Consider the following 57,671-nt stretch of genomic DNA (forward strand, 5'->3'; position numbering starts at 1 on the left):
TGGACGGCATTTAATTTAGTTTGTAATGAATATTTGGTCATAGAAAAACTGCACCTCCAATTGTTAGCTGTGTCTAACAATTGGGGTGCAGTTCAGCAACCTTTAGGATGTCTTTATTTTGCTATAAATGATGAAAAGAGCCGTACAGGCAGCAAGTGATAAATAATGTTTAAAATGAGATGAACTTCCAATTCAATAGCTATTTCAGTTGCTTCATAGTTATAATAAAAGGGAAAAAATAATAAATCATTGCTTGATAGCAGGCAGATGACTAGATAGCTTTTGTGGAGTGGATAAACGGCTTTTCTTTACAGGCATAAGCTCCTATTAATAACGATTGAATGGTGATGACGTGGAAAACTTTGTTCAGCATTTAGAAGCATCTTTACATAAAGGTTTTATCAATCAAAATATTCAGCAAATCGGAAATTATAAGCCGAAACTATTAATCAATAACACACAAAAAAATGAAACGGTTCTTACCTCGATAATTGAAGAATTGCATCACAGCCAAACATTTATATTTTCTGTAGCCTTCATTACCGAAAGCGGACTTGCCACCTTGAAGTCCTGCCTTTGGGATTTAAAGAAAAAAGGTGTGAGGGGCCGGATTTTAACTTCTACCTTTTTAAACTTTAACCAGCCTAAAGTGTTTAAAGAGCTGCTGAAAATTGCAAATGTGGAAGTAAGATTGACGAATGTAAAGGGTTTCCATTCAAAAGGATATATTTTTGATCATGGAAGACATTATTCATTGATTGTCGGAAGCTCTAACTTAACAGCCCATGCCCTAAAGGTGAATTATGAATGGAATGTAAAATTGACTTCCCATGAAAACGGGGAAATTGTTCATCATTTTCGCGACCAGTTTGAAGAAGTGTGGGAGCAGTCCCAGCCGTTAACTGAACAGTGGATTGCAGAGTATGAAGCAGAATATGTGCAGCTTGTTGATAAGAAGGCGATGGATCAAGTAATGGAACTGCCTGCACCTTATCGTGTAAATTCCTTAAAAGAATCGATTGAAATCGAGCCAAACAGGATGCAACATGAAGCGCTGGCTGCCATTCAGGCTGCTCGGGACGCAGGAAAAGACAAAGGACTTGTTGTCTCAGCAACAGGCACAGGAAAAACCTACCTTGCAGCCTTTGATGTCAGACGGTTTGCACCTAAGCGCCTGCTGTTCATTGTTCACCGGGAGCAAATTGTAAACAAAGCAAAATCAGATTTTCAGAAGGTACTTGGCGGAATCGATGAAGAGTTTGGAACGCTCACAGGAACGAACAGGCAAACGGAAGCGAAGTATTTATTTGCCACGATCCAAACCTTGTCCAAGCAAGAGGCGCTGAGCCAGTTTGATCCCAATGAATTTGATTACATTTTGATTGATGAAGTACATAAAGCGGGAGCTGCCTCTTATAAGAAAGTGATCGAGCACTTTCAGCCGCGCTTTCTAATGGGCATGACAGCAACCCCGGAACGAACAGACGAGATTAATATTTACGAATTATTCGATTACAATGTTGCTTATGAAATTCGCCTTCAGGAAGCGCTTGAAGCGGATATGCTTTGTCCCTTTCATTATTTTGGCGTGACAGATTTTGAGTATAATGGCGAGATGATTGATGATACAGCTGTTTTATCCCAGCTTGTGACGGAAGAGCGTGTCCAGCATTTGCTGGACAAAATTCAATACTACGGCTTTTCTGGCCGAACGGTGAAAGGGTTAATGTTTTGCAGCCGGAAAGAAGAAGCGAAGGAATTGTCCCGTCAGTTGAATGAAAAAGGCTTGCGTACTGCAGCGCTGACAGGTGAAAGTTCTCAAGAGGAAAGGGCCTGCTCTGTCAGAAAGTTAGAACAAGGGGAGCTTGATTATATACTTACTGTTGATATTTTCAATGAAGGAATCGACATTCCGAGTATTAATCAAGTTGTCATGCTGCGGCAGACGCAATCCAGCATTATCTTCATTCAGCAGCTGGGAAGAGGCCTGCGGAAGCATAAAGCGAAGGATTTCGTTACGATTATTGACTTTATAGGAAATTATAAAAATAACTATTTAATACCGGTTGCCCTTTCTGGGGAGAGTTCGCAAAATAAGGACAGGCTTCGCCGAAGGACGCTGGATACAAGTTATATTAAAGGCATTTCTACGATAAATTTTGAAGAAGTGGCGAAGAAGAAAATTTTTGAAGCCATTGATAAAAGCAATTTGACGGCCATGAAAATATTAAAAGAAGCGTTTATTCATTTGAAAAATAAAATTGGCAGAACGCCTTATTTGTATGACTTTATCAATAATCATTCTATTGATCCGGTCGTCATTGCAGAAAAGAATGCGAATTATCATCAGTTTCTTGTCAAAATGGGAGAGGATGTCCCGCCGTTAACTGATTACGAAAACAAAGTGTTGACGATGTTATCGCTCGAGATATTGAATGGCAAGCGAAAACATGAAATTCTGTTACTGGAGCGCCTTTTAGAAAAAGACAGCATCCTTTACAGTGAGTATCTTAGCTATCTGGCTGACATGAATTGCCGGGCAGATGAACAGACACTTGCCTCAGTTCAGCGCATTTTTGACTTATCATTTTTCACGAAGAGTGAGAGAAGTCAGTATGGAGAGGAGCCAGTCATTTTGTTCACAGAACGGGACTGCCGCTTAAATGTCACCATAGAGAAAAGTCTCTCTTCTAAGCCATATTTTAAGGAGTTGGCACTTGATGTCTTGCGGAGCGCAAAAGAGAAAGCTGAGCTGTACAGCTGCAGTCAACCATTTACTTTATATCAAAAATATACGAGAAAAGATGCCTGCCGGCTTTTAAATTGGGAGAAAAATGAGCAATCGACGATATATGGCTATAAACCGAAACACGGCACGTGCCCTATCTTTATTACTTATCACAAGCATGAAGCGGTGGATTCAAGTGTTGCTTATGGGGATGAGTTTCTCAGCAGGGACATTCTCAAGTGGTATACGAGAAGCAATCGGAAATTACAGTCGGAAGAAGTCCAGCAGATTATCAAGGCTAAAGAAAGGAACATTGACATCCATATTTTTGTGAAGAAGGATGATGATGAAGGCGGCGATTTCTATTACTTGGGACAAGCATGGCCAGATGAAAAGAGTGTTGAACAAACCACAATGAAAAATAAGAAAGAGCAAGATATTCCGGTTGTCCGCATGAATATGGTGATGGAGAAGCCTGTTGACAGTAACCTGTATCACTACATTAGAACAGGGACTGAAGGGTGAAAGGACCTGGCCAATAAGTCTCTCACATAAAAACAGAGGAAGAAAAGAGATCGATTTTCCCCGCCGGAATGACAATCAGCCGGTTTCTAAGCAGAACATAGGGCTGTCCCAAAAAATCATGTTTCATGACCTTTTGGGACAGCCCCTTTTAATTAGGGGGAGAGTAAAGTGCCAAACATAACATCGATAGCCAAAAAAGGAACTAGGCGTCTACCCTCGTGGACAGCAGCTTATTGATCGTTGGAATATCCGCAGGCGCCCACTCTAACGAAGGTAAATCATGAAGGGAGACCCATTTAATTTCAGCATGCTCTTTTGCACGCGGTGTTCCTGCTGTTATTGTGGTGCGGTATGTAAGTAAATTAACAATAATATTAGGGTATTCATGAACCACATCTTCAATCAGCTCATGTACTTTTACTGTACATCCAAGCTCCTCTTGGATTTCTCTTATGAGCGACTCTTCAGGAGTTTCCTCTTTTTCGACTTTTCCTCCTGCAAACTCCCAGAGATTAGGCAAAGACATGTCTGGTGAACGGAGTGCGCACAAAACCTCATTTTGTTCATTAAAACATACAGCTGCAACTACTTTAATTATTTTCTTCATCTGAACAGCTCCTTTTATTCGTTAAGCAGATCTATTCTTTGTCTAATGTAACATAATTTCGCTCACAAACGGGAGGACTTCCTGAGTTTACAGGGTTTTAAAGCATGGAGGTTATTAGTCGAAAAAAACAGCCGTCCTTGGAATAGGGCTTCCAAGGACGGCTGTTCTTATCTCTGCGTTAAATACTTAAAAGCTTCTCTCGTAATTATTGGAACCGCCACGCTTCTCTCGGCGCGGGCAGCCAGGTTCTGGGCAAATTCACTGACTTTCTCAAATTCATTCGGGTAGGAGAAGGCCAATTCTTCATCCTCCTCAATCGGAAAGAGCTCAATAAAGTAGGTCGTATCCGGCTTATAATCCAGCATCCCATCGACAAATCCTAATATTTGACGGAACTCTTGCTGTTTTTCTTCTGCCTCCGTATCAAAGTAAGAAAAGAATAATACCTCAATATGATTGGCACGGGCATAGTCCTGAAATTCCTCTTCAGTCATCCCGCTTTCAATTAGAACCTGATTATCGCTTAGTCTGGATTTTCTTCGGGCATCATGAAACATCAAGTAGCCCAAATCTTCAAAGCCCGCTCCTATTACCCTGTAGAACTCAACATTCTGACTAGCAATTAACCTTTGAAAAGTAACGATGGCTATCAAACTCCTTCTAAGAAATGGTTCTCTATCAGATAATTTTAACGGAGAGGGTGCTTTTTTTCTATTCAATCGATGAAAATTTTGGAAAGTGGCGAGCGGGTGTTTGTCCAATAAAAAAATCCGCTCTGGCCAATGATCGGACAGGCGGATTTATGGAAAAGAGAGACATGAAACAGACAAGGGTTTATTCCTCCACTTTGCTTAGGCAGTGCTCGCATTCGTTATGGTAAGACTCGTGCTGCTCAACCATTTTTACGCCGCATTGGCAGCATTCCTTCTGTGGGATATTGCGGTAGAATTCTAATGGCATCATAGAGATGGCCTCCTTTTTTGATTATTCTGATTTATTGTTATATGTATTGTATTATAACAGATATATAAAGTCAACAACTGTTATATAATTATTTTGTTTTTTTAGATAAAAAAACTGTGTCCAAACCTGGGGCTTGGACACAGTAGAATAAAGTAGTTTAACTGAATAGATTGATCGTTGTAATAATGATTGGTATAGAGAATACATCAATTAAGAAGGCTCCAACAATTGGAACGACTAAGAATGCTTTTTGGGAAGGACCGAATTTATTGACAATTGCGCTCATATTGGCAATCGCATTTGGCGTCGCGCCAAGGCCATGTCCGACAAATCCAGCGACCATTACGGCCGCGTCATAATCTTTGCCCAGCAATCTGAAGAGAATGAAGATAGTGAACAAAGAAATGAAAATTACTTGAATAAGCACGATAAGAATTAGCGGAAGTGCGAGGTCCGCAATTTCCCAAAGCTTGATGCTCATAAGTGCCATCGACAAAAAGATGCTGAGCGATATATCTCCGATCAGTGAAATGCTGTTCATTTGAACGATGTTTCCGTCAATGCGGTCCAAGACGTTCCGGACAATAACGGCAACAAACATAGCACACACATAATCAGGAAGAGAAAAGTCCGTCAAGCTCGTAAACAGATTGCCGAGATAAGAGCCTGCGGCCATGCATAAAGTAATAATAAACACTTGCATCATAAAGGATCGAGAGGTGATCGGCTTCTCCTCTTGTTCTTCTAAATCGGAAGGGAGATCCAATTGGGATTCTGAAGGCTTCAGGTTGTGTTTATTGATGAGATATTTGACAATGGGACCGCCAACCAGCCCGCCAGCGACTAATCCCAGCGTGGCAGCAGCTAATCCGATAGATAGAGCCGAGTCGATGCCCAGGTTTTCAATAGTTGTCCCGAATGCTGTTGCTCCGCCATGGCCTCCCTCCATCGAAACAGCACCGACCATTGCGCCGATGAGCGGATGAATATCAAGCAATTTAGCTAAGGACACACCAATAACATTTTGCATAAGAGCTAAAAAGCCGCATGAAACCCAGTAAATAACCAGGAGCTTTCCTCCAAGCTTAATCAGTCCAAAGCTCGCACCCAAGCCGACTGTTGTAAAAAAAGTAATCATGAACAGTCCTTGAAGGGAAGTATCTAAAGTGATATGGAGAAGGTTCGTGCTTTTCAGGATGGTTGCAATGATAGCGAATATGAGCCCGCCAACTACTGGGGCAGGTATACAGAATCTGTCCAGAATCGTTAGTTTTCTATTTAAGTATGTTCCAAGCATAAAGACAGCTACTGCTAGGAAGATAGTAGTCTCTTGGTTGATTTCAACTGTCATAATGTCACTCCTTGTTATGTTTGTATCTTGTTGTAATGGTGCAGCACTTCTGCGACCAGATAAGCGGCAAGTCGGATCGTCCGGTCTCCTTCGTCATAGACCGGATTTACTTCTGAAATGTCGAAGCTGAGCAGGTTGTTTTTCGCCGCTATATATTTTAACAGAATTTTGACGGTTTTTGGTTCTAAACCGAAAGGAGACGGGGCACTGACACCAGGTGCTGCGTCGGCACAGATGGAATCTGTGCATAAAGTTAAAATAACATAGTCGTATTGAGCAGCAAACCGGTCAATTTCCCTAAACGTATTCAAGAAGTCATTAGCCGCTACATCTTCTTCATAGATATAAGTGCAGCCTAACTGGTCAGCTGCTTCAAACAGTGCTTTTGTATTTCCCAATTCTTGAATGCCGATACATAAGTAGCCTGCCTGCTCGTCCTCTTCAAGAATTTGTCTGAACATCGTGCCGGAAGAAGGAAGAGGATCCTGGCGCATATCGAAGTGGGCATCAATATTGATAATTCCCAAGGAAGCATGAGGCCCGATGTGCTTTCTCGCACCTAAATAATGGCCATACAGCGTTTCATGGCCGCCTCCTAAAATAATCGGGACACAAGAGTGGCGATATAGCTTGCTGATATGGCTGCCGAGTTCTTCCTGGGCTTTTTCCAGCTGGTTTCCTTCACAAGCGATATTCCCGGTGTCGATGAGTTTTTTATCAAAAGTGTACGGAAGATTCGACAAAAATCGTCTAATTTTATTTGGAGCCAAAGCCGCTCCTAATCTTCCTTTATTGCGTCGTACGCCTTCTTCGCACTCAAATCCGACGAGGCCAAAAGCGCTTTCATTTTCATTTAATTGTTCGATGTTTTTTAACGTTACTATTTGATGGAGACGAAAAGCGCTCCGGTCGCTTTCACTGTCAATTCTGCCGCTCCAGTGCTGTTGATCTGGCAAAGTATAAATCATAATCACCTCATAACTGCATAATCATTCGATTTGAAAATTGCTTATCTTTTCATTATAAAGCAGGCCGATATATAATGACTAATATAGAAAAAGTATATTTCTATAGTTTCTAGCTATAACAGGAGGAAGATGGAAATCAGACAACTTTATTATTTCATTGCTATTGCAGAAAAACGTACGTTTACCGAAGCGGCTTCTGCTCTTCACATTTCCCAGCCGTCTTTAAGCACCGCTATCAAAAAGCTTGAAAATGAGCTTGGCTTAACTTTATTGGATCGCAGCAATAGAGAGGTGCAGCTGACAAAGGAAGGGGAAATCTTCTATCAGAAAGCCAAAAAGCTTATCAATCATTTTGAACATGTCACGGATGAAATGAAAAGACTAAGAGAAAATGGTCCCAGGGAATTGTCACTTGGAATGATTGAATCAGCAAAGTACTGGGTGCCGAAAGTGCTGTCTCTCTTTAAAGCCGAGCATAACGACGTCAGAATTCAGCTGATGGATATATTAAGTCTGACCGATGTAGAAAAAGCGCTAAACAATTTTGAGATCCATGCAGCGATCACTAATCAATATATTGACAATGAGGAAATCGAAGCGATACCTATTTATGAAGAAAGATTAGTTGCGCTTTTGCCCGGAAATCACCCTTTAAAAAACGCTTCGTCTCTCGTTATAGAGGACTTGAATGAGGAGCCTTTTATTATATGCAAAGAAGGGTTTCAAACCCGTATAGATATTTTGAATGCTTTTAAAAAATCCGGGGTTAAACCGAATATTCAGTTTGAAGTTGAACGCTTTGAAATGTCCTGCCGGCTTGTGGAGGAGGGAATGGGCGCAACGATCCTTCCTGAAAACTATGTCAAGTTCGACAGGCAGGCGTCCTTTCATGTGAAGCCGTTAGAAGATCCGAACTTATCGCGAATGGTGTATTTGGCGTTTAATAAAAACAGCTATTTGCCGCCGCTTGTGCGGCGCTTTATGTCCTTAGTCAATGCCTTTTTTAATGGGAAAGTGAACGCTCTCTAAAAGGCAAATAAATGGAACAAGTAACACAGACCTGGTAAATAAGATTGATTTTGTTAAATTGAAAAAGAGTACATAGTAGGGTTATTTTCCTATTTTAAATAAAAACGACAATATCACCCATTTTTTGAAACTTTTCGATGGTTGATTCGTATAGAATAGAGAGAAGACAGATTACTTAGGAGGTAAAAAAATGAAAAAATGGGCAAGCTGGATGGCAGCTGGAGTTTTAACACTCGGTCTTGCTGCTTGCGGGGAAACGGCAAAGCCAACCCCGGAAACGCCAAAAGAAGAAACGAGCAAAATGACACTTGGAGAAGTATTCAACAAGACGATGGAAGTGTCTAAAGAAACAAAAAGCTTGAGCGCAGCGATGGATATGAAGCAAAAAATGACTTATTCACAAGAAGATAAGTCTATGACAACGTCCATGAAAATGGACATGGACGTGACAATGGAGCCAATTGCTGTCTATCAAAAAGGAACAATGACAGTGGCTGGGGACGGAGCAGAGCAGATGGAGCCGATGCCGGTTGAGTCTTATATGACAGAGCAAGGCTTTTATATGAAGGAGCCTGAAGGCGGCCAATGGATGAAGCTGCCGAAGGAAATGTATGACCAAATCATGAAAATGTCTCAGCAGCAGGCAAAGCCTGAAGAGCAGCTGAAGCAGCTAGAGCAATTTAAAGATGACTTTAAATTCGAGCAGACAGCAGATAGCTATGTGTTAAAGCTTGATGCTTCTGGAGAGAAATTCAATAAGTTAATTGAATCACAAATGTCCCAAATGATGCAGGGGGCCGAAGCTGAAGAAGCTCAGGCATCGCTGAAAGAAATGATGGACGCTATGAAAATAGAAAAAGTGAATTATACGATTTATGTAGATAAAAAGACTTTCGAGACGACAAAAATGGATATAAATATGGATATGGCCATGGATATTGAAGGCAACGAAATGAAAACCTCCCAAGTAATGAATGTCGTGTACAAGGACTACAACAAAGTTGAGCCGATTAAAGTGCCAGATGATGTTGTGAAAAATGCTCAGGAAGTACCGATGCCAGAGATGGAATAATCCGGTTGTCCCCGCTTGTATAAGCGGGGACTTCTTTATTTGATGGGTCCGTGATTGATGCGGCTTAGCCCTTCATTGACTTGGAATATCTTCCCGCGGACATCTGTGATGCCAAAGCCATTTAAGCGTTTCGTGTGCTTCGTCAAATAGTTTTCCGCATCCTCTATAGTTTCAAACAAATAAATGCCGCCGGCTTCATGTGATTCCGCATTCTCTGTCCAAATTTTCCAAATCAGTCCTTTTTCTTCGTTGATGCTTCTGGCCAAATCGGAAAAGGCCGCCTCCATCTCCGCTCCGAATGGTCCCGCATGGTGAAAGTCAACTTGTAATATGTAAGCCATCTCGATTCTCCTTTCTTTGCTTGCTTTTATAATAGCCGAAAAGAGCGATCAATATAAAGGGGGAAGATCCAATGGGCGTGAGGAGGCGTTTGCTTTCGATTCAGGGAATGCCGTTCATTCCGGTCAGCATGGCAGGCGGTCGAGAGGACATGTTAAAATAAAAGGAGGCATCAACAGAGAAAGGGGATCGGGATGAAAGGGTTCTTTGTCATGACCGGAGGGTTTGCAGGGGCGATAAGCAGATATGGATTCGGTGAATGGATCGATCCAGTGCATGGCTTCCCTCTGGGAACGTTGCTTATTAATCTTATCGGCTGTTTTTTGCTAGGCTGGTTTCTGACCTATGTAAGCCGCAGCCCAAGAGTTAAGCCTGAGGTCGTGTTAATGATTGGTACAGGATTTATCGGTTCGTTTACTACTTTTTCAACCTTTTCTGTGGAAACGATTCGCTTGGTGCAAGCAGGCAGTGTATTACTGGCTGTGCTTTATGTTTTGCTCAGCACGCTTGCCGGCCTGCTGCTGGCTGAGGCGGGGCGCAGATGGGCATTATTGGGAGGGAAAGAAGGAGGCAAAGAATGATCTGGCTAATTGGGTTTGGCGGAGCTTTAGGAGCGGGAGCAAGGTTTTGGCTTGGCGGTCTGTTAAATAACAGAGCCCTATTCCCCATTGGAACATGGCTGGTGAATATGACGGGAGCCCTCCTGCTCGGCTGGCTGACCAGCCTTTATCTAGCGGAAAATATAAGCGATGAGCTATGGTTCTTCGCTGGTGCCGGATTTTGCGGGGCGTACACCACCTTTTCTACATTTGGCTATGAAACCATCGCGCTTATTCAAGAGGGAAAGCTTACTGCCGCTGCTATCTACTTAACTGTTTCAGTCACAGCCGGCTGCTTGGCTGCCGCAATTGGCCTGCTGCTGTAAAAGAAAAAGTGTCAAAAAATCAAAACATTCTTATAATTCATTGACGTTTGATGCAGCGTCCTCTAAAATGAAAAGCAAGTTGTTTTGACATTGTGAATCAAACTGATAAATCTACGGGACTTCCCGCAAGAAGCCATTAGTAGATCCAGCCAGTTAACGCCAAACATACAAAGGGGGTTAACTGGCTTTTTTTTGTTTCTGAAACAAATAAAGAAGGAAAGGATGATAATATGGAGGTCACTTTGTTAATGGACGAAACGGAGCTGCAATCCAGCCGTTATGTATGCATTCTTACCGATAATGAGCTTTACAATCTGGCGATTATTCATACGGGCCAATTTTGCGGAAAAAGTCTTGTTCTTTCCATTTTAAATGCAAGAATGGTTGTGATGTCCCAGGAAGACATTGAAGATACAGAGTATTGGGCTGGAAAGCTTGGAATTGCTGATGAGGATGTCAAGGAAATCCAGTCATTCTTTTATACAATCTTGGGGAATCAGGCGTCTGTTGGTGCTTCTTACTGACCGATTGTTGATCTATAGCGAAAAACCGGTTCAAAAGAGCCGGTTTTTTGTTTGCAAAATCATGCCGTCCTGACAGCTGGCATTAGACATATGGGCGGTTTGGCTTTTATAATAGAAGTTAAAATATTTAAAATATTATGAATAAAAGGAGGGTTTGATGGAATCACTGGCAGCAGAATCAAAGCATGTAACAGCAGAAAGAAAGTATGGGCTGCTGACAGCAGTCTTCTTCTGCAGCGGACTCTTTATTGTTTCAGCCTTATTCGTGACGATCCCGCTGCATCCATTATTCGCGGCAGACTTTCAGCTTACAGCGGAACGGGCGGCCTTGGCATCAAGTATCTGTTCTTTTTGCTATGCATTTGGCACGGTATGTTTTGCGCCTCTTTCGGACCGTTACGGACGAAAGCGCATGATTTTATTAGGCATGATCTCTTTGATCATTGTCTCGCCGGTGATCGGTTTGTTAAAGAGCTACGAGGCCATTCTTCTCGTTCGCGGGCTTCAAGGATTTGTGGCCGCCTCATTTGCACCGACGGCCCTTACATTTATTACAGAGCTGTATCCTCAGCGGAAGCGCGCGACAGCCATTGGCTTTATCAGCGCTGGCTTCTTGATGGCAGGCATCATCGGCCAGGTATACAGCAGCACGGTTGCTGCTCTTTTCGGCTGGCATTTTGTGTTTTACATACTCGGTCCGATATACGCTTTTGCAGCACTGGCATTTTATGTTGTTATTCCACAAGACTCAGCTTATACGTCCGAGGGCAGAAGATCGATCATTGGCGCATTTGCCGTTGTGTTATCCCAGCGCTTCTTTCGGTTTTGTTACTTTATTACGGCGCTGCTGTTATTAAGCTTTGTCGGGATGTATACCATTCTTGAAAGCTATTTGCAAGAGACCTATGCGCTTGAAGCCGTGCACATTTTGCTGGTGAGATCAGCAGGAATTCTCGGTATGCTGCTGGCACCGTTTGGCGGCCGTCTCGTTTCTCGTTTTGGCGTGCTGCCGTTAATGCGTACAGGTTTGGCGTTAGCGGCTCTGGGCCTTTCTTGCATCGGTATCTTTGAGAATATCCTCCTGATAACGTTAATGAGTGTGATTTTTACAGCGGGAATTTCTGTCACCGTTCCGGCCCTCGTGTCATTGCTCGGACAGTCTGGAGGAAAAGAAAAATCATCAGCCATGTCCCTTTATTCCTTTTTCCTATTTATCGGATCGACTCTCGGCCCGGTCATGGCCGTTGTATTTATGAAAACAGGCAGCCACCTATTTGCGTTTACAATCATGTCTGCTTTCTTGGCCGTTGGTTTTTTGACCACATTTCCGCTCGCTAAGCAAGCGGCGGCTTAACAACAGAAACAAACAAGTTCGCGCAGGTGATGCATAAAGCCTGCGCGAACTGTTTTTCGAGGTGAGTGTCTTGATTAAGATCAAGTTAGTAGTCCCCCGCAAGGGATATATTAAAGATGCGTTTAAAAGATTTGAAGAATTTGAACAGCTTGAGGAGAGAGAGAATCAGAACGACCATATGCCGAAAATTGAATTAGAAGAAGTCATAGTAGCTGCCGATAAAATTCCCCAGCTAGAAATGGATGCTGACGTGATTATATCAAGGGGATTAATGACGAAGCTTTTAAAAGAGCGTAATGAATTTATACCAATCGTTGATATTCCAGTGCAGGGAATTGATTTGATCCGCTGTTTGTCCGATTGTAAAGAACGTTTTGGAAAAAGAAAAGTCGCGGTCATTGGGGCGCTTAATATGATCTATGGTGTAGAAAGCTTGGCTGATATTGTCGATTTGCCAATTCAATCTTATATTCTCGAAGATATTGAGAAATCAGCGGCTTTGGTTGACTTAGCTGCCAGCGAAGGCTGTGAGATTGTAGTCAGCGGATTAAGCACGACCGACTATGCGAAGAAAATCGGCCTAGGGACCGCAATCGTGGAAACTGGAAAGGAATCTTTTCGGCAGGCTTTAATGGAGGCAAAAAGACTGGCGCTTGTAAGTTTAAGAGAGCAGGAAAAAGCCCAGCGCTACCAAACTATTCTGAATCATGCCTACGAAGGAATCATCGCAATTGATTTAAGAGGGAAAATCTCTGTGTTTAGCAAAGCAGCCCGAGAGATGCTGGTGATCCCGGAAGAAAATTTAATAGGGTGCTCCATCACGGAGGTTTTACAAAAAGGAAAGTTCCGGGATTTATTGCTGAGTGAAGGCGAGTATCGAGAAGAGATCGTTTCTTACCAGTCTGTTCAGCTATCTGTGAAGAAGGTCGGGATTTTCCTGAAAGGGAATAAAGTAGGAAACATGGTTGCGTTTCAAGATGTGACCGGCATTCAGGAGATGGAGGGCAAGATCCGGAAAAAAATTTATTCCCGCGGGCATGTAGCTAAATATACGTTTGCAGATATTCTGTTCGGCAGTACAGCCATCGAAAAAACAATTGAAACGGCTAAACGCTACAGTGAAGTAGATTCCAATATTTTAATTATTGGAGAAACAGGGACGGGAAAGGAAATTTTTGCTCAGAGCATTCATAATCACAGCAAGCGAAAGAGCAATCCGTTTGTAGCGATTAACTGTGCCGCCCTTCCGGAGGATTTATTGGAAAGTGAGTTATTTGGCTATGCGGAAGGAGCTTTTACAGGGGCAATGAAAGGCGGGAAACAAGGTTTTTTTGAGTTGGCTCACAGAGGAACTATTTTTCTAGATGAAATTGGGGAAGTTTCACCCAAGCTTCAAAGCCGGCTGCTCCGTGTATTGCAGGAAAGAGAAATTATGCGTATTGGGGATGACAAAATTATTCCTGTTGATGTGCGAATTATAGCTGCTACTAATAAAAACCTTATAAACATGGTTAAATCAGGAGGGTTTCGGGCGGATCTTTACTATCGCTTGAGTGTATTGGATTTAAAACTGCCGCCGCTTCGGGCACGGAGAGAGGATATACCCATGCTGGCAGACGCTTTTATTCAAAAGATGTTGCCAATGATTGGCGGTAAGGTGATGACCGAGGCGGCGAGCCGGAAGCTAAGCGAGGCTAACTGGGAAGGAAATGTCCGCCAGTTACAAAATTTTTGCGAACGATTAACGGTGCTTTGCAGAGGAAAGGTCATTGATGGATGCGATATTGAAAAGCATTTACCGGAGACTCAGGGAAAGGAGGACATACAAGTACAAAGTCCCTTATCAGGAATGGTACAGGCGTCGGCCATTTCTGAACGTGAACAGGTTGTGCAGGTGCTGAGAAGCTGTCATTACAATAAAGGAAAAGCGGCAGCTGAACTGGGGATGAGCCGCACGACATTGTGGAGGAAAATGAAGCGCTGGAACATTGAAATAGAATGAAACAATTTGAAACAAAATGTTTCAAGTGGAAACACTTTGTTAACAGCTAGGGCCAGCAAGAGTCGAGAGAAAACAGCAATACCAATAAAAAGATTATATTCTGAATATTGGCATAATTATTGCAGGTATATACAAAGAGTGTTCACAATAAGAATAGTCATTTGGAAATGAAAGAGGGGAAGTTATGAGCTGCCTGGTATATATTCCGCAAGATATTGAGGCAGAAGGAAAGAACTATTTACTAGAGAGAGGATACGAGTTAAGAATAGGTTCAGATTTATCGCAAAAAACCTTAATGAACGAAATACGAGACTGTGAAGCTTTGCTGACGAGATCCATGGCGGCGATCAGCAAAGAGGTGATCGCAGCAGGCAGAAGACTGAAAGTGATTGCCAAATACGGGGTAGGCTTGGATAACATTAATGTAAGAGCGGCCACTGAAAGAGGCATTTATGTCACCAATACTCCGGAGGCTAATGCGAATACAGTAGCTGAACATGTCATGGCCTTCATTTTAGCTCTATCTAAACAACTGATGGCAGCTGATAAAGAACTGAGGAAAGGAAACTATGAAGTCCGCCATCAGCTCTTAAGCATGGATCTGGAAGGAAAAACGTTAGGTGTTATCGGTCTAGGCAGAATTGGGAGGCTGTTGGCGCAAAAGGCGGGAAAAGGTTTTGGGATGCGGGTGATCGGATATGATCCTTATTTAACTGCAAATCCGGATAGGGATATAGAATTTGCCGCTGATATCGAGCGGGTATTCAGGCATTCTGATGTGATCAGTCTTCACCTCCCTTTAACAGAAGCAACAAAAGGAGCAATAGGAAGCCGGGAGTTTGCCTGGATGAAATCTTCTGCTTATTTTGTTAACGCTTCCAGAGGGGAGATTGTGAAGGAAAAAGATTTAGTCGAAGCGTTGAAAACAGGAGCAATTGCCGGAGCGGGAATTGATGTGTTTGAGGAGGAACCTCCTAGTGAGAATAACCCTCTTTTTCAACTAGAAAATGTCATTGTCAGCCCCCATAGCGCAGCTTTGACAACAGAAGCTTCTGCCCGTATGGCTATTCATGCAGCAATGCAAGTGGATCAGGTGTTAAGGGGAAGGCGGCCTGAGTGGGCTGTGAATGAGCCGCAGAGCAGGGAGAAGATGAATGGACCGGCAAATTAATGAACAGGCTGTAAGAAGGCGGAATGTTTAATTTTCATAGTGCACTAGAGATAGAAATAGGAGGAGCATATACAAAGGTTAGCGGAGATCAAGCTGTTGTGAACGTTATGGTCAAAGAAAGAGCGGAAAAAGCTTTTTATGTACCAGGAGAAAGTTATCTTGGGATCAGGGACGCATTATATAAGCATTCCGCAATAGTGAGTTCATCTCGGCGCGCCACGCCACGAAGGCCAGACGGGCCATTTAGAGAAAAACTTTTAGGAGGTTTACCCATGTTAAAGCCTTATCTAGTCGTAGAGTGGAATGATACTGAAACAGATGCGAAAGGGTGGCTTGTTGTTCATAATTTTGTGAAAGGCTACACTGGCGGCGGAACAAGAATGCACCCGACAGTGACAAAAGAAGAAGTGGAGCGACTGGCTGAAGCAATGGCCTATAAATATGTAGCCTGCGAATGTGGAACAACCGGCGGATGCAAAGCGGGAATTGCCTATGATTATAAGGCACCCGATGCTTATGCGGTATTAAGAAGGTTTTTACTCGCCATGATGCCTTATATTGACATTGGCGTTTCGTTAGGCAGTGATTTAGGCACTAAATATGAAGACATTCTCAAAGTATTTAATGAATTCGGCATAGATATACCATTGACAAAGTCCATGAAGAAAAACCCTGATGTTCTGCAGGGAATGAAGGATTTCGATGAATTGCTGACAAAGCGGATTGATGGTCTGTTGTTAAATGATGCAGTCACAGGTTACGGTGTAGCTTTTTCAGCAGACGAAGCGTGGCGGTTCAAAAACGGAAGAGCGGGAGCGAGAGTTGTCATTCAAGGGTTTGGCTGTGTAGGAGCAAGCTGTGCCCTAAAGCTGTCCCAGCTAGGCTACAAAGTTGTTGGAATCTCTGACGCAAACTTGCTGGTCACATGTGACGAAGGGCTTGACATACAAAAACTGATTGACCATAAAAATGTCTATGGAGAAATGGACCCTAATCACTTTGAAACGCACTATACTGTGAGACCGAATACGGAATGGCTTGATGTGGATTGTGATATTTTAATCCCTTCAGCGCTAGAGGATGTTATTAACAAGTCTAATGCTGATAGGGTACAGGCAAGTTTACTTGTGGAAGCTGCCAATATTCCCGTTTCTGCTGAAGGAGATGAAATGATTAAACGGAGAGGAATCGATGTAGTCAATGACTTTGTCGCTAACCTAGGGGCTATCCGGTTTTATGATGCCGTGATCTTTGGACTGGTGAAGCCGACTCCAGATGCTGTAATAAACGATATTGAAAAGCTGTGCAGAAAAAATACCCGCCGGCTCTTTGTAGAAGCCAAAAAGCAAAAGAAGTACCAGCGAGAGATCGCTCATCAAATTTTTAAGCCTGCAATCAATGATTTACTGGAGTATAAAGAGCCAACTGAGGCAGAAGCTGTACAAAAGTGAAGTTAAATATCTGAATAGTTTTAACTTTACGAACAAAATGAGCGAACGGTGAGAAACGGAGGGAGTTTCATGCAAAAAGGGCAAGAAAACCAGCCGCGAGAACTGCAGCGGTCAATGAAGAGCCGGCATTTATTCATGCTTTCGCTTGGTGGGATTATTGGAACAGGGCTTTTTCTAGGTTCAGGCTATGCAATAGGGGAAGCTGGTCCTGCGGGAGCCATTCTCGCTTACTTAGTCGGCGGGTTACTAATGTATCTGGTAATGATGTGTCTCGGGGAATTATCAGTCATAATGCCAGTTTCTGGTTCTTTCCAAGCCCATGCAGCGAGATTTATCGGACCGGCTACAGGATTTGTGATCGGTTGGACTTACTGGATGAGTTGGGCTCTTTATGTAGGTCTGGAATTTATAGCGGCCGGGTTGCTCATGGCTAGATGGTTTCCGGATACGCCTGTATGGGTGTGGTGTGCTGTTTTTGCCTTGATCTTATTTGCAATAAACGCGTTGACGACAAGAAGCTTTGCAGAAACGGAATATTGGTTTGCGGGCATCAAGGTGCTGACCGTTATTTTATTTATCATTATCGGTGGAGCAGCAATGTTTGGGCTTCTTCCCATGAAAGAGCAATCCGCTCCGTATTTCTCTAACTTTATCGGTGATGGCTTATTTCCTACAGGATTTACAGGGATTTTTATTTCAATGATGACTGTTGTATACGCCTTTCAAGGTTCTGAGATTATGGGGGTAGCAGCAGGAGAAACGGAAAATCCAGAAAAAAGCATTCCAAGAGCGATCCGAAGCATTGTGATCCGTGTGCTGCTTTTTTACATTTTGGCGACCTTTGTTTTATCGGCTATTGTGCCATGGAAAGAAGCAGGGGTACTGGAAAGCCCATTTGTCACTGTATTTGAAATGATTGGCATTCCATATGCAGCGGATATTATGAATTTTGTCATCCTGACGGCTGTTCTCTCTGTTGGGAATACGGGGTTATTTGCTTGTACGAGAATTCTCTTTTCACTCTCACAAACAGGCATGGCCCCTGCCTCATTAGGAAAACTTAACAAGCGTGGAGTGCCTATGAATGCTTTGTTAATCACCCTCGTTTTTGCCTTGTTGTCTCTGCTTACTAGTGTGGTGGCAGAAGAAACATTATTTGTGGTCATGCTTGCGATTAGCGGAGTGGGCGGAGTACTTACTTGGATGGCGATTGCGTTTGCCCAGTATAGATTCCGCAAGCAATATGTCAAAGAAGGGGGAAAGATAGCGGATTTGAAGTTCAAGGTTCCTTTTTTTCCATTCGTGCCGATTCTTTGTCTCATCATGTGCATAGGCATTTTCGTGTTTACGGCATATGATCCGACGCAGCGTACTTCGCTATATTGGGGCTTTGGTTTCATTGCTGCTTGTTATCTTTTTTATTATTTAAAATATACAAGGCGAAAGGTAGAGACTCCCGTTTTAACGACTGTGGCGGAGCAGTCGGATAAATTAGTGCCATAGAAATAAAGAAAACAGGCCGCAGGATTTACATGAAACAGCAGGGAACAGGAGAAAAGTGCGATTGAATTTTACAGTGAAGTAAAGCCGGTTTATCTAGACCGGATGTAGTCGGCCAAATATAAAGACAAAGGAGAGGGGTTTTCGCTATGACAGCACCGGAAAAGTTGCAATTTAATTCTACGCAGCCTTATTCGCGTTATGTAGATCCGGCGGTATTTACAGAAGAAAGAGAAAAGATTTTTGCGAAAAATTGGATCTTTATCGGGCATCTAAGTCAGCTTAAAAAGCCAGGAGATTTTTTGACGATGGATGTTGCTGGAGAACCGATCATTGTGACCCATGATAAAGATGGAGAATTAGGAGCTTTTTACAACATTTGTCCGCATCGCGGGATGAAGGTGGAGCAAAGCGATCACGGCAATAAAAAAGTTCTGCAATGCAAATACCACGGCTGGACGTTTAAGTTGGATGGAAGCGTCAATCGAGCGCCTAACTTTAGAACGACTGAGCTTGGACAGCATAGCTGTATGAAATCTATTCGGCTGGAAGTGCATCATTCTTTAGTTTTCGTGAATTTAGATAAAAACGCGTCCTCTCTTTCAGAAGAGTATAAGGAGTTTATGGAAGAGATGGATAAATACTCCTTTTTTGATTCAGTGAAGCTAGTAAGGGAAACGCGCCGTGTAGTAAAAGCAAACTGGAAGGCAGTTGTTGATAATTATTTGGAGTGCGATCATTGTGCGATTGCTCATCCAGGGTTTGCTAAATCTTATGATCTATCTAATTTCTGTACTGCTATACATGAGAAGTTTACTCATCAGTACATGGCAGCCAGTAAAGGGACCGATGAAAGCGAACTTGCCCGCTTTTATTGGATTTGGCCAAACATGATGATTAATGTCTATCCGGGGGATGGCAACGTCAATACGATTCAAGTTATTCCATTGGATGAGAACACTTCACTTGGCATTTATCGCGATTACTCGTTAGAAGAAACGATTACGCCAGAGAAAGAAGAGTATTTTAAATTTGTTGATCAAGTCCGCCGGGAGGATTTTGAATTAGTGGAAGAATTGCAGAAAGGGCTAAGTTCAAGAGCGTTTACCAATGGGATTTTCTCTCCTACCGAAAACGCAGAAGAATATTTTCATGAACTTGTTGAAGAGGCTTTGAAAGCTTAACAGCAATCGGAAAAGGGCAGACATTAAGACGCTAGTCGTGACGGCCGGGCAGGTTGAGTAAGTAGTGCTCGAAGAAGTAAAAGGAGACAGAAATGGAGAAAAACAGTATGGCCGTCAATCCCCGTATGGAAGCAAACAGTAAGGGCATTTATGCAACCGGATTGGTCGAAGTGACGACCACTGTCAGCAACAGGAAAGTCTCCATCTATCCTTAGGCGAAAGGGCGGCTGCTCCACAGTGCGTTCGTTATGGGGGAACAAAAAAGAAGGATAAGAAAGCTTGATAACGCAGTACGTTTTCTGCGTTATTTTTTATTTTCATAAATTAAGGAAGATAGCCATTCAAATTTTCTGAAAAATCAATTAAGATAAAGAAGAGGGGACAAATTAAACATACCGGGGGATGAGAGAAATGAATGTACCACTTGTCGTAACGCAATTTCTTGATCGGGCTGTCACTTATTATGGAGAGAAAACAGCGGTAATTACACCGACTGGCTCACTTACGTATAAAGAATTATTTGCGAGAGTGCAGCAACTGTCACGCGGCTTAAGGGCAGAAGGGGTTCAAAAAGGAGACAAGGTAGCTTATTTAGCTCCTAATTCCCTTGAAATGCTGGAAGGGTTTTATGGTGTGTTCCAACTTGGAGCTGTCATGGTGCCGCTTAATATTCGCCTGAAGCCGGATGATTATTTATTTATTCTTAACCATAGCGAGTCAAAAATTTTGTTTGTGGATGATGAACTGTACACGCTTATTGAACCGATAAAAGCCAAATTAACAACAGTTGAACAAATTATTGTTCATGACAAGAAAGAAAGCTGCCCGGAACTTGGCTATGATCAGTGGCTTGCTCATTTTCCCGAAACCGCTTTCGAGCGGGAGGAGGTTGAAGAAGATGATCTCGCCAGCCTTTTATATACAAGCGGAACGACAGGCAACCCAAAAGGGGTCATGCTTACACATCGCAATAATTACTTGCATGCGCTATCTTCCATGCATGCTATTCGCGTATCGGACCGGGATGTTTATTTGCATGTGCTGCCAATGTTTCATGTCAATGGCTGGGGAGCGCCCTTTTATTACACGGCAAATGGAGCCACGCATATTTGCTTAAAGAAAGCAGATCCAAAAACTATTTTCGAAGCGGTTGCTGCCCATAACGTGACGGTCATGCATATGGCTCCTACTGTCTTAAATAGCCTGCTGCAATATCATGAAGAGCATAAACCTGACATTCCTCAAAAACTGCGCGTCGTGATTGCTGGATCAGCTCCGCCGCCAGCCTTTGTCGCCCGTGTGGAGGAAGAGCTTGGATGGGAATTCTTGCAGGTTTACGGCATGACCGAATCTTCGCCGCTCAGTACATATTCGGTTATTCGCCCGCAATGCGATGAATTGCCTTTAAAGGAAAGGTACCGAATGAAAGCAAAAGCGGGGTTTGCGATGATCGGCAATGAAGTGCGTGTCGTGGATGAATGGGGAAAAGAGGTGCCTCATGATGGGCGGGCGATTGGTGAATTAATCGTTCGCAGCAACGGGGTAATGAAAGGATATTGGAAAAACGAACAAGCAACGATGGAAGCCATCCGGGATGGCTGGCTGCATACAGGGGACATGGCTACTGTTGATGAATATGGAAATGTCGACATTGTTGACAGAAAGAAGGATGTAATTATTAGCGGCGGTGAAAATATTTCCTCTATTGAAGTAGAAGGGGTATTGTATGAGCATAGTGATGTGCTAGAAGCGGCTGTTGTAGCTGTTCCCCATGAAAAGTGGGGAGAAACACCGCACGCTTTCGTAGTGAAACGCCCTGCTTCCAATATAAGCGAGCAAGAATTAATCGATTTCTCAAGAAGCCGTCTCGCTCATTTCAAAGCGATCACAGGTGTAACGTTTGTGGGGGAACTGCCCAAAACGGCCTCAGGGAAAATTCAAAAGGTTCATTTGCGAAACGAGTATTGGAATGCTGAGGGCAAAGCTGGACGATTTGTCAATTAAATGCAAGAGCAAACAGAGAGAAAGGGGCTGGATCAGGTCCTTTCTCTTTATTTTGATGGTAAAAATCTTCTTGTTATTGTAGCTTTATACTATGGAAGAATATTTTATCGTTTTTAAACAGACGTGAAAGCGTTAGAATCTGAGTGGCCGCTTGCGGGATAGTTGGAGCCCTGACACCGGAACGGGAAAGGAGGATAAAGTGAAAATACTGTACAACTTGCCTGAAAAGGATGCGAGTGCACATAGAAAACTGATGGAGAACGGCTGGGTGCCGCTGAAGGAGCCTAAACATATGGTGAGTGCCATTTTATGGTCTATTCCCTTTATGATCGTAGCTGTGCTCATCTCCATTGGCAGCCTGCATGTCTTTTCAACCGTTTCCTTGAGCGAGTTTGGCCTGACGGCAGGTTCATTCTCGATGACGATTAACTTCAGCACAGTTTTTGAAATAGCTTTGCTGTTGCTCCTTCATGAATTTCTTCATTTACTGTTCATTCCCCATTTTATTCAATCAGACAAAACATCTATTGGGCTTACTTGGTCCGGCGGGTTTGTGATAACTGAAGAAGAACTTGCAAGGTCAAGGTATCTGCTTATTACTATGGCGCCTTTCCTAGTCATTTCATTCATTGTTCCGCTCTTAGGGGGCGCGCTTGGATGGCTCACGCCTTCATTAAAATTTTTCATCCTATTAAACGCTATGGGCTCATCAGTGGACTGGCTGAATTTTTTCCTTGTCATCAAGCAGGTGCCAAAAACAGCTGTTTTGAAAAGCAATGGGCTGAACACGTATTGGAAGAAAACAAGGTGAAGAAATCTATGGACATTTAAAAGAATGGACAGCCCTCTCCCGCTGCCGCGGAGGACGGCTTCCTTGTAGGAAAGATCTTTTGCTGACAAGGACCTTCTTTATATAAGCTTTAACGATTGATTTCGTTCCGGATAACAAAAGAGATCGAATATTAAAAATAAAGTGACAAGTGCGAGCTTTTTTTGCCAGTTTTTGTTCATTTTTTGATACAGTAGAGAGTAAGTACATAACAAGGGAGAGATGAAGAATGGAAAAAGCAGAACAGCAAACGCTATTTAAAGAAGTCATGGGGAACTATCCGACGGGTGTGACAGTTGTTACCGGGGTAACGGAGGATGGAACGCCGGTTGGTTTGACAGTCAATTCCTTTGCCTCTGTGTCACTTGATCCGCTGATGGTGTTATGGTCTATTGATCATAGAGTATCAACAATCAAAGCGTTCACGGAAGGCGGCAAGTTTGCTATCCATGTCCTTGCAGGAGAGCAGCAGGAGCTATGCCAAACATTTGCAACGAAAGGGGCAGATCGTTTCAGTCAATGCAAATGGGAAATGTCCGAAAACGGGCTGCCAATCATTGAAGGGGCGTTCGGCGTATTCGAATGTGAAACATTTAAGGCGATTGAAGCAGGTGATCATACGGTCTTGATCGGCAACGTGACCAACATTCGCCTGGATAAAGAAAAAGATCCGATGCTGTATCATCGTCGCTGCTTTGGTCCAATTCCTGCCGAATTTTATACAGAATAATGCTGCTTTGTCCGCTGCCTGTCCGCAGCGGACTGTTTGTTTGAGAAGAGCAAATTGACACACCAGCGGGAGGAGTTATACAATAAATCTCGAAATCGAGATATTATATAGGAAGGAATGATAAGAATGGAAGCAGCTGATCAGCAAGATCTGTCTTTAAAGCTATTCGTTGTGCTTTCTAGAGCAGTGCAGACGATCACGAAACGAGTAGAAGAAGATATTAAGAAATACGGATTAAATCCAACAGAATTCGCGGTGCTTGAGTTATTGTTTAGTAAAGGAGATCAGCCTATACAAAAAATCGGCGAAAAAATATTGCTCGCAAGCAGCAGCATTACATACGTCGTTGATAAATTAGAAAAGAAGCAGCTGCTGGCGCGCAAGCCATGCCCGGAAGATCGCAGGGTGACCTATGCAGTCATCACTCCAGAAGGCAAGCAGCTGATGGCGAGCATCTTCCCCCGTCACAAAGCAGCAATGGAAGAAATATTCGGAGGCTTGGATGCGGAGGAGAAAGAGCTGATGATCACACAGCTGAAAAAGCTGGGTTTTTATGCAAAAGGGCTGTGAATAAAAAAGGAGAATGTGCATAAATGCACACGTTTCGCGCGTAAAAGGGGCTTTTGCGCGCATAAATGGGCGCATTTCGTTCATAAAGCACATAGATTCGCTTATAAACCACCCTTTGCCGCCCATTAGGAATAATTTCCCTACATTTCATGAGTCTGGATTTTCAGAAAAAACTATCATCTCTTGAATCTCTCGTTTCCGCCTTATAATAGGAACAATTAAAGGGTGGATAGGAGAAGGGAGAGATGAAATGAAAAACGTTGGACTGATTTTGTTCGGTTCATTTTTAGTAGGGGTAGCTTATAATTTCTTTCTCATTCCGCATGAGATATTAAGCAGCGGATTGAGCGGGGTAGCGATTATGTTTGGTCTGATCACTCCTTTAAATACGGGCGTAGTAAACCTTCTTTTAAATTTGCCGCTGCTCGTCATTGGCTTAATGAAGCTCGGGAAACGTTTTATCAGTTATACGATTTTGTCGGTGCTGGCCATTTCATTTAGTCTCTATGCTATTCCGATTATTAAAGTGTCAACAGAGCCGATCTTGTCTGCTGTATTCGGCGGGGTGATGACCGGAGCAGGCATTGGCTTGATTTTTCGCGCTTCCGGATCATCAGGCGGATTTGATATTCTTGCCATGCTGTTGACAAAGAAAAAGGATTTTCCGATTGGCTCTATTTTAACAGCCATGAATGCTGTCGTTGTCCTTGCTTCCGGTTTTATTTTCAGCTGGGATGCGGCTCTTAATACAATGATCACCATTTATGCGACCGGGAAAGTGATCGATATGATTCATACCAACCATGTGAAACTGACTGTCATGATCATTACATCTAAAGGGGAAGAAGTGAAGGAGAAGCTTCTCTCCAATTTGTATCGGGGCATTACGGTAATGAACGGTGAAGGAGCCTACACAGGTGAAGGACGTGCGGTGCTTGTTACCGTTATTACCCGCTATCAGCTTACGGATGTAAAGAAAATGATTCATGAAGTCGATCCTCAGGCATTTGTGAATGTCACTCAAACGGTGGAGGTCGTCGGTTCATTTCACCGCGCCTCTTAAAAAAGCAAGCCTTTTCCATTTGGAGAAGGCCTATTTTTATTGATCAGCTTTTCTGGGTTCGATTAAATCGCTGCAATACTGCCGAATGAGCCTTGAAGCTTTTGTTTGGCTGATTCCGAGGTCCCCGGCTACTTTTCTCGATGATTTATGTGTTTGATAGGCTCTCCTAATGAAGGTGCGCTTTGTTTCCTCTAAAGCTTGATCCAATGTATGCGTCAGGGGGATTCTGGTAATCGGACCGGCATTTTCAGTGATCATATCCGGCAGATCGGTTGCTTGAATCACCGAATCGCTAATCACGACCAGCCGCTCAAGTAAATTTTCCAGCTGCCGCACGTTGCCCGGCCAATCATAATGAATCAATATATTCAGGCATTCTTCAGAAATCACTTTATTCGTGTGGTACTTTTCGTTAAATTTATTTAAAAAATTATAGGTTAAGGGAATGATATCTTCTCTTCGCTCCCGCAGCGGCGGAAGCTGGATGTCAATCACGTTAAGCCGGTAAAACAAGTCCTCTCGGAATTTTTTATCCTTGACCATATTTACTAGGTTTTGGTTCGTGGCGGCAATAATCCGGATGTTGACTTTTTTTGTTTCACTGCCGCCTACTGGGATAAATTGTTTGTCCTGAATGACCTGCAGCAGCTTTGCCTGCAAAGCGAGAGGCATTTCCCCAATCTCATCGAGAAAGACGGTGCCGCTGTCGGCTGCTTCAATTAAGCCGGGTTTTCCTGATTTGCTTGCACCGGTAAATGCGCCTTTGGCGTAACCGAACAGCTCTGATTCGAGCAGTTCTTCCGGGATAGCTGCGCAATTAATCGTCAAAAACGGCCCATTTTTCCGCCGGCTGATTTGATGCACAAAATGAGCGAGCACTCCTTTACCTGTTCCGGACTCCCCCTCGATCAAAATGGTCGAGTCGGTAGGTGCCACTTTTTCGCAGAAGGAGATAATTTGTTTAATTTTTTCGCTGTTCGTTACAATCCGTTCAGCTTCTTCTTTAAAGTGAGTTGTATTTGACTCATTAGCCTCTTCTTTTGCTTTGACCATTTTATACGTCTGCGCTTCGGTCGATGTAATCACAACAAGCTCAATATCTCCCGCTTCATTTAAAAGAGGAACCGCAGATGTGAGCAGCTCCGCACCAATGTACGTTTGTTGCTTTAGATAACAAGGCTTTTTTCTCCTATACACCTCTGGAACGATAGAAGGCTTCCAATAGCCTTTTTCAAATAATTCCACATTGTATTTGCCGATGACATCTGTTGGCTTTAACCCGTAATGGCGTTCGCATGCTTGATTGACATAAAGAATTCTTTTTTCGCCATCAAGCACGAAGATTTCATCAGAAGAATGATCCAGAATTTTTAACAACGTTTGCAGTGTCATTTCTACACTGCTTTCTTCGTTCGGCTGCTTCATGTATGCTCCTCCTTTTTTAAAAAAGTGAGTTATTTTTGACTATTTACTCCTTATATTGAGTTAAATATAACTCAATTAACGGATGATTAGAAAGAATTTTCGGTATATTTTTATTATTTTCGCTATTTTCCTTCCTTGGCATCTTAATTGCATACAGAATAAGCAAACCTAAGTTGGTTTGAAGGCAAGAGGCATATTCATATCAGAGGGGGAATGGCGATGGAGCAGCCTACAGTATTTGATATTACGATTATCGGCGGAGGACCAGTCGGGTTGTTTACCGCTTTTTATGCAGGGATGCGACAGGCATCGGTAAAGGTGATTGAAAGTCTTCCGCAGCTTGGCGGCCAATTGTCCGCTTTATATCCCGAAAAATATATTTACGACATCGCCGGCTTTCCCAAGGTGCGGGCCCAGGAGCTTGTCGATCAATTAATGGAGCAAATGAACCAATTTGAAACAACGGTGTGTCTTGGGGAGTCGGTAGAGAGCATTGTACGGACAGCTGATGGTGTACTGGCTATCACAACAAACCAGAAAACCCATTATGCTAAAGCGGTGATTATTACGGCTGGCAATGGAGCCTTTCAGCCGCGCAAGCTGAAGATAGAAGGAGAAGAAAAGTTTGAAAACACGAATCTTCACTATTTTGTTCGAGACTTAAGTCAATTTACAGGAAAGAAGGTGGTCGTGTTCGGCGGTGGAGACTCTGCGGTTGACTGGGCCTTAATGCTGGAACCGATTGCTGAAAAAGTGACCCTGATTCATCGCCGGGATACATTCCGTGCCCATGAGCACAGTGTTGAGCAGCTGAAACAGTCCAGCGTGCGTATTTTAACTCCCTATGTGCCGGCTGGGCTTGCAGGCGAAGAAAGAGTTGAAACAGTCGTCGTGAAGGAAGCAAAGACTGGCGAACCGCTTGAACTAGAGGTTGATGATGTACTGGTTAACTATGGATTTGTTTCTTCACTCGGTCCAATTAAAGAGTGGGGGCTTGAAATCGATGGCCATTCCATTGTGGTGAACTCCCGGATGGAAACAAGCATTGAAGGAATTTACGCGGCTGGTGATAGTTGTACTTATGAAGGAAAAGTGAAACTGATAGCGAGCGGTTTTGGGGAAGCGCCAACCGCTGTCAGCAACGCCAAAGTGTATATTGACCCGCAAGCGAAAGTGCAGCCGCTTCATAGCACAAGCGTCATGGGAGAAAAAAGCAAAAGCGCTCCATCAGTCTGACAGCTGAAGTCAAGCAGACTAGCAAGAAGAGGAGAGAAAGGAGATAGGCGGTGGCCAAATATACAATTGTAGATCAAGAAACCTGCATTGCTTGCGGTGCCTGTGGAGCAACAGCGCCGGATCTATTTGATTATGACTTTGAAGGGCTGGCTTTTGCCAGTCTGGATGATAACGAAGGAGCAGCCAAGGTGCCGGCCGAATTAGAAATGGATTTAGAGGATGCGCTTGATGGCTGTCCGACAGACTCCATTAAAGTGGCAGAACAGCCTTTTACTCAAAAAGAAGCATTAGGCCGTTAAAGCGGCAAATCAGTAAACTTGCAAAGGGGAATGAATAATGGCTTATAATAAAGTAGAGAATGCGACAAATCGGACATTTGAAAGAACGATGACTTACGATCTGTATACAGACCCAAAAGTCTTGGATAAGGAAATGGATTTGATTTTCTCAAAGTCCTGGCAGCTTGTGGGGCATGTCAGTCAATTGGAGAAACCGGGCTCTTTCTTTACAACTGAAGTGGCTAAAGAACCCATTATCGTTATCCGCGGTCAGGATGAAGTCATCCGCGCTTTTTACAATGTCTGTCCGCACCGTGCGACAAAACTTGAAAAGAGTGAGGCCGGCAAGAAGAAAATTCTTCAATGCGGCTATCATGGCTGGACCTTTAAATTGGACGGAAAATTAAACAAAGCGCCAAACTTTAGGGGAGAAGATGCGGCTTGTGTGCAAGATGCTTGTTTGCGCCCGGTTCGCATGGAAATCTTGGAATCTTTAATTTTTGTGAATCTGGATGACCAGGCAAAACCGCTTAGTGAGTCTTACGGGGATTTCTTTGAAAGGCTCAGCAAGTTTCCGTTTCTGGGCGAATTAAAGCGAACCCACCAAAAAACAAGAATCATTCAAGCGAACTGGAAGGCATTTATTGATAATTATTTAGAATGTGATCATTGCCATGTGGCGCACCCTAGCTTCGTCGCCGCATTGGATATGGATGATTATCAAATTATCACTTGTGAAAACTACTCCATTCAGGGAACGATCGTCAAGCCTGATAAAAACTACGGGTCTGTTGATTTAAATCAAGCAGAAATGCAGGGAGGGTCTTTCTACTGGTTGTGGCCGAATTTAATGGTGACGATTTATCCCGGTCCAGGAAATATGGCTACTATTCAAATGCTTCCAATCGATCATGAGAACACGCTGGCTGTCTATACTTATTATTTCCGTGATGAGAATTTAACCCAAGAGGAAAAAGACTTGGTCGCTTTTGCTGAGCAGGTCCGCCAGGAGGATGTAGAGCTCGTGGAATTGGAGCAAATTGGCTTCCGTTCCCGCGCATTTAAAAAAGGGGTTTATTCTTCTTCTGAAAAGGCAATTGTTCAATTTCATGAAATGGTGCTGGAGGCTCTCAATGAGTAGATTAGCGAATCAAGCGAAGTCCATCAAACAATTTCTTTTCATCAATGGTACAAAAATAGAAGCGCCGGCCTACGCGCCGCTTTACTCTCCTTATTCCGGGGAAGAGATCGCTCAAATTGCCATGGCGGACCGCCATCTGACGGAGCAAGCTATCACAGCTGCTCATCATGCGCGTAAAGTAATTGGAAAAATGCCTGCCTATCAGCGGGCTGAAATTTTAGAACGGGTGGCGGCTTTGTTAAAGGAAAGAGCGGATGAAGCTGCTGAAATCATTTCCCGAGAATCTGCCAAGCCTATTATGTTTGCGCAGGCAGAAGTAGCGAGAACGATTGAGACGTATAAGTTCTCGGCGGAAGAAGCGAAAAGAATTCACGGCGAAACGATTCCTTTTGACGCAGCTGCCGGAGGCGCTGGGCGGATCGGTTATACCGTCAGAGAGCCGATCGGTGTTATCGGCGCGATTACGCCGTTCAACTTTCCGCTTAACCTGGTGGCTCATAAAGTCGGTCCGGCTGTCGCAGCAGGCAATACAATTGTATTAAAGCCTGCTTCACAAACACCTTTGTCTGCTCTTTTCATTGCCGAGGTCTTTGCAGAAGCGGGGCTTCCGGCAGGCGTGCTCAATGTGGTGACAGGACCTGGCGGGACAGTAGGCGATGCCATTGTGGAAGATGAGCGTGTCAGCATGATTACATTTACGGGCAGCCCCAGTGTCGGTATCAGCATCCGCAACAAAGCCGGGCTGAAGAAGACAACGCTGGAACTGGGTTCTAACTCGGCGCTGATTATTGATAAAGACGTGAAAATTGATGAAATCATTGATCGCTGTATTATGGGGGCTTTTTCTAACCAAGGCCAAGTCTGCATTTCTCTTCAGCGCGTATATGCCCACCGGGAAATATATGAGGAGTTCGTCGAGAAATTTACCAAGGCGGCTAAACAGCTTAAAGCAGGGGACCCGCTTGATCCAGAAACGTATATTTCTGCTTTGATCGCTAAAGAAGAAGCTGACCGTTTACTGGAATGGATGGAAGAAACGAAAGCAAGTGATGCCCAGATCATTACGGGAGGCAAGCTGAAAAACGGCATTTTGGAGCCAACTATCATTACAGGTGCAGATCGTAAGTTAAAGGTATCGTGTCAGGAGGCATTCGCCCCGGTTGTTATAGTGAATCAAATAGGCAGTATCGAAGAAGCAGTTGAACGGGTGAATGATTCCCGCTATGGACTGCAGGCAGGAATCTATACAAATGAGATTAAGACCGCTTTATACGCATCGCAAGAACTGCAAGTAGGCGGTGTCATCATCAATGATGTCCCAACCTACCGCGTTGACCAAATGCCGTACGGCGGCGTTAAGGAAAGCGGAACAGGACGCGAAGGCATTAAATATGCAGTGGAAGAAATGACTGAAATGAAGCTGGTCGTTTGGAATCAAAGTTGAAAAACGAGGGAGATTACAGTGAAAACATTTAAAATAGCGGTGATTGCCGGAGATGGAATTGGTCCCGAGGTGATTGATGAAGGCATTAAAGTATTAAATAAAACAGCTGAGCTGGATTCAGGCTTCCGGTTTGACTTTACTTATTTTCCGTGGGGATGCGAGTTTTACGCGGAGAATGGCAAGATGATGGACGATGACGGGATTGAACAACTGAAAGAGTTTGATGCTATTTATTTAGGAGCTGTCGGATTTCCGGGGGTTCCCGATCATGTGTCGCTTTGGGAGCTCCTGTTAAAAATTCGCAAAAGCTTTGACCAATATGTCAACATTCGTCCGATTAAGCTGTTAAAAGGGGCGCATCTGCCGCTTGTCGATGTGAACCGCGAGGACATTAATATGCTATTCATTCGTGAGAATAGTGAGGGCGAATATGCCGGAGCCGGTGACTGGCTGTTTAAGGGACAAGAAAATGAAGTCGTCTTGCAAAACAGTGTGTTTTCCCGCAAAGGAACAGAGCGCATTATTCGTTATGCATTCGAAACGGCTAAAAGAGAAGGCCGGTCGCTCACAAGTATTTCCAAAGCAAATGCTTTGAATTATTCAATGGTTTTTTGGGATCAAGTATTCGAAGAGGTCAGCAGGGACTACCCGGAAGTTGAAACGGCTTCTTATTTAGTCGACGCGGCAGCCATGCTGATGATTAAAGATCCGAAGCGTTTCGAAGTAGTGGTTACCTCCAACTTGTTCGGAGATATCTTAACAGATTTAGGCGCCGCGCTTGCCGGCGGGATTGGTCTTGCTGCTGGCGCTAACATCAATCCGGAAAGGCACTACCCATCTATGTTTGAGCCGATTCACGGATCAGCTCCCGATATTGCCGGGCAGGGATTGGCCAATCCGCTCGCTTCTATTTGGTCTGCAAGCCAAATGCTGGACTTTTTTGGCTGCGAAGACTATGGAAAAACCGTCTTGAATGCCATCGAGCAGCTGCTGTTGGAACAGCAAGTATTAACACCTGATATGGGGGGCACGGCCTCTACCGCTGAGGTCGGCGACCGGGTGGTGGAGATTGTCGCTTCGCTGGCTAAAAAATAAAACAACCGCCCGGCCGGCGGCAAAGGGCTTTTCAGCTGCCGCCGGCCGAGTGATGCTAACGCGTTACGTTGAAAATAGCCAATTATTCCTTGTTCCATCTGTCTATTTAATGTATGGAAACCGCTTACATTGCAGCAAGAATGTCGCACAGAATGTAAAACAATCTAATAAGGAGTGATTGGATGAAACATAAAAAAGCTGTCTTTTATACCTCTTTGGCGGCCAGCTTATTGCTAATCAGTATCGGTGTATTGGCACCGAAGCAACTAGAGAGGTTTTCTAATTCATCATTGAATTTTATTTATAATTATTTAGGATGGTTCATTCTTGGAAGTGTCTTTGTTTTCTTTGCTTTTTGTATGTATATCGGGCTGTCAAAGTTCGGCCATATTCGTTTAGGAGACGATAATGACCGCCCGGAATATAAGACCGCTACTTGGATTGGCATGCTCTTCAGCGCTTCGATCGGCATCAGCCTCGTTTTTTGGGGAGTAGCCGAGCCTGTTTCTTATTACATTGATCCTCCCTTTGGAAAAGGCTCCTCTGAAGAATCGGCCAAGCTCGCCATGCAATTTGTTTATTTGCATTGGGGGGTATCAGCCTGGGCGTGTTATGCGCTCGTAGGCGTGTCTTTGGCTTTCTTCCAGTTCCGAAAAAAACTGCCGTCTTCCTTGAGCTCTGTTTTCTATCCGCTCATTGGAGATAAGATTAAAGGCTCAGCGGGCAAGGCGATTGACGTAATGGTCATTCTATCCATCGTTATCGGCATTGCTACCTCTCTTGGATTTGGGACGCTTCAAGTGAACAGCGGCATGAGCTTTCTGTGGGGAATCCCGGTAAACATCAGCACACAAGCACTCATTATTATTGCAGTTACTCTCATTTATATAGGCTCTACTGTTTCAGGACTTCAAGGAGCCATGAAACATTTATCCAACCTTAATATGCTGCTCGCTTTTGCTTTGCTGGGGTTTGTTCTTTTTCTCGGACCGACCCAGGCTATTTTTAAAATTTTTTTCCAAGGAATCGGCGATTATGCCCAAAACTTTATCGGAATGTCTTTCCGTACCGAACCTTACAGTGACGGCTCTTGGATTGCCAGCTGGACATTGTTCTATTTTGGCTGGTGGATTGCCTGGGCGCCGCTTGTTGGCAGTTTTGTTGCCCGCATTTCTAAAGGACGGACAATTAAAGAGTTTATGATGGGAGCGGTATTCATTCCTGTGATTGGGTCTTTCTTCTGGTTCGCCGTGATGGGCGGCTCCGCGATCCACCTGATTCAAAATATGGGCGAAAAGGCACTGGCTGCTGCCGTATCAACCGATGTGACATCCGCTTTGTTTCAGTTCTTTGAATATTTTCCGATGAGTGCGTTTCTAAGCGTGCTGGCAATGGTGCTGGTGCTGATCTTCTTTATTACATCAGCTAACTCCGCTGTTTTCGTATTAGGCATGATTAGCGAGAATGGAAATCCGAATCCGGCGCACCGGACGAAAATTGTTTGGGGAGTGGTGATCGCTGCGATCTCAGTTGTACTGATTATGACAGGCGGTTTGCAAGGGCTTCAATCGGCACTTGTAGCCACTGCTGTTCCGCTTGCCGTCTTGATGCTCGTTATGTGCTACTCAACCTATAAAGGATTACAAGATGAATGGCTTCAGCTATCTCGAAAAGAAAGTGAAGAACAAATGGCAGCGAGAGCCCGGGCTGAAAAACAAGCGCGATAAAAAAAGAAAGGGTGACTCCCAAGCCGTTGAGGTAGTGGCGGCGTGGGGCACCCTTTTTTTCTGCTGTCTGCATAGATTATGTTTTTTCGCTTTGCGTTTGCTTCCCCGCAGATGCATTAAGAAGAGCAATCCCAAAAATGATCAGGAATAAACCGCTGATTTTCAAAAAGTGAAAGCTTTCCCCGAATACAAAACCGCCAATGACGGCTGTCAGCGCTGTGCCTGCTCCGGACCAAGTAGCATAGGCAAAGGAAAGAGGAAGCGTTTTGAGGGCAAAGCTGAACAAGGTAAAAGCAGAGAGGAATCCGATGGCGACACCGACCGAAGGCCAGAGATTTGTAAAGCCGTCCGATAGCTTGAGCATAGTTGATCCAAATACTTCTAATAAGATAGCCAATGCCAGAAAAATAAAACCTTTCATTTTAGCTCTCCTTAACTATTTAGTAATACAAGGCCAATGATAAGAAGAAAGATCCCGGCAATGCCTTGCTTATTTATTTTTTCTTTAAAGAAGAGGATGCCTACCGCGACCGTCAAAATGGTTCCGCAGCCGCTCCAAGTGGCATATACCACTCCTAAAGGCAGCGTCTTCAAGGAAATGGATAATAAATAAAAGGCCAGGCCAAAGCCCGCAATAACTCCAGCCACCGGGAGAATACGGGTAAAGCCATTTGAAAGCTTGAGCATAGTTGAGCCAAACACTTCCGATAGAATAGCTATCCCTAATAATAAATAAGAAAGCAGAAACATTTTATCTCCTCCGCTGAAATACAAACTATGCAAATAGTTTAACACAGGTTGTTTTTCAACTGGATAAAAATGAAACTGAAGGAAAATGGTCACTTTCTTTCAAAGAGGAAAGGGAATTTCTGTTATACAATAGTAAGAAGAGATAATAATTTAGTAAAGGAGGCTGTTCGCATGAATGCTGCACATGGATCTCAGCCAAAATGGAAATGGTTCATCATTCTGTCAGCAGTGATGGTGCTATCCAATTTTTACGCTCACCGTCTTCTTCCTCTTTCCGAGAATGATAGACAATGGGCAGCCGCGGGTTCATTAGTGGATTTTGTAATTATTCTCCCTCTTCTTGCTTACCTTTTTATTTTTCGAAAAAAACGCCAGGTTGTTCCGGTGATTGGTGTAGCGCTCGGCGGCTATTTTGTCGCAAAGGCGATCATTCCTAAAGCTCACCTGGCAGGAATGGAATGGGTAGGCTGGCTGCTGCTTGCTGGAGAAGCCGCTTTATTTGCTGCTGAAATTTGGATTATTGTTCGGCTCGTCAAAACGGTTCGCTCGATCCGGCGAAAAGTTAATTCGGCTGAAGGAGCGGTTACACCAGCGCTCACTGTTTGGCATGAGGCGGAAGCTGCTTTTTCAGAAAATCGGCTGGCTAAAGTCATCATTTCTGAGTGGATGGTTTGGAAATTTGCGGTGACCAGCTGGCGGCAAAAGGCTCCCGAGTCCAATCGTCACTTTACCGCTCATCGCCGGACGAGTGTTTTGGCTTTTCACATTATGCTGATCCATGCCATTATATTAGAAACAGTGGGGATTCACTGGCTTATTCATTCATGGAGTCCTGTCCTTGCCTGGATCATGGCAGCCTTGAATATATACGCTGTCTTCTTCTTTCTCGGGGAAATTCAGGCAATCCGCCTGAACCGGGTGACTGTGGAGCCAGATAAAATTACGATTCCGATGGGGTTAACGAAGAGAGTGATCGCTGAAAAGGATCATATTCTTTCCGTTCGCTGGGTAGAGGAGGGAGAATATCATCCAAAGGATCAAACCGCTTTTCATGGGATATATACAGATATGGAAAAGGGCCATCCGCAAATTATCATTGAACTTGATAAGCCGGCAACGGTTCATTATCTTTATGGATTTGCTAAAAAAGCCGATAAAATCTATTTGTGTCTTGATCAGCCATCCGAGTTTCTTGAGGCAGCAGAGGCAGAAGGGTTTAACCATACAACCCAAAAAGGGGATCGCTAAAAAAGCATCCCCTTTTTCATGAGTTGATCGTCATTTCAGCTGTACGGAAGGTATTTAAGAAGCGTTCAGCTTTTTTGGACAAGTAGCGGTCTTTCAGCCAGATAATAGCCGATTCAGATTGAATCGTACAATCTTCAATTTCAACGATCTGCAACCCGTTCGTTGGAAAAGAGAGAAGGGTCGATTTCGGCAGAAGAGCCGTGCCCAGTCCTGTTCGTACGAGGGACAGCAGCATTGCCGCATCCGGACATTCGCAAATGATATTTGGTTCGAAGTCATGCCTTTTGCATTCATTAATGACCAGTTCATAAAGTCCAACGCCGCTGACTCGATGCAACAGCATAAGCGGCATGCCGCTGAGCTCCTTCATTTGCATCACAGTGGGTGTGCGGGGGTTTTCTGGCATCACTGCTACAAAAGGATCAGCCGGCAGGGGCAAGTAAGAAAATTCCTCCATTTCCAGCGGCAGCCGAACGATAGCTAATTCAACTTCGCGCTGTTTCACATAATTGGCCAGCAAAGAAGAGTCTCCTTCTTTTAACCGGAATTTGACACGGGGATACTTTTCCCTGAAGTGAAGAAAGCGTTCAGGTATATAAGAAAAACAAGTTTTAACGGAACCGATCGATAAAACTCCTTTTAACCCGTCTCCGACCTCTTTTACCTCGACAACTGTTTCCTCCATTTGTTCAAGCAAATGCTTGGCCTTCTTGTACAATACTTTTCCTGCTTCTGTCAATTCAAGCTTTCTGCCTTTGCGTTCTAGCAGCAGCACGCCCAGTTCTTCTTCTAGCGACTTTAGCTGCTGGCTGAGAGGAGGCTGAGCCATGTGCAGTTTTTTGGCAGCTTTCGTAATTTGTCCTTCTTCCGCAATCGTAGCGAAATAGCGAATTTGCCGGATATCCAATGTGATGACCTCCTTAAGTATATCTTTTTTATATATTTAACCAATATTTTTAATATTTTCAATATTTCAATCTCTATGATAAGTTATTTATGTAAACGATTCCAGTATTTTTTTCGAATTTTTAGAACCTTCCGCTTAGACAGTGGAATTAATTAAAACGAATGAAGAAGTAAACATAAAAGGAGAGAAGGACATATGTCAAAAGTTCAGGAAGCAAAAGAAAAGCTAAAAGGATCAATTGCACCTGTTATTACGCCGTTCAAACAGGATGAAAGCTTGGATCTTGATACATTCAAAAGCTTAATCAACTGGCAAATTGAAAGCGGCAGCCACGGGATTTCCGTTACAGGCACATCCGGGGAACCAAGCTCGTTAACAGTAGAAGAAAGAGAGCTGGTTATGGAAACAGCGTTCAAAACAATTGATGGCCGCGTTCCGTTTGCGCCGGGTACGGGCTCTGTTAACTACAATGAAGCCCTTCGCCTGACGAAAGCCGCTCAAGAGATGGGCGCAGATGCAGCGATGGTTATTGTTCCTTATTACAATAAACCGTCCCAGCATGCTCTTTACAATCATTATAAAACGATTGCCGATGCAGTTGACATTCCGATTGTGGTCTATAACATACCGGGACGTACAGGCGTCAATCTTGAAGTGAAAACATTGGCGCGGCTCGTGGAGGATTGCCCGAATATTATCGGCGCAAAAGAATCCAATAAAGATTTTGAACATGTGAATCGTGTCATGCTGAATTGCGGACGGGACTTTAAGCTGTTCTCCGGCATTGAATTGCTTTGCTACCCGATGCTGACAATTGGCGGAGCTGGTTCAATCAGCGCAACCGCGAACGTGGCACCGGCGCAAGTAGCCGAAATGCACAATGCCTGGATGGAGGGAAATACAGAAAGAGCATTGGAGCTTCACTATGAATTAATGCCGTTAAATGATGTTCTCTTCAAAGATACAAACCCTGCTCCAGTCAAGGCTGCTATGGGCATGATGGGTAAAATTGAGCCGGTTCTTCGCAAGCCGATGGCGTTACCGACACAAGAATTGCAAGATGAAATTCGTCAGGTATTGACAGCTTATAACATTTTACCAGAAGGCGTTTCAGCTAATTAAGCAGCGGAAAGCAAGAGAAAGCTGCAAACTTAATGAAGCGCAGGGGGATGAAAGAGGAGGGACCATGATGCAAGTACAAGCAGCTGGCCAACAGGAGCTGACTCATAAACGAGTAGATGACGTAAAGCTTTATATTAACGGCCAATTTACCGATGCCGCCGCAGGGGCAACCTTTGAAAATATGAATCCATTTACCAATGAAGCGAGTAATGTAGTTGCCGAAGGCCGTGCAGAAGATATTAACAAAGCAGTAGCAGCGGCAAAGAAAGCGTTTGAAGAAGGGCCATGGGGAAAGATGAAAGTGGCCGAACGCATGAAATTTATTAATCGCATTGCGGACCTTATTGAGGAGCATGCCGAAGAAATTTCTTATTTGGAATCGCTGGATACCGGCCTTCCAATCAGCCAAACGAAGAAGCAGGCAGCCCGGGCAGCGGAGAACTTCCGCTTCTATGCCCGGATGGTGCAGTCGCTGATGCATGGAGAGTCTTATCCGATGGACGATGAGTTCATTAATTACACAGTGTATAAGCCGCTCGGGCCAATTGGGCTGATTACTCCATGGAATGCGCCGTTTATGCTTGAAACGTGGAAAGTGGCTCCGGCTTTGGCTACAGGAAATACAGTGATATTGAAGCCGGCTGAACTGTCTCCTTTAACAGCGAACAAGCTGGCGGAAGTGATCGATAAAGCGGGTCTTCCAGAGGGCGTATTTAACATTGTCCACGGTTTTGGAGAAACAGCAGGAGCAACGCTTGTCGCGCATCCGGATGTCAAGGCCATCTCTTTTACCGGTGAAACAACAACGGGATCAGTGATCATTAAAAATTCTGCCGATACACTAAAGAAAACATCCATGGAGCTTGGGGGCAAATCTCCGCTGATCGTGTTTGACGACGCGGATCTTGACCGGGCGCTTGATGCAGCCGTCTGGGGGATCTTTTCCTTTAACGGTGAACGCTGCACAGCCAACTCTCGTGTGTTTTTGCATAAAAATATTAAAGAAGAGTTTGTTGAAAAGCTGAAGAAGCGTGTCATGAATATTAAAATCGGTGATCCGATGGATGCACAAACGCAGCTTGGCCCGCTGATCGAGAAAGAGCATTTTAATAAAGTAAAAGGCTATATTGAACTGGCAAAAGAAGAAGGCTGTGAAGTTATTCAAGGGATCGTTCCGGAAGAGGTGAAGGCTGGCAACTTCGTACCGCCTACTCTCTTGTTGAATGCTAAAAACGAGATGAAGGTGTGCCAGGAAGAAATTTTCGGACCCGTCATGGCTGTCATTGAATTTGAAACGGAAGAAGAAGTGGTTAAAGCAGCTAACGATGTGCGCTATGGGCTTGCCGGATATGTCTGGACAAATGACATTAAGCGCGGGCATCGCGTGGCGCAGGCAGTGGAAGCCGGCATGCTGTGGATCAATGCGCAAAATGTGCGTGATTTAAGAATTCCGTTTGGAGGAATGAAAGATAGCGGTATCGGCCGAGAAGGCGGCCGTTATGCCCTCTTTGAATTTTATACTGAACCAAAAGTGATCCACGTAGCGATTGGCGATCATCATATCCCGCAGTTCGGAAAGTAAAAAATGCACAAAGATGAAGGCGCTAAGCGGGCGCCTTCTACTTTCACTAGAGAAGGAGCGAGTAAGATGCCAGCTAAAACAGGTAAAGAGTATATTGAAAGAGTAGACCAAGCGCAAGCAAATATATGGATTAACGGAGAACAGGTAAAAGGAAACATCTCTGAGCATCCGTCATTTAAAGGCGTGATGAAGACTCAAGCTGAATTGTATGATATGCAGCATGACCCAAAGAAGAAGGAGTTTATGACATATGAATCACCTGCGACAGGCGATCGTGTCGGAACCTCTTTTATTCAGCCGAGAACGAAGGAAGACTTGGAAATGCGCCGCAGAATGATGCAGGAGTGGGCTCGCCATAACAATGGAATGATGGGACGTTCACCAGACTATATCAACGTCGGCATGATGGCCTACGGTTCAGCATCAGAAATGTTCGGCAAGCAGGACCCGTTTTACGCTCAAAATATGTCGAAATATTACGAATACTGCCGCGAAAATGATTTATCTTTAACGCACACTCTCATCCAGCCGCAAGTCAATCGCGGCGTCAATGCAGCACAATTGCCAGATCCGTATATTGCAGCTCGCATTAAGGAGAAAACTTCAGAAGGTGTTGTTATTAAAGGAGCCCGTTTGCTGGCTACTCAAGGCGGGATTACAGATGAGATTATGGTGTTCCCTTCCACGCTGTTAAAGCAGGCAGAAGAGGAAAATCCTTATGCGTACGCTTTCTCTATTCCGAACAACACGCCAGGATTAAAGTTCATTTGCCGTGAGTCCTTCGATTACGGAAAGTCTAATTTTGATCACCCGCTTGGTTCGCGCTTTGAAGAAATGGATACGATCGTTGTGTTTGATGATGTGGTTGTTCCGTGGGATCGCGTCTTCGCTCTCGGAGATGTTGGTGTCTGCAACCAGGCATACAACGAAAGCAATGCGGTCGTTCATATGACGCATCAGGTTGTTTCGAAAAACGTGGCGAAAACAGAATTTATTCTTGGATTGGTCCAATTGATGATCGAGACGATTAACATCGGCCAATATCAGCACGTTCAAGAGAAAGCCTCTGAAATTATTATGGCATTAGAAACGGTAAAAGCGTACCTGACAGCTTCCGAAGCGAATGCCAAAATTGACAAATGGGGCATCATGACACCGGATTTCACACCGTTAAACATCGCCCGCAACTACTACCCAAAAATTTATCCGCGCTTCAGTGAAATTATGCAATTGCTCGGCGCCAGCGGCTTAATGGCCATTCCGAATGAGGCTGATTTCAACTCCGATATCCGTCCGGATCTCGATAAGTACTTGCAGTCAGCGACTGGAAACGCTTACGACCGCGTGAAATTGTACCGCTTAGCATGGGATGTCTGCATGAGCGCGTTCGGAACAAGACAAACATTATACGAGCGCTTCTTCTTCGGTGATCCGGTGCGCATGGCGAGCGCCTTGTACAACGGTTATGACAAGCAGGAATATGTGGATCGCGTGAAAGAGTTCTTAGACCGCTCAGAGGAACTCGTCCAAAAATAATTCATATCGATAAGCAAAAGGGAGGCAGGGGCAAATGGATTTTAATATTATCCGCATCGCCAGAACAGTACTGAATGTAAAGGATCTTGAACGCTCAAGAAAATTTTATGTCGACGCTTTAGGTTTTATTGAAACAGAAAGTAAGGATGAATGCATTTACTTAAGGGGCTTGGAAGAACATGTCCATCACAGCCTTGTATTGAAAAAATCAGACAAAGTGGGCGTTCATGCACTCGGTTATAAAGTAGAGAAAGAAGAAGACCTCGATAAGCTGGCAGAACTCTTTAAGTCAAAGGGCTTAAAAACAAAATGGCTGGAGGAAGGTTCGCAGCATGCGGTTGGCCGAGCGCTTCATGTGCAGGATGTATCCGGCCTGCCGCTGGAATTCTTTTGCAAAATGGATAAAGCAGAGCGGCTCCTTCAGCGTTACGATTTGTATCGAGGAGCTCGAATCCAGCGCATTGATCATGTGAACTGTGCGGTTCCGGATGTGCAAAAGGCCTACGATTTCTTTATTAATGAACTGGGATTTGCCTGCTCTGAGTATACAGCGACAGAAGATGAGAGCATTTGGGCGGCTTGGCTGCACCGCAAGCCGAGCGTTCATGATCAAGCATTCATGAATGGAGAAGGGCCGCGTTTGCACCACTTTGCTTACTGGCTGCCGGACCCGTTAGCTCTTATTCATTGCTGTGATGTTCTTGCTTCCCTTGGATATGCGGATAGCATTGAACGGGGACCTGGCAGACATGGCTTATCTAATGCCTTCTTCTTATATTTAAGAGATCCGGATGGCCATCGCATCGAGCTGTATAACGGTGACTACTTAACGAGTGATCCTGACTTTGAACCGATTCGCTGGGACTTGAACGATCCGCGCCGCCAAACATTCTGGGGAGCTAAAGCACCGGATAGCTGGTTCAATGAAACTTCTCCATTCATCGATATTGAAACAGGAGAGCTTGTTCAAACTGAAGCACCGAAGCTTGCCCAAAAGAAGCCTGAATTCATTATCTAATGTCAAGTAACGGAGGAATCAACAATGGATGATCGGTTATTTCGTAATGCAATGGGGAAATTCGCGACAGGAGTAACAGTTATTACGACAGAGCTGGATGGGGAAGCACACGGCATGACGGCAAACGCCTTCATGTCCGTGTCCCTTAACCCGAAGCTTGTTGTCATATCGATTGGCGAAAGAGCGAAAATGCTTGACAAAATCAAAGAATCAGGCAAATTTGCCGTCAATATTTTAGCAGCGGAGCAGCAGGAAGTATCCATGCTATTCGCTGGACAATTGAAAGAAAAGCGGGAAGCAGAGTTCGGCCGTCTGGAAGATATGCCGGTCATTAAAGAGGCGCTTGCTAATATTGTGTGCAACGTGCATTCGACGCAGGTGGCGGGAGACCATACACTGTTTATCGGTGAAGTGCAGGAAATTGTTCTGCGCGAAGGAGCTCCGCTTACTTTCTTTGAAGGAAAATACGGACAGCTGGCGGAAGAGCAGCTCGTTTAAACGACATGAAAGGGGACGTGCAGCAGATGGAAACGATTCACATTGAACACCCAAATGAGATCCCAGCAATAGCCGGGTCCGCTCCTTGTGTACTGGCGCTCGGTTTTTTTGATGGAGTGCATATCGGTCACCGCGGCATTCTGGAAGCAGCCAAAGCAGCAGCAAGAACAAAAGGCTATCAATTTAACGTCATGACTTTTTATCCTCATCCAAAGGATATTCTTTTCCCTTCTAAGGAACCTATGACGTATTTAACGCCGCTGCCGCTAAAAGAAGAGCGGTTTCAGGAGTTGGGTGTCGATCGATTATTCATTGTGAAGTTCACGCCTGATTTTGCACAGCTTTCCCCCGAAGCTTTCATCGAGCGTTATATCTTAGCTTTACACAGCAAGCATGTAGTTGCCGGCTTTGATTATCATTATGGACATAAAGGCAAAGGAAATATGGAGACACTTACGAGAGCAGGAACCGGCAAATTCGAAGTGACGACGATTCAAAAGATTGAGCAGGAGGCAGAAAAAATCAGTTCAACGGCGATCCGTGAATTGCTGGCTGCCGGGAAGGTGGATAAAGTTCCTTCCTTGCTTGGCTCTTCATATGAAACGAGGGGCAGGGTCCAACAAAACTCCCTGTTTTATAAGAATCACCAATTTATCAAAGTGGACATTGACAAGGAGTATCGCTTGCCAAAGCTTGGCATTTATCGCGTCGAAGCAGAAATAGAAGGGCGGGTATATAAAGGTATCTGCCATCAAATGTCGGTGACGGGCTGCCAGCCTTCTTTGCTCGTTCAACTGAAAGAATGTTTTGCAGACACATATGCCAAGCAGGTGAACATCAAATGGCTGAAATATACGGCTGGCAAACAAAACGAGACGACGGAAGTAAGCGAGTATATCCATAAGGAAGAACTGGTGATTTAATCGCAGTTTCGTCAAATGGCCATACAACCGTTAAAACTATGAACAAACGGGAAAGGAGGGGAGCAGCCAGATGCCTCCCCTTTCCTCCTGTCTGGATTTTTCATGAAAGATTTTTTGGTGCGTTAAAGCGTCCTAGTGAAAGTGCCTAGAAAATCCGGAACTCATTTACTGCCAAAGGAGTGCGAAATGAATGATAACAGCAAAGGCAAAATTTCAAGGTAAACTGCAATCGGATGAAATTTATATAAAACTGGCGGAAGGGAAAATCGAGAAAGCGGGGCGTTCCTTCCGTTTGAATGAGCTAATGTTTGATGCACCGGTGTCCGGAACGATATACGGAACGCTATTAAACTATAAAGGAGCGCTTGAATTACTCGGAGAAGCAGTTCATGAAGCGCCTTATAAAGCAGCGCCGAAAGCACCTGTTCTTTATATCAAGCCTGCAAATACAATTAATAGCCACAGCCGGCCGGTGCTTCTTCCGGAAGGAGTAGAAGCGCTGGAGATCGGAGCAGCGCTTGGCATTGTTATCGGCCGGACAGCCACGCGGCTAAAGGAAGAGGACGCATTGGATTATGTAGCTGGCTACACGATTGTCAACGATGTAAGTGTTCCACATGAAAGCGTCTATCGCCCGGCGATCAGGCAAAAAGCACGAGACGGCTTTTGTCCGGTTGGGCCTTGGATAGTACAGAGGGAAGCGATTCAAGATCCTGACCAGTTATACACTCGCGTCTATATTAACGGGGAGCTGCGCCAGGAAAACACCACAGCCAATTTAATTCGGCCAATCGCTAAGTTATTGGCAGAGGTAACGGACTTTATGACATTAAACGAAGGAGATGTCCTTTTAGCAGGCGTTCCTGAGAATGCACCTCTGGCAAAAGCGGATGATCAAGTGCGCATCGAGATTGAAGGATTGGGTGCACTTGAAAATATAGTTCTGTCTGAGGGGCAAGCAAAGGAGGAGTCACAATGAGACGAGCGAAAGTAGCTTATGCCGGAGCGATTCATGACGCTGTAGAAAAGGATGGGCGGCTGCAGCTTAATGACGGACGGATAGTAGAAGAACAAGCCGTTGTCTGGCTTCCGCCGTTTGAGCCGAAGACAGTCTTTGCCCTTGGTCTGAATTACGCAGATCATGCGGCCGAATTGTCTTTTAAGGCGCCGGAAGAGCCTCTCGTTTTCTTAAAAGGGCCGAATACTTTTATCGGCCACCGCGGACAAACCCGGCGGCCGGCAGATGTGGAATACATGCATTATGAGTGTGAGCTGGCCGTTGTTATTGGCCGTCCGGCACGAAATATAAAAAGGGAAGAGGCCTACGAGTATGTATCAGGCTACACGATTGCTAACGACTATGCTATCCGCGATTATTTGGAGAACTATTACCGCCCTAACTTGCGGGTGAAAAATCGGGATACATGTACACCAATCGGCCCTTGGTTCGTTGATAAGAAGGATATCCCTGATCCGATGAATTTGTCGCTGAAAACATATGTAAATGGAAAGGTGACCCAGGAAGGCAATACGAAGGACATGGTATTTGATATTCCTTATCTGATTGAATACTTGAGCAGCTTTATGACGCTGAATGAAGGGGATGTCATTTTGACGGGTACACCAAAAGGCTCCGTTGACACGAAAGTCGGCGATGAAGTCATTACTGAAATTGAAGGCATCGGCCGTCTCATCAATACAATTGTAGGCGATGATTTATTTGGCATTGGTCCAGTGCCGCAAGAAGAAGCGTCTAAACAAACAACATGAGAAGGGAGGGAAATGCCTATGCCTCATTTCATTATCGAGTATACAGATAATATTAAAGCAGAGGCTGAGATACCGGCTTTGCTGAAAAAGGTAAATCAGCTGCTTATCTCTTATGATGGAACATTTCCAATCGGCGGGATTCGTTCCCGGGCGATCGAACTGCATGATTACGTTATCGCCGACGGCACAGAGGATGATGCCTTTGTCCATGCTGTCTTGAAAATTGGAGCGGGCCGGCCGGAATCAGTAAAGAAGATGGTATGCGATGAGCTGTTTCAGGTAATGAAAGACCATTTTGCTGATCTTTTCGCTAATCGTTACCTGGCTCTGTCAATGGAATTAATCGAATTTAGCGAGGCTGGAACTTATAAGCACAATAACATTCATGCCCGCTACAAAAAGACAGCTACAGAGAAATAACATCACGCTTTTTATTCTGCAAGGGGATAGCAAGGATAAGAATAAAAGTCTGCTTGTAACAGGAGCTTGCTTTGAATCGGCGCTTTTGTTACAAGTACTTTTCGCTTTTGGGAAGGTTATATAAAAGGGGGAAATGACCTATGTTTGGTATGGAAGATCCAATTATTGCTTTTGCATGGCTGGGGACGATTTTATCGATGGTTGGCTGCATTATTTTTGGAGTGGTTATGTGGAACCGCGGAGAGGGAGAGTGAGCTAAGTGAATTTTGCTGTATTAATTCCAATACTTTTACTTTATTTAGGCATTATGTCGGCGCTTGCTTATTATGGCTATAAAACTACAAGGTCCGAAGCTGATTATTTAGTAGGCGGACGGGGAATTAATCCTACAGTTATGGCACTTTCCTATGGGGCCACTTTTATAAGCACGTCTTCTTTAATCGGCTTTGGCGGTGTCGCGTCATTACATGGCTTTGGTCTGTTATGGCTCTGCTTTCTCAATATTGTTTTTGGCGTTTTTGTCTCCTTTGTGTTTTTTGGAACCCGCATCCGAAAGGTTTCCGAACAGCTGGGAGCCTACACCTTTGCTGAACTTTTAGGAAAGCGTTATCAATCAAAGTTTATTACTGTGTTTTCAGGGATTGTTATTTTCGTATTAATGCCGGCTTACACGAGTATCGTTCTAGTGGGCGGAGGCCGGTTTCTCCAGGAAACTCTTTCGATGGACTATAATATCGCACTGTTAGTATTGGCCGTCATCGTTGGTTTTTATGTATTAAGCGGGGGAATTAAGGCTGTTATGTATACGGACGCATTTGCAGCGATCGTCATGTTTATTGGCATGGCCATCTTCTTGTTCATGGGATACAAGGCTGTGGGCGGTGTCATTGACGGACATGCTGGATTAACAGCTATGAAAGATCTGGTTCCCCAATCTCTAGTCGAGCAGGGCCATCGCGGCTGGACTTCCATGCCGGAATTAGGGTCTCCGATCTGGTGGACACTAGTAAGTACAATTGTTATGGGAGTGGGAATCGGAGTGCTGGCACAGCCGCAGCTTGTAATGCGGTTTATGACAGTAAAAAATAATCAAGCGCTTTACCGCTCTGTTATTGTCGGCGGGGTATTCATTTTCTTTATGACCGGTGCCGCTTTTATGCTGGGACCAATTAGTAACCTGTACTTTCAAGAACATCTAGGAAAGCTGTCCATAGAGGTGGCAAAAGGAAACGTGGACCTTGTGATTCCTGCTTTTATTAATCATTTGATGCCAGAATGGTTTGTTTATCTATTTACTTTAACCTTGTTATCAGCGGCGATTTCAACGATCAGCTCTTTAATTCATTTACAAGGCTCGGCTTTTGGACAAGATATCTTAAAAAGCTTCGGCATTCGGTCGGTATTTGGAATAGATGCTTCCCGTATCGGCGTGCTTCTCGGCATTGTGGCCGCTGTTGCGCTATCTTATGTATTGCCTGGCGGTGTCATTGCCCAAGCGACTGCTTTCTGGTTCGGCATATGTGCGGCCGGATTTTTGCCGGTAATGATTGGCGCCTTCTTCTGGAAAAACTCAACAAGCACAGGTGCAAAAGCAAGTATGATTGTCGGTTTTGCCGTAAGTATTTTTGGTTTTCTGTTCTTGCATGAAAAGGAGGCGGCCGTTCTAGGCCTCTCTAAAGCATTGTTCGGAAAAGACACGTTGTTTGTGTACCCAATGACGCATATTGATCCGTTATTTTACGCGTTGCCATTGTCGGCAATTGTCTTTATTGTAGTGAGCTTATTTACAAAGAGTGAAGCAGTGAAGGAAGAGGAAGAACGTCGCGAACAAATTATCTAGCAACAACAAAACCAGGCCCGAATGAATGGGCCTGGTTTTGTTGTGTGCAGCAGTTAATCGTTGTCACGTTGTTCTGCGCGAGCCTTTCCGCCTTTTTCACCAATTTCTTGATAGAAGTCTTTATCGTGATTTTCGGAGGTCGCTTCGCCGCCTTTTTTGCCGATTTCTTGGTAGAAGTCTTTGTCGTGGTTTTCAGCAGTGGCTTCGCCGCCTTTTTGTCCGATTTCTTGATAGAAATCTTTGTCGTGGTTTTCAGCAGTGGCTTCGCCGCCTTTTTTGCCGATTTCTTGATAGAAGTCTTTGTCGTGGTTTTCAGCAGTGGCTTCGCCGCCCTTTTGTCCGATTTCTTGATAAAATTCCTTATCGTGATTGCGGGCAGTCGTTTCTCCGCCTTTGCGTCCAGCTTCCTCTAGGCTCATTTTGTTTTCATTGTTTTCGTTGTTTTTTCTTGCCATTTTATACATCTCCTTTTTAATTTAATGAACCATATGGTTTTTATTTCCTCTTTTTAAATAATTTAAACCGTTATTTTAAAAATATTATTTATTAGATTCTCTTTGTTCCGCGCGGGCATTTCCGCCCTTTTCGCCAATCTCCTGATAGAAATCTTTCCCATGTTTTTCAGCGGTGGCTTCGCCGCCCTTTTTGCCGATTTCTTGGTAAAATTCCTTATCGTGATTGCGGGCAGTCGTTTCTCCGCCTTTGCGTCCAGCTTCTTCTAAGCTCATTTTATTCTCGCGATTGTTGTTATTGTTTTCTGCCATTTCTCTCATCTCCTTCAATGGATTATTTGGTGTACGGTTGTTATATAGCCTCTTTCATTTGTTCGGAAACACATAAATATATATAAATTAAAAACTCCTACTTTTTTCATAATTTATTTTTTTCCTTTAAATGTTATGGAAGGAGTTAATAAACGGAGAGTAAGATGTTTTTATCTTTTGAATGCAGTCATTTACGTTGGAAAAATCCAGAGGGTGTTATAAGATTTAATAAGAAGACCTTATTTTCTGAAAGGAGAGTGCGATGAATTTTACGATTGAAAACATTATCTTAGCTGTATCTATTCTTTTGCTGGCTGGTGTCATCGGGGCCAAGTTCTCCACAAGGCTCGGTTTGCCGTCCCTTGTGCTGTTTATTGTTGTCGGCATGATATTAAATCGTTTTGTCTTTTTTGATAATGCCTGGCTTGCTCAGCTCCTCGCAACGGTTGCCTTAGTCATTATTTTATTTGAAGGGGGCCTGCAGACAAAGTGGGAAAGCGTGAAGAAGGTATATAAACCCTCCTTGTCGCTTGCTACGATAGGAGTCGTTGTCACCACTGTCACAGTTGGGGCGGCTGCCAAATTTATTCTTGATTTAACGTGGGCAGAAGGCCTGCTTGTCGGGGCAATTGTCGGTTCGACGGATGCCGCAGCTGTATTCAGTGTACTTGGAAACAAGAACGTGAAACAAAAGCTGACAACCGTGCTTGAAGCTGAGTCAGCTTCCAACGATCCGATGGCTATCTTTTTAACCATTAGTTTAATTCAAGTGATTCAATCACCCTCATTTGAACCTCTTCACCTCGTTTTCAGCTTTTTTTGGCAAATGGGAGTTGGACTGATTCTAGGAATTATGTTCGGTATCCTCTCTATTTGGATCATTAATAAAATTAACCTCGACTCCTCCGGGCTTTATCCGGTTCTATCTATTGCTTTAGCGATCTTTGCTTTTAGTACAGTCACGATTATGAATGCGAGCGGGTTTTTGGCGGTATATGTAATGGCGATCATTATTGGAAATGCCGACCTAACCTATCGCCATTCTATTCTTGGGTTTAATGAGGGACTGGCATGGATGATGCAAATGGTCATGTTTATGATTTTAGGCCTTCTTGTTTTTCCGGGCGAATTGCTCCATGTTGCTTGGCAGGGAATTGCCTTGGCTGTTTTTTTAATGCTTATTGCCCGGCCTATTGGTGTATTTGTCAGCTTGTTTTTTTCGAACATCAATATAAAAGAAAAGCTCTTCATTTCATGGGCTGGCTTAAAAGGAGCGGTGCCGATCATCCTTGGCACATACCCGCTGGTAGAAGGACTGGAGCATGGCCAGCTGATGTTTAATGTTGTCTTTTTCGTTGTTCTGCTGTCCACCGTTATTCAAGGAACGACAATTTCTAAAGCAGCAGAACTGTTTAACGTAACCGGAACGGGAAAAAAGGCGCAATCCTCCCACAGCTTGGAATTAATTTCTATTGGTAAGGCAAACAGCGAAATGGTAGAAATGCGCATCCTTGAAGAATCACCGGCAGCGAATAAACAAATTCATGAAGTCCGCTTGCCGCCGAAGACATTGATTACCGCGGTGGTGAGAGGGGAGAGGCTTATTACTCCGGAGGGAGCAACGAGGCTTCTCCCAGAAGATGTGCTCTATGTATTAGTAAAGAAAGATAAAAAGAAGGAATTGAAGGAAACCCTTATGAAAAAAGGCGGCGATTCATAGGAAGAAAAAAGGACAGCACACGTGGTGTGCTGTCCTTTTTTTATCGCAGCTCCCTCTGTACAGAAAAAAGGGATAAAGAGCATTTGGCTGCATAAAATTTAATGGCTGTTCCTGGTTTTAGAGCATCCGAAAAATGATGATGGCTAAGAAAGGGATTTTTTTGATATGGAAAGTAATATTTTTAATCTATTTGTAATAAAAGAAAAAATACTGTATTATATTGGAGAAAAATAGAAAGAAAGATTAGCAGGGAGAAAAGGGATGAAAAGATGAGAAACAAATTAATGATCATGTGCAGTTTTGTATTGCTGTTGCTTGTGGCAGGCGGAGGGGAAAAGGCGTATGCAGCCGGAAAAAAGAATATTTATATCGGACTTCATGACAAAATGCTGCCGTTTACTACGGGAGAGGCGTTTATTATTGACAATCAGGCAGTGGCTCCAGCTGAAAAGCTGGCACGCTACTTGTATATCAAACAAACGGTCCAGAAGACTGATGAAGTGTACATATTTGAAAAGAACGGCCAGCAGCTGACAGTGAACATAAAAACGAAGGAAGCATCGTTGAACGGGAAGCCTGCCGGCTCGGCGGTTATACACAAAGAAAACGGGCAATTTTACATTGGTATTCGCTGGATTGCCCAGCAGTTTGGATTCCAAGCAGACTACTTAAGTAAGAATCACACGGTGCGCCTTTATACAAAAGCCGGAGCCAAGTTGTCTAACGAGGAATTCTTAAAGGCAAATCAATCATTTTTTGATCGTTTGAACAGCCCGCAGCCGGCTAAGGGGCCAATTGCCTATGTGACTTTTGACGACGGGCCAAGCCAGCAATCAGCCAGTATTTTAAATATACTTGCTTCTCATCGGGTGAAAGCGACGTTTTTCTATATAGAGCCGAATATTCACAGATACCAGGCTGCGGCAAAGAGGGCGGCTGCTGAAGGACACTATCTTGCTCTTCACAGTGTTACGCACAAGGTGAATACGCTCTATCATTCACCGCAAAGCTTTATGAATGAAATGGAAAAGACGAATCGCACACTGAAAAGCGTCACTGGCCGGTCCTCCGTATTGGTTCGTGCTCCGTTTGGCAGCTCTCCTTATTTAAAACAGCCATTTCGTGATGCCATGTCCAAAAAAGGCTATCGCCTTTGGGATTGGGATATAGACAGCGAAGACTGGAAATATAACACCAGTTCAAAAGCGCGCATTTTGCAAAACATTCAAGCAGGAATTAAGATGCAAAAGAAAAGAGGCGATCAGCACGTTGTCATTTTGTTGCATGAGAAAAAAATTACAGCTGAACTGCTTCCGCAGATTCTCCAACTTTTAACGAAGGAAGGCTATCGCTTACAGACGTATGATCCATCCGCTCATGTTGTCCAAAACTTCTGGAACGACAAACGATTATAAGATAAAAAGGAATTTTCTGAAAACACCTTTACTTTTTTAGACAGTTTCATGTATAATGGAAACAAATTGAATAGTTATAACTAGGGGAGTCCAATGAGCTGGGCTGAGAAAGAAACGCGTTGAAGTTTCTTGACTCTTGGGACCTGATCTGGTTCATACCAGCGTGGGGAAGTTAGAACAATTATTGATCATGACTGCTTCTGCATACATATTAGCCGGGTCCATCCATTGTTGGAAACCGGCTTTTTTTGATGTATCTGCCAGCTTTTCCGCATGGTTATGCCCTAAATCTCGTCCTGAACCGCTGAATACGCTGAAAAGGAGAGTTTTTTTTATGTCCACATTTTCATTGAACGAAAAAAACATGTCCATTATGTCTAGTTTTTCAGGAAGTAAAAAAGTATATGTGAAAGGGACGCGGCCAGATATAAAGGTGCCGATGCGGGAAATTCAATTAAGTCCGACGGCAGGCACATTCGGTGAAGAGGAGAATCCGCCAGTGCGGGTATATGATACGAGCGGTCCATATACTGATCCGACTTATGTGATAGATAGTACAAAGGGGCTGCCGGCTATTCGCAGTCCATGGATAAAGGAGCGCAGCGATACAGAAAGCTATAAAGGGAGAGAAATAAAACCTGAGGACAATGGCTACAAAGATGAAAACGACCCCCGAGCAAACCATCAAGTTTTCCCGGGACTAGAGCGTCAGCCGCTGCGGGCGAAAAAGGGGAAAAATGTTACACAGCTTCATTATGCCAAAAAGGGCATTATCACTCCAGAAATGGAGTTTATCGCTCTGAGGGAAAACATGTCTCCTGAATTTGTCCGTGAAGAAGTAGCAAGAGGACGAGCGATTATTCCGGCTAATATTAATCATCCCGAAATCGAGCCAATGATTATCGGCCGCAACTTTCACGTCAAAATCAATGCGAATATCGGCAACTCTGCCGTTTCCTCTTCCATTGAGGAAGAAGTGGAAAAGATGACCTGGGCGACCCGCTGGGGAGCGGATACCATCATGGATTTATCCACGGGCAAGAACATCCATACGACACGCGAGTGGATTATCCGCAATTCACCGGTTCCGGTTGGGACAGTTCCTATTTATCAAGCGTTGGAAAAGGTAAATGGTATAGCGGAAGATCTTACCTGGGAAGTGTATCGCGATACTTTGATTGAGCAGGCAGAACAAGGGGTAGATTATTTTACGATTCATGCGGGTGTTCTTCTTCGATATGTGCCGCTGACGGCCAAGCGTATGACAGGGATCGTTTCCCGCGGCGGTTCGATTATGGCGCAATGGTGTTTATATCATCATCAAGAAAACTTTTTGTATACTCACTTTGAAGAAATTTGTGAAATTATGAAAGCGTATGATATTTCCTTTTCCCTTGGAGATGGATTGCGCCCTGGGTCGATTGCCGATGCAAACGATGAAGCGCAGTTTGCTGAATTAGAAACACTTGGAGAGCTGACGAAGATCGCTTGGGAGCATGATGTTCAAGTGATGGTAGAAGGTCCTGGCCATGTGCCGATGCACCTGATTAAAGAAAATATGGATAAGCAGCTGGAGGTTTGCCAAGAGGCGCCATTTTATACGCTCGGCCCGCTGACAACCGATATTGCTCCGGGCTATGATCATATTACTTCAGCTATCGGAGCAGCGATGATTGGCTGGTACGGCACGGCAATGCTCTGTTATGTCACACCGAAAGAGCATTTAGGCTTGCCTAATCGGGATGATGTGCGCACAGGTGTGGTGACTTATAAAATTGCGGCCCACGCCGCCGACCTGGCTAAAGGGCACCCCGGGGCTCATAAAAGGGATGACGCCCTGTCAAAAGCGCGATTTGAATTTCGCTGGAAAGACCAATTTAACTTATCGCTCGATCCTGAACGCGCGCTGGAATATCATGATGAGACGTTGCCTGCCGAAGGGGCAAAAACGGCCCATTTCTGTTCCATGTGCGGTCCGAAATTTTGCAGCATGAGAATTTCTCAAGATATCCGTAACTATGCAAAAGAAAACAAACTGGATACAAACGAAGCAATCAGAAAGGGAATGGAAGAAAAAGCAGAGGAATTTAAGCAAGCCGGCAGCAAGGTGTATCAGTAACTGCGGGAGGAATGGCCATGAATGTCCATAAAATTGAAGAAGAGATAAATCAATTAAAAACAAAGCTTCTATTCTTGCAGAATCGCCTGCAATTCATCCAGCAAAACTGTGATCATCAATTTCAGGGAAACCAATACTATGAAACTTGTGTTAAGTGCAGAAAAGTGAATGTTCTCTATTATTAAATGCAGAAAAGTGAATGTTCTCTATTATTAAATGAGCGGCCGGAGATTTCCGGCCGCTTTGTTTGCAAAGGGGGGCCATGCTGGTGGGCAACCGCATGGCCGTTGTGCATATTATTTTTTCCGATGACAGAACAGCAACGGGACAAGTAAGCTGTTCATGCTTTTATCATATTCCAATTGAGAATGAATGTCAACTATAATTGATAATGATTTTCAAATTCAAGTAAAATTCCTATAGGAGTCAAGAACTGTAAAGATAATGGGCTAGAATAGGGGGTATTTCTTCTTAGCAATGTATATTAACTATTTCCCGGGAAACCGACAATAATATAGAAGAGCTGACAAGCTATTAGCGAAAGATGTATAACGAAAAATAATGCGCTTTCAATAAATAATACGGTAAAATTAGACTATAAAAAATAGATGCTGTCAGTAGTTTATATTGATTTCACATTCGTTCACCATAGAGAGAAAAGCGAGTGAATAGGAACTTTAGACAGAACAGAGCGAGAAAAGTGCAAGCCTGCAGAGAAAGCGATAAAAAAGCAACCAGGTTCTTGAACAGAGCCTAAAAATAAAGAATCTATGAAAAAGGCAAACTTATTGAAAAATAAGGACGCAAAGCCACAGGTCTAAGGTGAATATCACTAAGATGGCTGGGTTGCCTGTATTAGGGGGTAAAGTAATGCAGGAAGGTCAATTTATTGATCAGGAATGGGTAGATTTAATATGGGAGGCGAAAAAGCTAGGTATTTCAATTGAAGAGATTAAAGAATTTTTAAGTAATGGCGACTTGCTTGCAGGGCTGTTGATGCTATGAATGGTTGAATGACTGAATAAAGGTATGGGCATGTCGCTTTCGAGATTTTGTCAGAAGAAAAGATATCAGAGCAGCGGACATTCATATAATGGGGCGATATGTATGTTGGTGATTTAAGTTGTTGCTTGGGGTTTTTAGCAACAGCTTTTATTTTGTTAAGGAATATTTTATTTTAAACTCAATAAAGTTTGAAAATTTTCATTTTTCCTTCTTTACCCGTTGCACCAAATGAAGTGTTGAGTTATATTAGTAATATAAATAATGAATGAGTATTCATTCAAAAGATGCAAGGGGGAAAAAATGTTGGTTCAGCATATTCAAAAAGCCGCTGTTTTAGGATCAGGAGTAATGGGTTCAGGCATTGCTGCTCATTTGGCGAATATCGGCATCCCGACTTTATTATTAGATATTATTCCGCGCGAGCTTACAAAAGAAGAGGAAAAAAAAGGTTTAACGCTCAACGACGCAGAGGTCAGAAATAAATTGGCTGCGCACGCGTTAAAAAAGTTATTGAAACAAAAGCCTGCCCCGCTGACATCTAAAGAAAATATACAGTTGATTACAGCAGGGAACCTAGAGGACCATGCGGAGCAATTAAAAGATGTAGATTGGATTATTGAAGTAGTAGTAGAGAATTTGCAAGTGAAAAAACAGTTATTTGAAAAGGTTGAAAGATACCGCAAGCCGGGAAGCATTGTCAGTTCCAATACTTCAGGAATATCTATTGAAGCTATGGCAGAAGGGCGGTCTGAAGAATTCCGCCGTCATTTTCTTGGCACTCACTTTTTTAATCCGCCGCGGTATTTAAAACTGCTTGAAGTAATTCCGACAAAAGAAACAGATCCGCAGGTGCTCGACTATATGAAGCAATTTGGTGAGGATGTACTCGGCAAAGGAGTTGTCGTCGCTAAGGATACCCCGAATTTTATTGCTAACCGTATCGGCACATACGGCTTGCTGAAAACCGTTCAAGAAATGCTGACTTCGGGCCTTTCCGCCGGGGAAGTAGATTCGATCACAGGCCCTTTGATCGGCCGTCCGAAAAGTGCAACATTCCGCACGCTTGATGTCGTCGGTATTGATACATTTATTCATGTGGCCAACAACGTCTATGAGCAAGTAGAAGGGGAAGAAAAGCAAGTGTTTGATGTGCCGGTATTCATGAAGAAGATGCGTGATAACGGCTGGATTGGCGCAAAAAGCGGGCAGGGCTTCTTTAAGAAAGAAGGCAAGTCCATCTTGGAGATTAATCCAGAAACACTGGAATATCATGAACGAAAGAAATTGAAAGCGGCTTCAATAGAGTTAGCGAAGCAGCAAAAAGGATTAGCGGCCACATGGAAAACGCTCATTTACAGTGAGGATCAAGCAGGGAGCTTCTTATGGAACACTATCGCGCCAGTCCTCGTTTACTCCGCTCGATTGACAGGAGAAATTGCCGATGACATGGTTTCGATCGATCAGGCCATGAAATGGGGCTTCGGCTGGGAGCAAGGGCCCTTTGAAATATGGGACGCGATCGGCCTAGAAACCTCTCTTCAAAAAATGGAAGCCAGCGGACTGGATGTGCCTGAGTGGGTGAAGGAGCTGGCGAAAAGTGATCATCCATCTTTCTATAAAGAAGAAGACGGCGAAAGGTATTTTTATCACCAGGGAGAGTATCAAAAGGTGCCGGTCAGCGAGAAAGTGATTGACCTAAAAAAGCTGAAGAAACAAGGGAAAGTTTTGAAAAAGAACAGCGGCGCCAGCTTGATTGATATTGGCGACGGAGTGGTATTGCTTGAATTTCATTCTCCGAACAATGCCATTGGGGCGGACATCGTTCAAATGGTGAACTACGCGGTTGATGAAACGGAGAAGCATTATAAAGGTCTCGTGATTGGAAACCAAGGCAAGAATTTCTGTGTTGGCGCAAATTTAGCTATGATTTTGCTGGAGGTCCAAGATGACAACCTCTGGGAAGTTGAGATGGTTGTAAAAGGATTCCAGCAAGCGATGATGAAAGTGAAATACTGCAGCAAGCCTGTTGTTGCTGCCCCATTTGCGATGACACTGGGCGGAGGGGCGGAAGTTTGCCTTCCGGCTGCGCATATTCAAGCAAGCTCAGAAACATATATGGGACTTGTGGAAGTTGGTGTCGGACTGATTCCGGGCGGCGGCGGAAACAAAGAGCTGTACATCAGACACTTAGAGAAGATGGCAAATGGTGTGCCATTTGACTTGCAGGCGGTGGCTAATCAGGTGTTTGAAAAGATTGCCATGGCAAAAACGTCGACATCGGCTGCGGAAGCAAAGGAGAATAACTTCCTTGCAGCAGCGGATGGAATCAGTGTGAACAGTGACCACCAGCTATATGATGCCAAGCAGGCTGCCTTGTATCTTTATGAAAACAATTACCGGGCACCAAAAAGAAAGAAAGTTCCAGTTGTAGGGGAAACCGGATATGCTGCGCTGCTTTTAGGTGCTCGTTCTATGCTGAAATCGGGATTTATTTCCGAACATGACTTTAAAATTGCGTCGAAGCTTGCCTATGTTATTGCTGGAGGAAAGTTGCCGTTTGGAACAGAGGTAGATGAAGAATATTTACTGGACCTTGAACGGGAGGCTTTTCTTAGCTTGATTGCTGAGCCGAAATCGCAGCAGCGCATGCAGCATATGCTCATGAAAGGAAAGCCGCTGCGCAACTAACAAGATGGTTTACTGATTCCAGTACGGATGAAAAAGCAAGGGGGAGAAAGCTGATGAAAGAAGCGGTAATCGTTGCCGGCGCCAGAACACCTGTCGGGCGGGCAAAGAAAGGAACGCTCGCCACATACCGCCCGGATGATTTAGGGGCAGTGGCAGTAAAAGAAACGATCAAACGCGCTGGAAAGTATGAAGGGGAAATCGATGATTTAATCATGGGCTGTTCGATGCCCGAAGCGGAGCAAGGCTTAAACATGGCCCGCAATATCGGGGCGCTCGCCGGTCTTTCTTGCAACGTGCCGGCCGTGACAATCAATCGCTATTGTTCTTCCGGGCTGCAGGCTATTGCCTATGCAGCTGAACGGATCATGACTGGCCAGGCTGAAACAATTATTGCCGGCGGAGCAGAATCTATGAGTCTTGTCCCCGTCATGGGTCATGTTGTTCGTCCGAATCTGCGCATCGCTGAGGAAATGCCGGAATATTACATGAGTATGGGGCATACCGCGGAAGAAGTAGCCAAAAAGTTCGGCATTACCCGTGAAGAACAAGATGCTTTCGCTGTTCGAAGCCATCAGCGGGCAGCACAAGCAATTGCCGATGGGAAATTTGCCGATGAAATTGTCCCGGTAGAGGTAACCATGCGTCAAGTAGGAGCGGATCGCAAGTTAGTAGAAAAGACGATTCAGTTCACACAGGATGAAGGTGTTCGTCCAGGAACAAATATGGAGGTGCTTTCCAAGCTGCGCCCGGCGTTCTCAGCAAAAGGGACAGTTACCGCGGGGAACTCCTCGCAAACGAGCGACGGCGCTGCAGCGGTGATGGTCATGGAGCGGGAAAGAGCAGAGACTCTCGGATTAAAGCCGATGGCGAAATTCCGGTCATTCGCGGTTGGCGGAGTGCCGCCGGAAATTATGGGAGTCGGTCCGGTTGTGGCCATCCCTAAAGCCTTAAAGCTTGCAGGTCTGGAACTTTCTGATATTGGTCTCATTGAATTGAATGAAGCATTTGCCTCGCAATCGATCCAAGTGATCAGAGAGCTTGGACTGGATGAAGACAAGGTGAATGTAAATGGCGGAGCGATTGCTCTCGGCCATCCGCTTGGCTGCTCGGG

The 57,671-nt window shown here is 44.2% G+C and carries 53 protein-coding genes, 1 pseudogene and 2 riboswitches (1 of these 56 running past the window's edge); of the genes and pseudogenes, 42 read left to right on the forward strand and 12 right to left on the reverse strand.

What is annotated here, in order from left to right; genetic code table 11:
* The first annotated feature begins 352 nt into the window (after nucleotides 1–352).
* On the forward strand, nucleotides 353–3,253 hold the full coding sequence (locus B1A98_RS15530) for a DEAD/DEAH box helicase (RefSeq protein ID WP_063385187.1): 2,901 nt from the start codon (nucleotides 353–355) through the stop codon (nucleotides 3,251–3,253).
* 202 nt (nucleotides 3,254–3,455) lie between these two features.
* Here B1A98_RS15530 and mutT read toward each other — a convergent pair whose 3' ends face one another.
* From mutT to hutG, 5 genes are all read right to left on the reverse strand, one after another.
* Nucleotides 3,456–3,860, reverse strand: a complete 405-nt coding sequence (mutT, locus tag B1A98_RS15535) for an 8-oxo-dGTP diphosphatase MutT (RefSeq protein WP_063385188.1) — start codon at nucleotides 3,858–3,860, stop codon at nucleotides 3,456–3,458.
* A gap of 167 nt (nucleotides 3,861–4,027) precedes the next feature.
* Nucleotides 4,028–4,513, reverse strand: a complete 486-nt coding sequence (locus B1A98_RS15540; protein WP_125474363.1) for a hypothetical protein — start codon at nucleotides 4,511–4,513, stop codon at nucleotides 4,028–4,030.
* A gap of 181 nt (nucleotides 4,514–4,694) precedes the next feature.
* Nucleotides 4,695–4,823 carry a protein YhfH gene (yhfH, locus tag B1A98_RS15545; protein ID WP_082027979.1) on the reverse strand — a complete coding sequence of 43 codons (129 nt, stop codon included), beginning with the start codon at nucleotides 4,821–4,823 and terminating at the stop codon, nucleotides 4,695–4,697.
* Between the two features lie 157 nt (nucleotides 4,824–4,980).
* On the reverse strand, nucleotides 4,981–6,174 hold the full coding sequence (gene gltS / locus B1A98_RS15550; RefSeq protein ID WP_041094610.1) for a sodium/glutamate symporter: 1,194 nt from the start codon (nucleotides 6,172–6,174) through the stop codon (nucleotides 4,981–4,983).
* Nucleotides 6,175–6,188: 14 nt separating this feature from the next.
* Complete coding sequence (hutG, locus tag B1A98_RS15555) at nucleotides 6,189–7,142, reverse strand: formimidoylglutamase (RefSeq protein ID WP_082821762.1); 954 nt, start codon at nucleotides 7,140–7,142, stop codon at nucleotides 6,189–6,191.
* A gap of 129 nt (nucleotides 7,143–7,271) precedes the next feature.
* Between hutG and B1A98_RS15560 the strand changes: the two genes are divergently transcribed.
* The gene (locus B1A98_RS15560; protein ID WP_063385190.1) at nucleotides 7,272–8,171 is read left to right on the forward strand and encodes a LysR family transcriptional regulator; all 900 of its coding nucleotides are present in this window, start codon (nucleotides 7,272–7,274) and stop codon (nucleotides 8,169–8,171) included.
* A 190-nt stretch (nucleotides 8,172–8,361) separates the two neighbouring features.
* Nucleotides 8,362–9,243 (forward strand): DUF6612 family protein, encoded by an 882-nt coding sequence (locus tag B1A98_RS15565; RefSeq protein WP_041094604.1) that lies wholly within the window; start codon nucleotides 8,362–8,364, stop codon nucleotides 9,241–9,243.
* A 35-nt stretch (nucleotides 9,244–9,278) separates the two neighbouring features.
* On the opposite strand, the gene B1A98_RS15570 is transcribed toward B1A98_RS15565, so the two are convergent.
* Complete coding sequence (locus B1A98_RS15570) at nucleotides 9,279–9,584, reverse strand: monooxygenase (protein ID WP_063385191.1); 306 nt, start codon at nucleotides 9,582–9,584, stop codon at nucleotides 9,279–9,281.
* 192 nt (nucleotides 9,585–9,776) lie between these two features.
* Here B1A98_RS15570 and crcB (B1A98_RS15575) point away from each other — a divergent pair, with 192 nt between their 5' ends.
* The 14 genes from crcB (B1A98_RS15575) (at nucleotide 9,777) to B1A98_RS15640 (ending at nucleotide 24,889) form a co-directional block, all read left to right on the forward strand.
* Complete coding sequence (crcB, locus tag B1A98_RS15575) at nucleotides 9,777–10,163, forward strand: fluoride efflux transporter CrcB (protein WP_063385192.1); 387 nt, start codon at nucleotides 9,777–9,779, stop codon at nucleotides 10,161–10,163.
* Entirely contained in the window at nucleotides 10,160–10,507 is a 348-nt protein-coding gene (gene crcB, locus B1A98_RS15580) for a fluoride efflux transporter CrcB (protein ID WP_063385193.1), read from the forward strand. The genes crcB (B1A98_RS15575) and crcB (B1A98_RS15580) overlap by 4 nt, the downstream gene beginning before the upstream one ends.
* Nucleotides 10,508–10,737: 230 nt before the next feature.
* Nucleotides 10,738–11,031: an SAV0927 family protein gene (locus tag B1A98_RS15585; RefSeq protein WP_041094596.1), complete on the forward strand. Its 294-nt coding sequence runs from the start codon at nucleotides 10,738–10,740 to the stop codon at nucleotides 11,029–11,031.
* A gap of 157 nt (nucleotides 11,032–11,188) precedes the next feature.
* Nucleotides 11,189–12,385 carry an MFS transporter gene (locus B1A98_RS15590; protein ID WP_063385194.1) on the forward strand — a complete coding sequence of 399 codons (1,197 nt, stop codon included), beginning with the start codon at nucleotides 11,189–11,191 and terminating at the stop codon, nucleotides 12,383–12,385.
* Between the two features lie 70 nt (nucleotides 12,386–12,455).
* A complete protein-coding gene (locus B1A98_RS15595; RefSeq protein WP_063385195.1) occupies nucleotides 12,456–14,387 on the forward strand; it encodes a sigma 54-interacting transcriptional regulator in 1,932 nt (643 codons plus the stop codon).
* Between the two features lie 184 nt (nucleotides 14,388–14,571).
* Nucleotides 14,572–15,558, forward strand: a complete 987-nt coding sequence (locus B1A98_RS15600) for a hydroxyacid dehydrogenase (protein ID WP_063385196.1) — start codon at nucleotides 14,572–14,574, stop codon at nucleotides 15,556–15,558.
* A 272-nt stretch (nucleotides 15,559–15,830) separates the two neighbouring features.
* Nucleotides 15,831–17,009: a Glu/Leu/Phe/Val family dehydrogenase gene (locus tag B1A98_RS15605; protein ID WP_063385197.1), complete on the forward strand. Its 1,179-nt coding sequence runs from the start codon at nucleotides 15,831–15,833 to the stop codon at nucleotides 17,007–17,009.
* Nucleotides 17,010–17,078: 69 nt separating this feature from the next.
* Nucleotides 17,079–18,512 carry an amino acid permease gene (locus B1A98_RS15610; RefSeq protein WP_063385198.1) on the forward strand — a complete coding sequence of 478 codons (1,434 nt, stop codon included), beginning with the start codon at nucleotides 17,079–17,081 and terminating at the stop codon, nucleotides 18,510–18,512.
* A 146-nt stretch (nucleotides 18,513–18,658) separates the two neighbouring features.
* On the forward strand, nucleotides 18,659–19,693 hold the full coding sequence (locus B1A98_RS15615) for an aromatic ring-hydroxylating oxygenase subunit alpha (protein WP_063385199.1): 1,035 nt from the start codon (nucleotides 18,659–18,661) through the stop codon (nucleotides 19,691–19,693).
* Nucleotides 19,694–20,104: 411 nt separating this feature from the next.
* On the forward strand, nucleotides 20,105–21,697 hold the full coding sequence (locus B1A98_RS15620; protein ID WP_063385200.1) for a long-chain-fatty-acid--CoA ligase: 1,593 nt from the start codon (nucleotides 20,105–20,107) through the stop codon (nucleotides 21,695–21,697).
* Nucleotides 21,698–21,896: 199 nt separating this feature from the next.
* Nucleotides 21,897–22,508 (forward strand): DUF3267 domain-containing protein, encoded by a 612-nt coding sequence (locus B1A98_RS15625; protein WP_240492477.1) that lies wholly within the window; start codon nucleotides 21,897–21,899, stop codon nucleotides 22,506–22,508.
* Nucleotides 22,509–22,755: 247 nt separating this feature from the next.
* Nucleotides 22,756–23,256 carry a flavin reductase family protein gene (locus B1A98_RS15630; protein WP_063385201.1) on the forward strand — a complete coding sequence of 167 codons (501 nt, stop codon included), beginning with the start codon at nucleotides 22,756–22,758 and terminating at the stop codon, nucleotides 23,254–23,256.
* Between the two features lie 126 nt (nucleotides 23,257–23,382).
* Nucleotides 23,383–23,826: a MarR family winged helix-turn-helix transcriptional regulator gene (locus B1A98_RS15635; RefSeq protein ID WP_063385202.1), complete on the forward strand. Its 444-nt coding sequence runs from the start codon at nucleotides 23,383–23,385 to the stop codon at nucleotides 23,824–23,826.
* Nucleotides 23,827–24,076: 250 nt separating this feature from the next.
* On the forward strand, nucleotides 24,077–24,889 hold the full coding sequence (locus B1A98_RS15640) for a YitT family protein (RefSeq protein ID WP_063385203.1): 813 nt from the start codon (nucleotides 24,077–24,079) through the stop codon (nucleotides 24,887–24,889).
* 36 nt (nucleotides 24,890–24,925) lie between these two features.
* On the opposite strand, the gene B1A98_RS15645 is transcribed toward B1A98_RS15640, so the two are convergent.
* The gene (locus B1A98_RS15645) at nucleotides 24,926–26,314 is read right to left on the reverse strand and encodes a sigma-54 interaction domain-containing protein (protein WP_063385204.1); all 1,389 of its coding nucleotides are present in this window, start codon (nucleotides 26,312–26,314) and stop codon (nucleotides 24,926–24,928) included.
* Nucleotides 26,315–26,533: 219 nt separating this feature from the next.
* On the opposite strand from B1A98_RS15645, the gene B1A98_RS15650 reads away from it, so the two are divergent.
* The 6 genes from B1A98_RS15650 to B1A98_RS15680 all read left to right on the forward strand — a co-directional run bounded on the left by B1A98_RS15650 (nucleotide 26,534) and on the right by B1A98_RS15680 (nucleotide 33,235).
* Nucleotides 26,534–27,550, forward strand: coding sequence for an NAD(P)/FAD-dependent oxidoreductase (locus B1A98_RS15650; protein WP_063385205.1), 1,017 nt, complete (start codon nucleotides 26,534–26,536; stop codon nucleotides 27,548–27,550).
* 50 nt (nucleotides 27,551–27,600) lie between these two features.
* The gene (locus B1A98_RS15655; RefSeq protein ID WP_063385206.1) at nucleotides 27,601–27,849 is read left to right on the forward strand and encodes a ferredoxin; all 249 of its coding nucleotides are present in this window, start codon (nucleotides 27,601–27,603) and stop codon (nucleotides 27,847–27,849) included.
* A gap of 37 nt (nucleotides 27,850–27,886) precedes the next feature.
* Nucleotides 27,887–28,969: an aromatic ring-hydroxylating oxygenase subunit alpha gene (locus B1A98_RS15660; protein WP_063385207.1), complete on the forward strand. Its 1,083-nt coding sequence runs from the start codon at nucleotides 27,887–27,889 to the stop codon at nucleotides 28,967–28,969.
* Nucleotides 28,962–30,413, forward strand: coding sequence for an aldehyde dehydrogenase family protein (locus B1A98_RS15665; protein WP_082821763.1), 1,452 nt, complete (start codon nucleotides 28,962–28,964; stop codon nucleotides 30,411–30,413). The genes B1A98_RS15660 and B1A98_RS15665 overlap by 8 nt, the downstream gene beginning before the upstream one ends.
* An 18-nt stretch (nucleotides 30,414–30,431) precedes the next feature.
* A complete protein-coding gene (locus B1A98_RS15670; RefSeq protein ID WP_063385208.1) occupies nucleotides 30,432–31,508 on the forward strand; it encodes a tartrate dehydrogenase in 1,077 nt (358 codons plus the stop codon).
* A 182-nt stretch (nucleotides 31,509–31,690) separates the two neighbouring features.
* The gene (locus tag B1A98_RS15680) at nucleotides 31,691–33,235 is read left to right on the forward strand and encodes a BCCT family transporter (protein ID WP_063385210.1); all 1,545 of its coding nucleotides are present in this window, start codon (nucleotides 31,691–31,693) and stop codon (nucleotides 33,233–33,235) included.
* A 76-nt stretch (nucleotides 33,236–33,311) separates the two neighbouring features.
* On the opposite strand, the gene B1A98_RS15685 is transcribed toward B1A98_RS15680, so the two are convergent.
* On the reverse strand, nucleotides 33,312–33,656 hold the full coding sequence (locus B1A98_RS15685) for a DMT family transporter (RefSeq protein ID WP_063385211.1): 345 nt from the start codon (nucleotides 33,654–33,656) through the stop codon (nucleotides 33,312–33,314).
* Between the two features lie 11 nt (nucleotides 33,657–33,667).
* Complete coding sequence (locus tag B1A98_RS15690) at nucleotides 33,668–33,985, reverse strand: DMT family transporter (RefSeq protein ID WP_063385212.1); 318 nt, start codon at nucleotides 33,983–33,985, stop codon at nucleotides 33,668–33,670.
* Between the two features lie 171 nt (nucleotides 33,986–34,156).
* Between B1A98_RS15690 and B1A98_RS15695 the strand changes: the two genes are divergently transcribed.
* The gene (locus B1A98_RS15695) at nucleotides 34,157–35,233 is read left to right on the forward strand and encodes a hypothetical protein (protein ID WP_063385213.1); all 1,077 of its coding nucleotides are present in this window, start codon (nucleotides 34,157–34,159) and stop codon (nucleotides 35,231–35,233) included.
* 16 nt (nucleotides 35,234–35,249) lie between these two features.
* Here the strand turns inward: B1A98_RS15695 and B1A98_RS15700 are convergent, their stop codons facing one another.
* Nucleotides 35,250–36,140, reverse strand: coding sequence for a LysR family transcriptional regulator (locus B1A98_RS15700; protein WP_063385214.1), 891 nt, complete (start codon nucleotides 36,138–36,140; stop codon nucleotides 35,250–35,252).
* A 195-nt stretch (nucleotides 36,141–36,335) separates the two neighbouring features.
* On the opposite strand from B1A98_RS15700, the gene hpaI reads away from it, so the two are divergent.
* From hpaI to B1A98_RS15750, 11 genes are all read left to right on the forward strand, one after another.
* A complete protein-coding gene (gene hpaI, locus B1A98_RS15705; RefSeq protein WP_041094547.1) occupies nucleotides 36,336–37,262 on the forward strand; it encodes a 2,4-dihydroxyhept-2-ene-1,7-dioic acid aldolase in 927 nt (308 codons plus the stop codon).
* Nucleotides 37,263–37,329: 67 nt separating this feature from the next.
* Entirely contained in the window at nucleotides 37,330–38,844 is a 1,515-nt protein-coding gene (hpaE, locus tag B1A98_RS15710; RefSeq protein ID WP_063385215.1) for a 5-carboxymethyl-2-hydroxymuconate semialdehyde dehydrogenase, read from the forward strand.
* Between the two features lie 66 nt (nucleotides 38,845–38,910).
* A complete protein-coding gene (gene hpaB, locus B1A98_RS15715; RefSeq protein WP_041094545.1) occupies nucleotides 38,911–40,380 on the forward strand; it encodes a 4-hydroxyphenylacetate 3-monooxygenase, oxygenase component in 1,470 nt (489 codons plus the stop codon).
* A 34-nt stretch (nucleotides 40,381–40,414) separates the two neighbouring features.
* Complete coding sequence (gene hpaD / locus B1A98_RS15720; protein WP_063385216.1) at nucleotides 40,415–41,398, forward strand: 3,4-dihydroxyphenylacetate 2,3-dioxygenase; 984 nt, start codon at nucleotides 40,415–40,417, stop codon at nucleotides 41,396–41,398.
* 24 nt (nucleotides 41,399–41,422) lie between these two features.
* A complete protein-coding gene (locus B1A98_RS15725) occupies nucleotides 41,423–41,896 on the forward strand; it encodes a flavin reductase family protein (RefSeq protein ID WP_063385217.1) in 474 nt (157 codons plus the stop codon).
* A gap of 26 nt (nucleotides 41,897–41,922) precedes the next feature.
* On the forward strand, nucleotides 41,923–42,819 hold the full coding sequence (locus B1A98_RS15730; protein ID WP_063385218.1) for a cytidyltransferase: 897 nt from the start codon (nucleotides 41,923–41,925) through the stop codon (nucleotides 42,817–42,819).
* A gap of 190 nt (nucleotides 42,820–43,009) precedes the next feature.
* Nucleotides 43,010–43,798 carry a fumarylacetoacetate hydrolase family protein gene (locus B1A98_RS15735; protein WP_063385219.1) on the forward strand — a complete coding sequence of 263 codons (789 nt, stop codon included), beginning with the start codon at nucleotides 43,010–43,012 and terminating at the stop codon, nucleotides 43,796–43,798.
* A complete protein-coding gene (locus B1A98_RS15740; RefSeq protein WP_063385220.1) occupies nucleotides 43,795–44,589 on the forward strand; it encodes a fumarylacetoacetate hydrolase family protein in 795 nt (264 codons plus the stop codon). The genes B1A98_RS15735 and B1A98_RS15740 overlap by 4 nt, the downstream gene beginning before the upstream one ends.
* Before the next feature lie 18 nt (nucleotides 44,590–44,607).
* Complete coding sequence (locus B1A98_RS15745) at nucleotides 44,608–45,009, forward strand: 5-carboxymethyl-2-hydroxymuconate Delta-isomerase (protein ID WP_041095710.1); 402 nt, start codon at nucleotides 44,608–44,610, stop codon at nucleotides 45,007–45,009.
* A gap of 140 nt (nucleotides 45,010–45,149) precedes the next feature.
* Complete coding sequence (locus tag B1A98_RS20980; protein ID WP_327809365.1) at nucleotides 45,150–45,263, forward strand: symporter small accessory protein; 114 nt, start codon at nucleotides 45,150–45,152, stop codon at nucleotides 45,261–45,263.
* A 5-nt stretch (nucleotides 45,264–45,268) separates the two neighbouring features.
* The gene (locus B1A98_RS15750; protein ID WP_063385221.1) at nucleotides 45,269–46,849 is read left to right on the forward strand and encodes a sodium:solute symporter family protein; all 1,581 of its coding nucleotides are present in this window, start codon (nucleotides 45,269–45,271) and stop codon (nucleotides 46,847–46,849) included.
* A gap of 53 nt (nucleotides 46,850–46,902) precedes the next feature.
* Here B1A98_RS15750 and gsiB read toward each other — a convergent pair whose 3' ends face one another.
* Together gsiB and B1A98_RS15760 are read right to left on the reverse strand one after the other, a co-directional pair.
* Nucleotides 46,903–47,304, reverse strand: coding sequence for a glucose starvation-inducible protein GsiB (gsiB, locus tag B1A98_RS15755; RefSeq protein WP_063385222.1), 402 nt, complete (start codon nucleotides 47,302–47,304; stop codon nucleotides 46,903–46,905).
* Between the two features lie 96 nt (nucleotides 47,305–47,400).
* Nucleotides 47,401–47,613: pseudogene (locus tag B1A98_RS15760) on the reverse strand (KGG domain-containing protein); the annotation flags it as partial.
* Nucleotides 47,614–47,875: 262 nt separating this feature from the next.
* Between B1A98_RS15760 and B1A98_RS15765 the strand changes: the two are divergent.
* The 7 genes from B1A98_RS15765 to B1A98_RS15795 form a co-directional block, all read left to right on the forward strand.
* Nucleotides 47,876–49,333, forward strand: coding sequence for a potassium/proton antiporter (locus B1A98_RS15765; protein ID WP_063385223.1), 1,458 nt, complete (start codon nucleotides 47,876–47,878; stop codon nucleotides 49,331–49,333).
* A 269-nt stretch (nucleotides 49,334–49,602) separates the two neighbouring features.
* Nucleotides 49,603–50,748 (forward strand): polysaccharide deacetylase family protein, encoded by a 1,146-nt coding sequence (locus B1A98_RS15770; RefSeq protein WP_063385224.1) that lies wholly within the window; start codon nucleotides 49,603–49,605, stop codon nucleotides 50,746–50,748.
* 72 nt (nucleotides 50,749–50,820) lie between these two features.
* A riboswitch (TPP riboswitch) is annotated at nucleotides 50,821–50,935 on the forward strand.
* 147 nt (nucleotides 50,936–51,082) lie between these two features.
* The gene (gene thiC / locus B1A98_RS15775; RefSeq protein ID WP_063385225.1) at nucleotides 51,083–52,867 is read left to right on the forward strand and encodes a phosphomethylpyrimidine synthase ThiC; all 1,785 of its coding nucleotides are present in this window, start codon (nucleotides 51,083–51,085) and stop codon (nucleotides 52,865–52,867) included.
* Nucleotides 52,868–52,884: 17 nt separating this feature from the next.
* Nucleotides 52,885–53,052 carry a hypothetical protein gene (locus B1A98_RS15780; protein WP_063385226.1) on the forward strand — a complete coding sequence of 56 codons (168 nt, stop codon included), beginning with the start codon at nucleotides 52,885–52,887 and terminating at the stop codon, nucleotides 53,050–53,052.
* Between the two features lie 583 nt (nucleotides 53,053–53,635).
* A riboswitch (cyclic di-GMP riboswitch) is annotated at nucleotides 53,636–53,721 on the forward strand.
* Between the two features lie 16 nt (nucleotides 53,722–53,737).
* Nucleotides 53,738–53,872 (forward strand): anti-repressor SinI family protein, encoded by a 135-nt coding sequence (locus B1A98_RS15785; RefSeq protein ID WP_082821764.1) that lies wholly within the window; start codon nucleotides 53,738–53,740, stop codon nucleotides 53,870–53,872.
* A gap of 300 nt (nucleotides 53,873–54,172) precedes the next feature.
* Nucleotides 54,173–56,560: a 3-hydroxyacyl-CoA dehydrogenase/enoyl-CoA hydratase family protein gene (locus B1A98_RS15790; protein ID WP_063385227.1), complete on the forward strand. Its 2,388-nt coding sequence runs from the start codon at nucleotides 54,173–54,175 to the stop codon at nucleotides 56,558–56,560.
* Between the two features lie 53 nt (nucleotides 56,561–56,613).
* Nucleotides 56,614–57,671: the 5' portion of an acetyl-CoA C-acetyltransferase gene (locus B1A98_RS15795; protein ID WP_063385228.1), read on the forward strand. Its footprint extends 118 nt past the window's final position; the window shows 1,058 of its 1,176 coding nt (coding positions 1–1,058); its start codon is at nucleotides 56,614–56,616; its stop codon lies beyond the right edge, outside the window.

The organism is Pseudobacillus badius (genome assembly GCF_002189605.1).
In the GTDB taxonomy this organism is placed as follows: domain Bacteria; phylum Bacillota; class Bacilli; order Bacillales; family Domibacillaceae; genus Pseudobacillus; species Pseudobacillus badius.

What these genes read in the sequence shown, in the direction of transcription:
- B1A98_RS15790 (WP_063385227.1), top strand. Translation starts at nt 54,173, where the DNA reads ATGTTGGTTCAGCATATTCAAAAAGCCGCTGTTTTAGGATCAGGAGTA.
- hutG (WP_082821762.1), bottom strand. Translation starts at nt 7,142, where the DNA reads ATGATTTATACTTTGCCAGATCAACAGCACTGGAGCGGCAGAATTGAC.
- B1A98_RS15570 (WP_063385191.1), bottom strand. Translation starts at nt 9,584, where the DNA reads ATGGCTTACATATTACAAGTTGACTTTCACCATGCGGGACCATTCGGA.
- gltS (WP_041094610.1), bottom strand. Translation starts at nt 6,174, where the DNA reads ATGACAGTTGAAATCAACCAAGAGACTACTATCTTCCTAGCAGTAGCT.
- yhfH (WP_082027979.1), bottom strand. Translation starts at nt 4,823, where the DNA reads ATGATGCCATTAGAATTCTACCGCAATATCCCACAGAAGGAATGCTGC.
- B1A98_RS15725 (WP_063385217.1), top strand. Translation starts at nt 41,423, where the DNA reads ATGGATGATCGGTTATTTCGTAATGCAATGGGGAAATTCGCGACAGGA.
- hpaI (WP_041094547.1), top strand. Translation starts at nt 36,336, where the DNA reads ATGTCAAAAGTTCAGGAAGCAAAAGAAAAGCTAAAAGGATCAATTGCA.
- B1A98_RS15630 (WP_063385201.1), top strand. Translation starts at nt 22,756, where the DNA reads ATGGAAAAAGCAGAACAGCAAACGCTATTTAAAGAAGTCATGGGGAAC.
- hpaD (WP_063385216.1), top strand. Translation starts at nt 40,415, where the DNA reads ATGGATTTTAATATTATCCGCATCGCCAGAACAGTACTGAATGTAAAG.
- crcB (WP_063385193.1), top strand. Translation starts at nt 10,160, where the DNA reads ATGATCTGGCTAATTGGGTTTGGCGGAGCTTTAGGAGCGGGAGCAAGG.
- B1A98_RS15650 (WP_063385205.1), top strand. Translation starts at nt 26,534, where the DNA reads ATGGAGCAGCCTACAGTATTTGATATTACGATTATCGGCGGAGGACCA.
- B1A98_RS15765 (WP_063385223.1), top strand. Translation starts at nt 47,876, where the DNA reads ATGAATTTTACGATTGAAAACATTATCTTAGCTGTATCTATTCTTTTG.
- B1A98_RS15590 (WP_063385194.1), top strand. Translation starts at nt 11,189, where the DNA reads ATGGAATCACTGGCAGCAGAATCAAAGCATGTAACAGCAGAAAGAAAG.
- B1A98_RS15685 (WP_063385211.1), bottom strand. Translation starts at nt 33,656, where the DNA reads ATGAAAGGTTTTATTTTTCTGGCATTGGCTATCTTATTAGAAGTATTT.
- B1A98_RS15640 (WP_063385203.1), top strand. Translation starts at nt 24,077, where the DNA reads ATGAAAAACGTTGGACTGATTTTGTTCGGTTCATTTTTAGTAGGGGTA.
- B1A98_RS15695 (WP_063385213.1), top strand. Translation starts at nt 34,157, where the DNA reads ATGAATGCTGCACATGGATCTCAGCCAAAATGGAAATGGTTCATCATT.
- B1A98_RS15680 (WP_063385210.1), top strand. Translation starts at nt 31,691, where the DNA reads ATGAAACATAAAAAAGCTGTCTTTTATACCTCTTTGGCGGCCAGCTTA.
- B1A98_RS15565 (WP_041094604.1), top strand. Translation starts at nt 8,362, where the DNA reads ATGAAAAAATGGGCAAGCTGGATGGCAGCTGGAGTTTTAACACTCGGT.
- gsiB (WP_063385222.1), bottom strand. Translation starts at nt 47,304, where the DNA reads ATGGCAAGAAAAAACAACGAAAACAATGAAAACAAAATGAGCCTAGAG.
- B1A98_RS15615 (WP_063385199.1), top strand. Translation starts at nt 18,659, where the DNA reads ATGACAGCACCGGAAAAGTTGCAATTTAATTCTACGCAGCCTTATTCG.
- B1A98_RS15605 (WP_063385197.1), top strand. Translation starts at nt 15,831, where the DNA reads ATGTTAAAGCCTTATCTAGTCGTAGAGTGGAATGATACTGAAACAGAT.
- B1A98_RS15600 (WP_063385196.1), top strand. Translation starts at nt 14,572, where the DNA reads ATGAGCTGCCTGGTATATATTCCGCAAGATATTGAGGCAGAAGGAAAG.
- B1A98_RS15780 (WP_063385226.1), top strand. Translation starts at nt 52,885, where the DNA reads ATGAATGTCCATAAAATTGAAGAAGAGATAAATCAATTAAAAACAAAG.
- B1A98_RS15785 (WP_082821764.1), top strand. Translation starts at nt 53,738, where the DNA reads ATGCAGGAAGGTCAATTTATTGATCAGGAATGGGTAGATTTAATATGG.
- B1A98_RS15690 (WP_063385212.1), bottom strand. Translation starts at nt 33,985, where the DNA reads ATGTTTCTGCTTTCTTATTTATTATTAGGGATAGCTATTCTATCGGAA.
- B1A98_RS15770 (WP_063385224.1), top strand. Translation starts at nt 49,603, where the DNA reads ATGAGAAACAAATTAATGATCATGTGCAGTTTTGTATTGCTGTTGCTT.
- B1A98_RS15610 (WP_063385198.1), top strand. Translation starts at nt 17,079, where the DNA reads ATGCAAAAAGGGCAAGAAAACCAGCCGCGAGAACTGCAGCGGTCAATG.
- B1A98_RS15660 (WP_063385207.1), top strand. Translation starts at nt 27,887, where the DNA reads ATGGCTTATAATAAAGTAGAGAATGCGACAAATCGGACATTTGAAAGA.
- B1A98_RS15735 (WP_063385219.1), top strand. Translation starts at nt 43,010, where the DNA reads ATGATAACAGCAAAGGCAAAATTTCAAGGTAAACTGCAATCGGATGAA.
- B1A98_RS15645 (WP_063385204.1), bottom strand. Translation starts at nt 26,314, where the DNA reads ATGAAGCAGCCGAACGAAGAAAGCAGTGTAGAAATGACACTGCAAACG.
- hpaB (WP_041094545.1), top strand. Translation starts at nt 38,911, where the DNA reads ATGCCAGCTAAAACAGGTAAAGAGTATATTGAAAGAGTAGACCAAGCG.
- hpaE (WP_063385215.1), top strand. Translation starts at nt 37,330, where the DNA reads ATGCAAGTACAAGCAGCTGGCCAACAGGAGCTGACTCATAAACGAGTA.
- B1A98_RS15560 (WP_063385190.1), top strand. Translation starts at nt 7,272, where the DNA reads ATGGAAATCAGACAACTTTATTATTTCATTGCTATTGCAGAAAAACGT.
- B1A98_RS15740 (WP_063385220.1), top strand. Translation starts at nt 43,795, where the DNA reads ATGAGACGAGCGAAAGTAGCTTATGCCGGAGCGATTCATGACGCTGTA.
- B1A98_RS15585 (WP_041094596.1), top strand. Translation starts at nt 10,738, where the DNA reads ATGGAGGTCACTTTGTTAATGGACGAAACGGAGCTGCAATCCAGCCGT.
- B1A98_RS15620 (WP_063385200.1), top strand. Translation starts at nt 20,105, where the DNA reads ATGAATGTACCACTTGTCGTAACGCAATTTCTTGATCGGGCTGTCACT.
- B1A98_RS15730 (WP_063385218.1), top strand. Translation starts at nt 41,923, where the DNA reads ATGGAAACGATTCACATTGAACACCCAAATGAGATCCCAGCAATAGCC.
- thiC (WP_063385225.1), top strand. Translation starts at nt 51,083, where the DNA reads ATGTCCACATTTTCATTGAACGAAAAAAACATGTCCATTATGTCTAGT.
- B1A98_RS15665 (WP_082821763.1), top strand. Translation starts at nt 28,962, where the DNA reads ATGAGTAGATTAGCGAATCAAGCGAAGTCCATCAAACAATTTCTTTTC.
- crcB (WP_063385192.1), top strand. Translation starts at nt 9,777, where the DNA reads ATGAAAGGGTTCTTTGTCATGACCGGAGGGTTTGCAGGGGCGATAAGC.
- B1A98_RS15745 (WP_041095710.1), top strand. Translation starts at nt 44,608, where the DNA reads ATGCCTCATTTCATTATCGAGTATACAGATAATATTAAAGCAGAGGCT.
- mutT (WP_063385188.1), bottom strand. Translation starts at nt 3,860, where the DNA reads ATGAAGAAAATAATTAAAGTAGTTGCAGCTGTATGTTTTAATGAACAA.
- B1A98_RS20980 (WP_327809365.1), top strand. Translation starts at nt 45,150, where the DNA reads ATGTTTGGTATGGAAGATCCAATTATTGCTTTTGCATGGCTGGGGACG.
- B1A98_RS15635 (WP_063385202.1), top strand. Translation starts at nt 23,383, where the DNA reads ATGGAAGCAGCTGATCAGCAAGATCTGTCTTTAAAGCTATTCGTTGTG.